The following is a 49,912-nucleotide window of genomic DNA, read 5'->3' on the forward strand; positions in this document are numbered from 1 at the left end:
CAAATAATGCCAATGTTGAAAAAGATTTAACGGTGAAAGGCAATTCAACGGTTGAAGGCACAACGACAACCAAAGACTTAAATGTCACGAATAATGCCAATGTTGAAAAAGATTTAACGGTGAAAGGTAATTCAACGGTTGAAGGCACGACCACAACCAAAGACTTGAATGTCACGAATAATGCCAATATCGAAAAAGATTTAACGGTGAAAGGTGATTCAACCGTTAATGGCGATAGTGTGGTGAAAGGAAATTCGACCATTGAAGGAGATAGTCTCACGAAAGGTAATTCAACAATTGAAGGCAATTTAACTGTTGAAAAAGAACTGAGAGTTGAGGGAAGTAGCATCTTACAAGAGGTCACGATTAATCAGTCTTTAACCCTTGCGGATAATGCTAAAATTGATTTAGGCAATTCAGATGTTGAAGGCAACTTTAATATTTATGGGGATACTGATAAAAAACCACTTAGTCAGGCGTTGGATCAATTGCAGATGACCGGACCACTTGTTTATGTTGATCCTAAAACAAACAAAGATGTTCAGCGTCAAACAGAGGTGGTCAGAGTCAATAGCGGTTCTGATAAGCCTGTTCGGGTAACTAATGTCGCTAATCCTAAGGATTTGAATGATGCTGTTAATTTAGGTTATTTTAACCAAAAACTGTCGTTAAATATGGGTGAAGTACACAGTCGTATTAATCGTGTTGATCGTCGTTTACGTAGTGGTATTGCCTCTGCTGTAGCGATGAGTTTATTGCCACAATCTACTCGTGCTGGGGAAAGTATTGTGAGTGTGGGGGGCGGTACTTATCGTGGCGCATCGGCAATCGCAATAGGCTATTCCAAAGTGACTGATAATGGTCGTATGATTATCAAAATTGGTGGTAGCGCGAACAATTCGGGCGATTATGCCGGCGGTGCTGCGGTAGGCTGGAAGTTCTAATGCGCCGGAAAGTGCGGTTAAAATCGGTGAAGTTATTTAGTCATTGTATTTAGACTGCCTTTTAAGTTGAAATAAAGATGGGCGTACTTGGTACGCCCGTCTTTATAAAGGGAGCAATAGCTAAAATATATGAGTCAAAGAGAGCCTTAATAGGGTATGACGGCATTTGGTCGGTTTTTCTATAGGTAAACTCGATCATATATTTGCAACTTTCCATTGAAAACGGTAACTTACCTAAGTTTCACTTAAAAATTGAGGATTCATTATGAAATTAAAAACAACGTTAACACTTGTATCGGCTTCGTTATTTTTAGCAGCTTGTGATCAAGCGGGTTCATCTGATAAAAATACACAAGCGACAAATCATTCCGCTTCATCAAATAATACTTTTGTGTATTGTACGGCGAAATCTCCATTAGGATTCAGCCCGGCATTGGTGATGGAGGGAACATCTTACAATGCGAGTTCGCAACAAGTGTATAACCGTTTGGTGGAGTTTAAAAAAGGTTCGACAGATATTGAGCCAGCATTGGCAGAAAGTTGGACGATCAGCGATGATGGGTTGACTTATACTTTCCATTTACGCAAAGGGGTGAAATTTCATACTACTAAAGAGTTTACGCCAAGCCGTGATTTTAATGCGGATGATGTGATTTTTTCATTCCAACGTCAGTTAGATCCAAATCATCCTTATCATAATGTTTCAAAAGGGACTTATCCTTATTTCAAGGCAATGAAATTTCCTAGCTTGTTAAAATCGGTGGAAAAAGTGGATGATAATACTGTTCGCATTGTTTTGAACAAAAAAGATGCGACTTTCTTAGCAAGTCTTGGTATGGACTTTATTTCTATTTATTCCGCCGAATATGCCGATGCGATGTTAAAAGCAGGTAAACCCGAAACTATTGATAATCGCCCTGTGGGCACCGGTCCATTTGTGTTTGTCGATTATAAAATTGATCAGGCTGCACAATATGTGGCAAATGAACATTATTGGAAAGGGCGTACGCCACTCGATCGTTTAGTGATCAGTATCGTGCCGGATGCCACGACACGTTACGCAAAATTACAGGCCGGTAGCTGTGATTTGATTTTGTTCCCAAATGTGGCGGATTTAGCCAAAATGAAAACTGATCCTAAGGTACAGCTGTTAGAGCAAAAAGGCTTGAATGTGGCATATATTGCATTCAATACGGAGAAAGCGCCGTTTGATAACGTGAAGGTTCGCCAAGCATTGAATTATGCGGTGGATAAAAAAGCCATCATTGATGCCGTGTATCAAGGCGCAGGTATACAGGCGAAAAACCCGTTACCACCAACTATTTGGAGCTATAACGATGAGGTTCAAGATTATCCTTACGATCCTGAAAAAGCCAAACAACTTTTAGCAGAGGCAGGTTATCCAAACGGTTTTGAAACCGATTTTTGGATCCAACCGGTCGTGCGTGCTTCTAACCCGAATCCAAAACGTATGGCTGAGCTTGTGATGGCGGATTGGGCAAAAGTCGGGGTGAAAGCAAATCCGGTGACCTATGAGTGGGCGGATTACCAAAAACGGGCAAAAGCCGGTGAATTAACCGCGGGTATTTTTGGTTGGTCAGGTGATAATGGTGATCCGGATAATTTCTTATCTCCACTATTAGCCGGTGCAAATGCAGGTAACTCTAATTATGCACGCTTCAAAAATCCTGAATTCGATGCCTTATTGGACAAAGCCCTTGGCTTAACCAATAAAGAAGATCGTGCGATGCTTTATAAACAAGCACAGGTGATCGCTCACGAGCAAGCACCTTGGATTCCGGTGGCACATTCTGTTGGATTTGCTCCGTTAAGTCCACGTGTAAAAGGTTATGTTCAAAGTCCGTTTGGTTATGATGCCTTCTATGGTGTGAGTGTGGATGGGAAATAATTCTTAAATCGTATTAAAATCAATGTGTAAAGTGCGGTTAAAATTGACCGCACTTTTTTTATCCGCAACATCTACCTACTTTCGTTTTTTATTTTATAAATAAGAATAATTATATTTTGCAAATTGACTATAAAATCTTTTTTTCTTCCGTATAATGATAGGGATTATTTCTTTTATTTATAAAGCCGTAAAACGATTGAATCACTCACAGATTAAGGAGTTAAAATGGATTTCAAACGAATTGTTACTCATATGAACGATCATCACCAAGATGATATGATTGCCCTTTGCAAAAAATTTGGTGGAGAAAAAGAGGTGACTGATGTCAAATTGATTAATGTCGATTTTGGCGGTTTAGATTTTGACTATAATGATGGTAAGAAGATACGCATAGAGTTTCCTCAGCCGGTAAATGAAAGCTCAATCAAACAGGCGATAGTTTCACTCTGTTTAGAAAGTAAAGCCACGACAAACTATGACCGAGTTAAAGAAAAAATTGATGAATTTCGTCAAAGTGTGAAAAGCTGCGTATTGGCAACACTTAATGAAGAAGGCGCACCGATAGCCTCTTATGCTCCGATCATTTGCCTTGATGGTAAAAACTATATTTATATTAGTGCTGTTGCAGAACATTATGAAAATCTGAAAAGAAACCCAAATCAGGTTGAAGTCATGTTTTTGGAAGATGAAAGTCAAGCTAAATCGATTATTGTGCGTACTCGCTTACGTTACAAAGCGACTGCTAGATTCATTCCAAGAGCGGATCCCATCGTAGAAAAAGCCCTTGATAAGTTAGCTGAAACTATGGATGACGTTGGTGGTATTAAAACCATTAGAGATTTTACAGATTTTGATCTGATTGAATTGACATTTGGTTCAGGGCGCTTTGTTCGTGGTTTTGGTCAAGCCTACTCAATTCTCCCAAATGGTGATATTTCACATATTGGTGTTAAAGGTAACCCTCACGAAAGAGCAAGTGCAGTTAATCTTAATTGACGAATGTTCCGGCAAGAACTATCCTAGCCCTAGCATGCCAACTAGGGCTTTTTCTTGCAAAGGAGACAAACATGGATTTACATCATATTCGAGAAGAATACCGTAAGCGAGTACTGTCACAGAAGGATTGCCATGAAAATCCGCTTTCACAATTTGAATTATGGATGAATGAGGCGATAGTCAGCCAAGTCAATGAGCCAACTGCAATGAATGTTGCTACGGTAGGAGAGAACGGAAAACCGAGTAACCGTGTGGTACTACTTAAAGAAGTGAATGATCAAGGGTTCGTTTTTTTCACTAACTATCACAGTCAAAAAGGTCGAGATATTGCGAATCGTCCTTATGTTGCCCTCACTTTTTTTTGGCCTGAGTTAGAACGTCAAGTGCGGATTGAAGGGAAGGCAGAGAAAATCCCAGATAAACAATCTGACGAATATTTTGCCAGCCGACCTTACACTAGCCGTATTGGCGCTTGGGCAAGTGAGCAAAGTGCAGTTATTTCCGGTTATCAGTCACTATTGACAAAAGCAGCGCTGGTTGCCGCAAAAAATCCCATTCATGTTCCTCGTCCCCCACATTGGGGTGGTTATCTTGTGATGGCAGACTGTATGGAGTTTTGGCAAGGCCGCCCAAGCCGTCTACACGACCGTATTCGTTATCGCCTTGAAAATGATGAATGGATTCGAGAACGTCTTTCACCTTAGCAAGGTTGGAAATTTTTCCGATAACACAAGAAAAAACCGATAGCCCCGATATCTTATCTAAATAAGGGAAAAAAATGACCGCACTTTCTATGCTTGATTCTCTCTATGTCCCACTTCATCGTATTATTCCTTTTTCAAACGTGGAAGGGCAAGGGAATCGCACCAGCATTTTTTTACAGGGGTGTAAGCTTAATTGTCTGTATTGCCATAATCCTGAAACCATTCCACGCTATGCTGAAGGTGTGCAACAGGTCAGTTTACGCTATCTTTATGAGCAAGTCATGGAGGCTGTTCCTTTTATTCGTGGTGTCACGATTTCAGGTGGTGAACCGACTCTACATCATAAAAAGCTGATTCCTTTATTTAATGCATTTCGTGCGCAAGGGTTGAGTTGCTATTTAGATAGTAGTGGTTTTTTTGATTTTGAGCGTATTCACCCATTAATTGAGGTGACAGATAAATTTCTGTTTGATTTAAAAGGCGAGGGATTGGGATTACAAACCCTTTGTTTTGACAGGAAAAATCGTGAGGGATGGATTCCAAGTAACGTTTTACCTGAAGCACAATGGATGAAAAACGAAAACCTTACCCGCCATTTATTTAACCTATCAAGGCTTCTCCCTCTCAATAAAGTGGAAGAAGTGCGGTTGGTTTTTGTGAAGGATTTTTTTGAGCCCTTTAAATTAATTAATCAAATTGCAATCTATCTTAAACCTTATCCCCGGGTTCCCTTAAAAATTATTCGTATGCATACCCGAGGGGCTCGGGATGAACAAGGGCTATTCTCTCTTGTGCCAAGTCGAGAGGAAATCGATCGGCTTGCCGACTATGCAAAAAAATGTGGCATCGATCACATATTGACGATTTATTAGGTAATTGCTTCTCTTTTTAGGGAAAAAGTTCACACAATTTAATAAAAAAACAGTAGAATGACGCCAATTTTATCTTTAACGATTCTGAGGTGTATATGAGTGTTTTAATGAGCATTCTTGGTATGGTAGTGTTAGTTGCCATTGCGTTTTTATTCTCAAATAATCGCAGAGCGATTAATTGGAGAACGGTATTAGGGGCGTTTGCAATCCAAATTGGATTTGCCGCCCTTATTTTGTATGTGCCGGCAGGCCAAAAGGCATTAGGGGCAACGGCTGATGCAGTGGCAAATGTGATTGCCTACGGTAACGAAGGGATTAACTTTGTCTTTGGCGGACTGGCTGATCCAAGTAATATTGGTTTTATTTTTGCGGTGAAAGTATTACCGATTATTGTGTTTTTCTCCGGTTTGATTTCTGTGCTTTATTATTTAGGCATTATGCAAGTAGTAATCAAAATTATCGGTGGCGCATTGCAAAAAGTACTTGGTACATCAAAAGCAGAATCTATGTCTGCAGCAGCGAATATTTTTGTTGGTCAAACAGAAGCACCATTGGTCGTGAAACCTTATATCAGCCGTATGACGGAATCTGAATTATTTGCCATTATGGTCGGGGGAACAGCATCAATCGCAGGTTCTGTTATGGCAGGTTATGCCGGTATGGGCGTCCCGCTCACTTACCTCATTGCCGCCTCTTTTATGGCTGCTCCGGCAGGTTTATTGTTTGCCAAAATTCTTTACCCTCAAACTCAACAATTCACTGATTCCCAACCTGAAGCAGATGATAGCGAAAAACCTTCTAATGTGTTGGAAGCCATGGCGAGTGGGGCAAGTGCGGGTATGCAATTAGCCTTAAACGTAGGGGCAATGTTGATTGCTTTTGTGGCGTTAATTGCGCTTATTAACGGTATTTTAGGCGGTATTGGTGGCTGGTTTGGATATGGTGATTTAACTTTACAATCTATCTTTGGTTGGATCTTTAAACCGCTAGCTTACTTAATTGGTGTATCTTGGGAAGAGTCAGGTATTGCCGGTCAAATGATCGGGATGAAATTAGCAGTAAACGAATTTGTGGGCTACCTTGAATTTGCCAAATATTTACAACCTGATTCCGCAGTGATACTAAGTGAAAAAACCAAAGCGATTATTACCTTTGCACTTTGTGGCTTCGCAAACTTCAGCTCTATTGCAATTTTAATCGGTGGTCTAGGTGGAATGGCACCAAATCGCCGCAGCGATATCGCTCGTTTAGGTTTAAAAGCGGTTATTGCCGGTACACTGGCCAACTTAATGAGTGCAACCATCGCTGGGCTCTTCATTGGATTGAGTGGCGCAGTACTCTAAAGTGCGGTTAATTTCAATCTATTTTGCATCACCGCTAGGGTGGTGCATTTCTCTCAAATATTAGTCAAAAAGAGGTAAATATATGACTCCACATATTAACGCACCTGAGGGCGCATTTGCTGATGCGGTGTTAATGCCAGGCGATCCACTGCGTGCCAAATATATCGCAGAAACATTTTTAGATGATGTCAAGGAAGTCACAAATGTCCGGAATATGCTCGGTTTCACGGGGACTTATAAAGGCCGTAAAATCTCAGTTATGGGACACGGTATGGGAATCCCATCTTGCTCAATCTATACAAAAGAATTAATTACTGAATATGGCGTGAAAAAAATCATTCGTGTTGGTTCTTGTGGCGCAGTAAAAATGGATGTCAAATTGCGTGATGTGGTGATCGGATTAGGCGCTTGTACCGATTCCAAAGTAAACCGTATTCGTTTTAAAGATAATGATTTTGCCGCTATTGCCGATTTCGGTTTAGCGACTGCCGCAGTTGCAGCTGCAAAAGAGAAAGGCATTGCTGTGAAAGTGGGGAATTTGTTCTCAGCAGATTTATTCTACACGCCGGATGTTGAAATGTTTGATGTGATGGAAAAATACGGCATTCTAGGTGTTGAAATGGAAGCTGCGGGAATCTACGGTGTCGCAGCTGAATATGGTGCTCGTGCATTAACCATCTGTACGGTTTCCGACCACATTCGCACTCACGAACAAACCAGTGCGGAAGAACGTCAATTAACTTTCAACGAAATGATTGAAATTGCATTAGAAAGTATTTTAATTGATGATAAAAACGCCTAGTTTATAGTCCAAGGCTAAAAAGAGCGGTCAAATTGACCGCTCTTTTTCCTTATGGGCTCAATATTTCCTCCGCCAATTTCTTCGCCCCTTTAAAATCCACTTTTCCACTGCCGAGAAGCGGGATTTCATTCACTAAGAATACTTGGCTTGGGAGCATAATTGGCGGTATGTTGAGGGATTTAATGCGAGTATTAATTTCCTCAAGACTGAGTGGCGATTTCACCAATAATACAACACTTTCTCCTTTTTTCTCATCATTCACCGCAATCGCAACAAATTGGTTTTCATCGTTCAACACTTGTGCGATGTTTTCTTCTACACTGCCGAGACTAATCATCTCTCCCCCAATTTTTGCGAAACGGGAATAGCGATCCACAATGGTGATAAAGCCGTTTTCATCAATATGCCCTTTGTCGCCTGTCTTGTAATAACGTATGCCATCAAGTTCAGCAATGACTTCATTGGTTTTTTCAGCGTCGTCTAAATAGCCTTTCATCACTTGTCCGCCGCCAATCAAAATCAACCCGTCTTCGCCTGTTGGTAATTCTTCCAAAGTATTCGGATCGACAATTTTGATAATCGTACCCGGCAATGGCATACCTACGGTTCCCACTTTATTAAAGGTAAATTCTTTTAAACTATCAGGATCTAAAATATTTGGCATATTCACGCTTGCAACCGGTGCCGTTTCCGTCGCACCATATCCCTCGTAGATTTCTAAACCGAATTTCAAACGGAAAGCTTCTTTCACATCCGCTTTCAATTTTTCTGCCCCTGCAATCACCATTCGCACTCTTTGCAACATTAATGGATGCAATTTTTTATTACGGGCATATAAACGGAAAAACGTTGAAGTGCCAAATATAATACTCACATTATGGCGTGCGCACATTTTGCCCACTTCTGCACCATCGGTTGGATCAGCCACACTCACCATTTTGATGCCTTCACACAAGGGCATTAAGGTGGTTACCGTTAAACCAAAAGAATGGAAGATCGGCAAAGAATTTAAAATCACGTCATCTTCTTGGAAGTTAAGTAATTCACTCACCTGTTTGATATTAGTGAGCAAATTTTTATGGCTTAATTCAATGCCTTTTGGCGTGCCTTCACTACCACTGCTGAACAAAATCGTTGCCGTCTCATTCAAACGCACATCAGCAAAATACATTAATTTAATCCACCAACGCGGGGCGAAAAACGCCGTTAAAAATGACCGCACTTTCTCACTTTTTGTGATTTTTTTGCCTAATTGTTCAGCAAAAATTGTTTTACCTGCCAGCACTTCATCAAAGGCAAAGCCTTTAGCATTCAGTTTACTTAAGAATTTCTCAGCGGTAATGACCTTGTTAATATTTGCTTTGGCAAGGGCTTTTTCCATCACGTCAGGGCTGAGCGTATAGTTCAAGTTGACCGGAACTTTCCCCATCACCATCAATGCCATATTCACAATGGCTCCGATAGCCGAGCTTGGCAACAACACACCAATATTTTTTTCATCACCTAAAGTGTGTTTAAGTTGTTTGCCAAACATCAACACGGCAGCGATAAACTTGAGATTATTCAGTTTCATACCCTGCCCGTCCACCACACATTCCTTGAACAAGTTGGATTTCGCACTGTTCAACCAATGGTGTGTGATCGGTTTGCGTTTTGCTATCACTTTTTCCCACACAGAGAAAGAAAGCTCGAGCACTTTTTGTTTCATCGCCACCGCATCAATAAAGCCGTGAATCGGTTTACCGAACGCCACTAAAATTTCACGTTTACCTTGTTTTTTCGTGAGATTTTTATAGAAACTATCTGCACGGGAAAAACTGCTGCCCCATAAACCACGTAAATAAAATGGTACGGTCGTCACGTTATCCAAATCTTTTAATACGTGTTCAAAGCCCTTTTTGAACTCATTGATCTGACCGTTGTAGCTGATATGCCCTTCCGGAAATAACGCTACCACTTCACCACGAACCAAGTATTCACAAATCATTTCAATGGATTCACGGCTTGAACCCGCCCCAATAGGGATCACACGGAAAATACGTAGGAACCAAGTCAAATACCATTTATTGTAAATCGGACGGAACATCACGAATTTAATCGCCCGTGGGCTTGCCGCCTGTAACACCATCCAGTCAATCCAACTAATGTGGTTACCTAACATTAACACACCGCCGCTTTGTGGGAGATTTTTTAATCCCTCCACATGGAAACGGTAATTGGTCTTCAACAAAGGCAAGAGTAACAAACGGATGAATAAATGCGGAAGTTGCCACATCGCATAAAGGCTGCCTAATAAACAGGCCACGGAAACCGTTAAGAAAATACCGCTGGTGGAAAGGCTAAATTCGACGAATACAATGCTAAGTAGTAAAAAGCCGACCATAAAGACATTTTGGATAAAGTTGTTACCCGCCATAATTTTGCCGCTGATTTTTTCAGGGGCGAAATATTGAATGGTCGAATTTAACGGCACGATAAATAAACCGCCAAAAAAACCGAATCCGAAGGAACATAACATCAATGAGACATTGGTACTCACCAGTGTTAAACCAAAGATCGAAACAAAAATACCTAATGCACCAACCGGTACAATGCCTAATTCAATATGTAATCGGGAAGCACGCCCGGCAAGGTAAGACCCGATGATTAATCCCAAACCGCTTACCGCCAGAATAGCTTGAATAATCACCGCATTATCCGCATTAAACAGCGCTTTGTAATGAGCGGGGAATGCTGCCACAATCACTTGTGCAACGCCCCAGAAAAGGCTCAAGCCAATCACACTTAACCAAATATTTTTATCGCTACGCAAGGTACGGAGATTGTCTTTCAAATAACCGAAAGATAAGTATTTAGTAGCAGAGAATGTTTCATTTTCTTCTTTTTCTTGTGGAAAGAAAGGAATTTTGAAAGCGAAAAACGCTTCAAGGGAACTAAACACGACTAAACCAATGCCAATCACCCAAACGCTTTGCAGCACCTCATTCGGATCATTAGAAGGCATATAATAACTTTCAAAGAAAATCGAAAACGCAAAAGAACTAAACAAAATCGCCACAATAGTTAAGGCTTGAATCACACCGTTAGCAAGCCCGATATTTTCCGTACCGACAATGGATTTGATAAGGCTATATTTAGCCGGAGAATAGACCGCACTTTGCGCGGCTAAAATCAGTGTTAAGGCAAAGGCAAGATAAAATTCGCCAATCACATAACTGAATAAAATTGCCGTTGAAATACCCACCGCAGCCAGGCTACTCCAGCGAATCACCTTGGTGCGACAGAATCTATCATTAATAAATGCCGAAGGGGAAAAAAGAAAAATAAAGGGTAATAAAATCATTGCATTGATTAACGCCGTTAGCACCACTAACGTATTGCCTTCAAAACTTTTCAACAACACATTTTGAATCGTGATTTTATGGGCTAAATCCACACTCGCATTCAAAAAGGCGATCGCCAAATAAGGTACAAAACCTGCATATTTTAGGAGTTTCATTTCACACTCTCCATTTGGTAAATTTTTAAAGTTTGCATATTGAACACATAAGGCTTCAGCACCAACAGTAAATCAAAAAGATGTTTCAGTTTTTCGTCTTTTTTCTCGCTGTCTTTTAGCGCTGATAAGGTGAGATTCACTTCTTGTGTCGCAAGCATTTTCGCTGTTTGTAAATAGGTTTTCACCATTTCACGTTCCGCCTCATTACAACGGCAAACAATGGCGAGAATATCCCGCTCTTTTGCAGTAAAAACGCCCTCGCGCGGATTAAGCAAGCCATCATCGACCATAACTTGCAATTCAGTTTCAGAAATTGAGAATTCTTGACAAAGTTCTGATGGCGAAAAGGTCTCATTTTCCGCCCCCATAATAATACCAATCAGCGAAATTAAACTTTCGTAAGGATTTTGCCAATCAAAATTAGGGTGGGAAAAAAGTTGTTTAATTTGAGAAATGCTGGCACTAAAATTGGTTTGTAGATATTTAATAAATGCCAATAATTCCACACAGCGATCATCATAGAGATGAAAATTCGGTTTATCTTTCAAGGGTTCAGGCAATAGCCCTTCTTTCACATAGTACAACACTGTCGATTTCGGAGTTTGGCTGAGCTTCACCAAATCATTCATTTTTAGCATAAGGCTTCCCCTATTAATTAAATGTGAAAAGGATTTTATACTTCACACCACAAAAAAGTAAATAGTGTTACCTTACAGTTTTCAATATAAGAAAAACGTAACTATGTTTAAAAAACACTAAGAAAACCAACCGCACTTTAGAATTAATACGCCACCCAGATTTTTTCTAACTCCATTTTATCGGGGTGATAGCGGTAAACGTTAATACCGCCGTGAGCGGCTTGTCCGGTGACTAAGATATGAGCTTTGGGAGCTGAATCAACACTATTTGATTTTTCAAAAGCATTAGTTGAAATTACAGGATTATTACCAATTTCTACATAGCCTTTGATCCAAGGATCTCCGGCACTATATAACGAAACGATTTCTTGCCCATGTCCATCTTTACTCGGTCCAAAACGAATTTGGATAAAATCTGTCTCTGTCAAAAAAGCATAAGTTACGGTACTACTCATTGAATGATGCTGTTTTCCTTTAAATTTATCCGGTATTGGGAGTAATTGACTTTTGTCATCAGTATCCGTTTCCGGATTATAAATACCATATTCTGCATTAGCCAAGCGAATTCGATTTCGCAGATTGTTCACTTCCCACATATAATCACTCCTATTTTCCCCCCCACCAATAATCCATTTTCCATCTGGACTAAATAAGGCATCCGAGCGTCCGCCAAAACCAAAAAGTTCTGCTGCCGGTTTTAACGTATTTCGATCCCATAAAACAACACCGTTATAACTACTTCTTTTATAAACACTGGGTTGAATCGGGTCAGCAACCGGATTCATTTTCACTACTGATCCATCTTCTCGTCGATGAGGCGGTTAAAAAATATTTATCCGATAAAGAAAAATTATAGTGTCGTCTTGTTGGGGTATCGGTATAAATCGGCGTCATCTCATCACCATAACCTTTATAAATTTCCCCCGTCTGATCTGCACTGATATAAAGTGTTCGATCTTCACTCATTAAATGCCGTTCGACTTTATAATGCTTAAAATGAGTAATCTCTTGTCCTTCGACATTTTGAATATGTACAACATTATTTTTATCCTGCCACATAAAATCATGGCTGTTCGGTATAAAATAAGGGCTGTTTGTATTGACTCTTTCTGCCAGCACCGTCTTCGTTCGTTTTTCTATATCCCAAAGCACCAGTTTTTTTCCGTAATGCGCACTTACCACATATCGCCCATCACTGGAAATACTTAAATTTCTGACACCTTTCGTACTGGAAAAAACATCATGGCGGTTTTCATACACATAGTATCCCCCCCAACCTAATACGATAAATAAAACTAAAAAAAAGAGATTTTTCATTGCTCACCTCCCGAGTTTTTAGGGTATCGCCCAAATTTTGAATGCTCTTGAATTTTTCTATCCATAATCCATTCTTTATAGCTATATTCGTAAATCAATGGAAAAAAGTGCGGTTGATTTTTTAATTAAATTTCCTTAAAAACCAACCGCACTTTAGAATTAATATGCTACCCAGATTTTCTCTAATTCCATTTTATCGGAGTGATAGCGGTAAACGTTGATACCGCCGTGATACGCTTGTCCTGTCACTAAAATATGAGCTTTCGGTGCGGAGGCAACACTATTAGCTCGTAGAAATTCGTTGAAATAGTGGGAGTGTCTCCTATTTCGATAAAAGCTTTGATTTTGGGGTCGCCTAATGTATATAAATTCATAAATGTATTGCCTGTACCTTCTCTCCTACCTGTTTCCGTAAGCTGAATAAATCCCGTAACTAACAAAGGCATAAGTCACTATTCGGAGAAGCTAAATTAATGCCATCCGGAATCGGTGGGAGTCGGCTTTGAGCATAGGCTCGTGTTTCGGGGCCCATAACCCCATAATATCGTCCAATTCCAGTCGGGAAGTGAGATCGTTAAGGTTCCACATATAATCCCTTTTATTTTCTCCTCACCAACAATCCATTTTTCATCGGGGCTAAATAACGCATCTGAACGTCCGCCCAAAGCCAAAAAGTTCTGCTACGGGTTTTAAATTTCTCTGTCTTATAAAACGACACCGTCATAGCTGCTTTTTCTATAAACATAGGGTTGAACCGGATCAGCTGTCGGGTTTAATTGAACAACAAAGCCGTCTTCCTGCGAATACAACAGGGTAATATGTTTCGGTACCTTATAGGCATATGGGAAAATCTTCATTGCCACCGGATTATAGGCTTTCTTTTTCTCGTAATTATCTAGATTTGTCATGGCATTATCCGCCACTGCCGCTTCCCACATGATGAGGTTATCGATTTTGTCATCATATTCCCCATCAAAATCACCCAACACATTCATCGCAGACAGTGCCATTCTTACCCCTAAGGAATGAGTGATAATATTTATTCGGATAGCGCTATCAATAAGTTGCTTTAACACGCCCGCTAACTCTCTGACTGATTCGTTGGCGTACATTTCCGCACGGAAAAAATTCATATCCGAATAGAAAAAAGAGCGGTCAAATTGACCGCTCTTTTGCCTATTGGTTATCTTCTTGGTAAGTAACGAATCGGATCAACCGATTTTCCTTTATAACGAATTTCAAAGTGAAGTTTTACGTTATTGGTACCGGTGCTCCCCATTTTGGCAATTTCTTGCCCAGCTTTGATTTGTTGCTGATCGCTTACGAGAATTCTGTCGTTATGTGCATAAGCACTCAAGAAATCATCGTTGTGTTTGATAATGATGAGGTTGCCATAACCACGCAATGCGTTACCCGCATACACCACCCGACCAGCTGCTGCGGCTTTTACCGATTGTCCGCGAGAACCGGCAATATCAATTCCTTTATTACCACCATCTGAGCTTGAGAAACCTTGGATAATATTTCCGTTGGCAGGCCATTGCCATGTGATATTAGACGCAATGGGTGCAACGACATTGGCATTCACCGGTGTTGTGTTGCCTGTTGCGACAGGAGGAGTAGGAACACTTGTTGGCGTGCTAGGTGTCGGTACGGTAGAGGCTACCCCTACACCTGATTTGATTGGTCCGATAACCGTTCCATCGGAGCCAATTTGTGTACCATTTGCGCCAGGCGTATAAGTCACTGCGGGTTCGGTAGGTACTGTAGCAGTTGGGTTGTTCACCGGCACTGTCGTTGTGATAGTTTTTGTCGCACATTTCCCGATTTTTAAGGTTTGACCAATACTCAGACTATAAGGCTCAGACATATTATTCATTGCAGCAAGCTCTTTTACATCCATACCCGCTAAGTAAGCGATCAAAAACATCGTATCGCCTTTATTGACTTTATAGGTCTCTCCTTTGTACGAGCCTTTTTGAATTTGGCTATAATCCGGTGCATTGGTATTTGGATTGCGTGGCACATTGATTGAGCCGGAGTTTGTGCAGTCAGACACGGTTTTGGTTACCGTTTTTGTCTGAGGCTGTACCGGTGCGGGCGTGATAGGTTGTACCGGTTTATAGGTCGGTTGTACACTGCTATTTGGCACGGTATTGCCCATGCTATTCGGCATGGTATTTTGTTGAATTTCAGGTTGCCAACTTCCACTGCTGTTATTATCTATCGGCTGCATAATCCCCGGAGAAAGTTCACCCCCGGCATTTTCAATCGGTGCTTGGGTGTTAGATGAACACGCACTTAAAATTGCGAGACTCAAGGGTAATAATAAAAACGATTTCTTCATTTATTTTTCCTTCTTATTTCATTGTATTTGGCATAGTTTGCTGTTCTATTTCCGGCATAAAACTTCCACCGGCAACGGCACCGGTTCCTTCAACCGGTTGCATAATACCATTCGGTAAGGCGTCTGGATCTTTCGGTGATGGTGAAGAACAAGCCGATAAAACGAAGGCTATAGACAACGCAAATAAATATTTATTCATAACATATCCTATTATTTCAAAATAAAGTAGGCGGCGACAGCAAGAACAACAACTGACCAGCCAATAATTTCAATGGATTGACGTAATTTTGCTGCAAATTTTTCTCCGCCCCATGCCGCTAATTTTGCGACAAGCAAGAAACGCGCCGCACGGGAAATAAATGCAGTCAAGACAAAGGGGAAAAATGCCATTTGCATCACGCCGGCACAAATCGTAAATACTTTATAAGGAATCGGGCTGAAACCGGCAACAAAAACAACCAGTACGCCCCATCGCTCAAACCATGTCATTGCCGTTGCCCAATGCTCGCCATAGCCCCATTGTTGCACGATCCCCTGAACCCAGTCCGTAGCAAAATAACCAATGGCATAACCCACCATACCGCCGAGAACAGAGGCGATTGCCGTATAAAGGGCAAATTTGACCGCACTTTTGGGCTTTGACATCGACATGGGAATCAACATCACATCCGGCGGAATCGGGAAAAAGATTGCTTCAATAAAACTGACAAAAGACAGCCAAAATGTGGCAAAACGATGTTTTGACCATTCCATAGTTTTATCGTACATTGCCCCAAAAATATTCATTCTATTTACCCTTTGTTACCGTTAGGTCAAGACGTCGCATTATTCACGTTCCAGCCAATCTTGTAAAGCCCGAATTGAATGGTGGGCTGTCATATCGGCTTGAATAGGCGTAATCGAAACATAACCGTTTTTTACCGCATGGAAATCCGTTCCCTCTTGTTCATTTTCCGGTAAACCGGCAGGGCCAATCCAATAGATGGTTTCACCACGGGGATCTTCTTGCTTAATGACTTCTGCTGCAGAAGTGCGATAACCCAAATGGCAAACTTTATAGCCTTTGAGTGCGTCATAAGGCAAATCCGGCACATTAATATTAATAATTTCACGGGAATTTAATAACCGGCTATGCAATTTTGGAATTAAATCCGCCACCACCCGAGCCGCCGTTTCATAATGTTGGCGACCATCTAAGGAAACGGCAATGGAAGGCAACCCCAAATGACGCCCTTCTAATGCTGCCGCCACTGTGCCGGAATAAATCGTGTCATCGCCCATATTACAACCCGCGTTAATGCCCGATACGACCAAATCCACCTGACCGGATAAGAAACCATTTAATGCCAAATGCACGCAATCTGCCGGTGTCCCGTTAAGACAATAATCACCGTTATCCAAATGGCGGGGACGTAGCGGTTCAACTAAAGTTAAAGCACTGGATGCCGCACTTCGATTGCGATCGGGGGCAACGATCACTACATCGGCAAACTTGCGTAATTCCGCCGCTAAAACTTGAATCCCTTCCGCGTGAAAACCATCATCATTACTTAATAAAATTCGCATTATGCTTCCTTATAATTCACTAATTCTCGAATAAGTGCTGTGGCATAGCTGCCCGACGGCAAATAAAAAGCGAGTTTTAATCCTTCCTCAACAAACTGCCATTGGAAATCCTGTGCCCGCATTAATAGTGGACGGCGTGCCGCTTTCATTTTTTCTTGTTTCATCAAAGGTGAAAAGGCATTATGTTGTGCCACAATGGCATTTTCAATATCTGACGCAATAAGATGTTCTTCCCCGATTAACGGTGCGGTGAGTAAAATATCTCGTGAATCTAACCGCACTTGTAATGCCGCTAAATCTTCCGACTCATCCACTTTAAACCAACTGTGCGAACCATTTAATTGCACAATATCATTCGGCAAAATTTGTTGGGCAATCCCCTGTTCAATACGTGCCGCTACCACTAAATTGAAAATCTCACTCCGTGCGGCAGAGAGGTAAAAGCTACGTTTTTTGCGATCTTTCACCTTAATTTCGCCTTGCACCCAACGTAGTGCTTGTGTGAGATTATGACCGTCACGCCCAAAGCGTTGTTCCGTAAAGTAATTAGGAAAACCAAAATTTGAGACAAAATTTAACCGTGCGTTTAATTCATCGCTTTCCTGTGCATCACGCAGCAAAATTTCAAAATGATTGCCTTGTAAACTTCCCGTGCGAATTTTGCGATGATGGCGGGTAACCTCTAAAATTTCTACGCCTTCCAATTCAAATTGCGTGAAATCCGGCGTTTCCTGCCCGGGCATTTGTAGGCAGAACCATTGTTCCGTTATCGCTTGACGATCTTTCAAACCGGCATAGCCCATATTGCGTTCCGATACGCCGGCAAATTTTGCCAGTTTTTCGCCAACAAATAGGGTGTTACAACCGGTTTTTCGTACTTTTAGTGCGACAAATTCCCCCTCCCCCGACATTTCATAGCCAAGATCTTCAATCACCATAAAATCGGCACATTCTTGCTTTAAAAGTGCGGTGGATTTTGGTGGCGTTTTTAAGGTGAGGTAAGGGAGTTGTTCAAGCATGATTTTGATATGTATTGTTAGAGTATGTAGAGACTTTGTTTTGTCTGCGAGATTTTATGCGACTTTTGTGGATTTATCCACTAAAATAACCGCACTTTTCACGCCAACTAAGGAATTGACTATGACTGATTTTGTCGCACTTCAAGAGGAAACCCGCGAAATTATTACCGATTTATTAAATGACGGCAGCGATCCTTCCGCTCTTTATATTATTGAACATCACATCGCACATCATGATTTTGATTTGTTAGAAAAAATTGCCGTGGATGCGTTCAAAGCCGGCTATGAAGTATCCGAGGCGGAAGAATTTGAGGATGATAATGGGAAAGCTATTTTCTGTTTTGACATCATCAGCGAAGTGGAATTAAAAGCGGAAATTATTGATGCTCAGCAAAAAGAAATTTTGCCCTTAATTGAAAAGCATAAAGGGATTTATGATGGTTGGGGAACCTACTTTGAAGACCCGAACGCCGATGAAGATGAATACGGCAATGATGGTGAATTTTTTGATGAAGATGAGGTCGAAGACCCACGTTTACACTAATTTACTGAGCTGACCGCATAAATAAAGTGCGGTCGTTTTTTGGAGAAATTTATGAAATTAAAAGCCTTCGCTCTCGCCCTATTCGCCCTCCCCTTTAGTGCCTCTGTTTTGGCGGAAAATGTTTTGCCTCCGCAAACCAATGTTGTGTCATTTAGTACAGAAGTCGAAAAAAACATTGAGCGAGATCTATTAAGTGTCCGTTTGTTCTACCAAGTAGAGGGAAAAAATTTATCGGATTTAAACCAAACGATTTCAGAGCGTTTAAATAAAGCATTGGGCATTGTCAAAGGGCAAAGTGCGGTTGAAATTAAAGGCAATTCCCGTCATACCTCCGTTCGCTATGCGGAAGACGGGAAAAAGAATGGTTGGATTGCACGGGCAACCTTAGTGCTGGAAAGTAAAGATTTTCAAGCCTTATCCAACGTGATGACTTCACTTGATGGTGTTCTTGCTGTGGAAGATGTGAATGCGACATTATCCTCTGAAAAATTAATGGGCGTTGAAAATGAATTAACTCAAGCCGCTATTGAAAAATTCAAAAATAAAGCCACCTTAATTCAGCATTCATTACAGATGAAAAACTACCGAATTCTTGATTTAGAGATTTCATCGGTAAATGAATTGGCGCCAATTCGGGCTTATGCTTCGCCTCGTGCGGCAAAAGTGGCGATGTTATCTGCGGAATCGACAGCAGATAATGCCTTTTTAGAGAATGGAAAGGAAACAGTGAGAGTACGTGCAAATGCACGAATTGAATTGCTTAAGGATTAATTTTCTATACAATTATTTTTTCTTCTATACAATGACTACGATTTTCAAACAATAAGGAAACCTCATGAATGTAGCAAAAAACGTGGTGGTGAGCATTGCTTACCAAGTCCGTACCCAAGATGGTGTGTTAGTAGATGAAGCACCGGCAAATCAACCATTAGAATATTTGCAAGGTCACAATAACTTAGTGATTGGTCTAGAAAAAGCCCTAGAGGGCAAAGCGGTAGGCGATAAATTTGAAGTTCGTGTTCAACCGGAAGAAGGCTACGGCGAATACAATGAAAATATGGTTCAACGCGTACCGAAAGATGTTTTCCAAGGTGTCGATGAGTTAGTGGTGGGAATGCGTTTCTTAGCTGATACGGATATTGGGCCTGTTCCAGTGGTGATTACCGAAGTTGACGGCGATGAAGTGGTGGTGGACGGTAACCATATGTTAGCCGGTCAAGAATTACATTTCACCGTTGAAGTTGTTAGCACACGTGAAGCCACATTGGAAGAAATTGCGCACGGTCACGTTCACGGTGCTCACGGCCATCATCATGATAGCGATGAAGAGGGGCATGGCTGTGGTTGCGGTGGCCATCATCACCATCATGACCACGATCATGGACATGGCGGTTGTTGTGGCGGTGGTCATAAGCACGATCATCACGGACATGGCGGTTGTGGCTGCGGTGGTCATTAATTCTTTACTTTGAAAGAGAAAGAGTGAGTGCTTAGATAAAGTATTATTCAATAAAAGTTACTCAAATTTAACCGCACTTTAGTTTTTGGCTCAAAGTGCGGTTATTTTTTGGCATTTATTTAGGCCTTTAATTCTTCCACCAAGGCTTTAAATAGGGGAGCGTTTTGGCGACGATTAGGATAATAAAGATGATACCCCTCATAGTTGAGGGCATAGTTGGATAAGACCTCCACGAGCTCGCCATTTTCTAATTCTTCTGCGACTCTGTCTTTCGGAATCAAGGCTAGTCCTAAATGGGATAGGCAGGCTTTTTTGACTAAGAAATTGTTATTGACAATCAATTTACCCGATGGGGTAAATTTAATTAATTCTTTCGTTTTGGGGTGGCGAAATTCCCAAACGAATAATCCCTCAGAGGTAGGCATTCTTACGCACAAACATTGGTGTTGGGGTAAATCATTAATGTGTTTTGGTATGCCGTATTTCTCTAGGTATTGTGGGCTTGCCACCAGAGCCATTTGCATATCATCAGAAATACGAACAGCAATCATATCTTGATCCACTTCTTTACCCAAACGAATGCCGGCATCAAAACGACCGGCAACAATATCGGCAAATTTCATATCGCTGGTAAGTTCTAATTTTACTTCAGGATATTTTTTCATGAATATTAATAATTTATCCCAAATGGCATATAAAAAAGCGTGATCCGCCCCATTGATTCTCAATGTACCGTTTAAAGTATCACGAAAAATGCTCAAGGCATTCACATTGTCTTCAATACTTTCAAATAGAGGGAACAGTTTTTTGAAAAGTTGCTCGCCTGCCTCTGTGGTGGATACGCTTCGGGTGGTGCGGTTAAACAGTTTGATTTTTAGCTGGTCTTCCAATTTACGCATGGAATGGCTTAATGCTGAAGTCGATACGCCTAAAAGTGCTGCGGCTTTGGTAAAGCTACCTACTTGTGCGACAACAATAAAGTTGCGTAATTCATTCATATTTTCAATCATCTCAAATCCTGTTGATTGTTGAATTTAATTCAAAAGGCTATCAAAAAATACCTTGCTAATCAAAGCCATCTTTGCTCGCTATAATAAATTTATTCAAATCAAATAGGAGAGCAAAATGAAATCAGTAAAATTAAATAACGGCATTGAAATGCCAATGGTGGGATTTGGTGTCTTTCAAGTGAGCGATGAAGAAACTGAAAAAGCCGTATTAGCGGCATTAAAAACCGGCTATCGTTTACTTGATACCGCCGCTGTTTATGGCAACGAAGCCGGTGTAGGGCGTGCGATTAAGGCAAGCGGTATTCCCCGTGAAGAAATTTTTGTGACGACAAAACTTTGGATTCAGCGTGAAAATGGCTATGAAAATACCCAAAAAGCCCTGGAGGATTCGTTAAATCGTCTAGGGTTAGACTATGCCGATCTCTATTTAATGCATCAACCTTTTGGCGATGTGCATGAACAATGGCGTGCCATGGAAGATTTATACAAAGTAGGCAAAGCCCGAGCGATTGGTGTGAGTAATTTCCATATGGATCGTTTAATGGACTTAATTACTTGCCATAAAATTGTACCCGCAGTCAACCAAATTGAAACTCACCCGTTCTATCAACGTGAAGATGAAATCGCTTTCCATAAGGCATTGGATATTGTGCAACAAGCATGGGCACCACTTGCTGAAGGAAAATTTGAGATTTTCAACAACCCGATTTTAACCGGTATAGCACAAAAGCACAGAAAATCAGTCGCGCAAGTCGTATTACGTTGGCTTAATCAACGTGGCGTAGCAATTATTCCAAAATCCGTTAGAATTGAGCGGATGGTTGAAAACAGAAATATTTTTGATTTTACCCTTGATGAGCAAGATTTCGCTCAAATTGCTACGCTCAACAGTGATGAGATCATTTTCAATCACCGTGATCCAAGAATGGTTCAATGGTTGGCAGATCATCGAGGATAAACATTCAGCATTGAACAATATCATTTAACGCTATTCGCACTTATTTAGGAGATTTGATGTCTAGTTGGTCAGAAGGCTATGTTAGCGATATAAATTATACGTTTGGCTATTATTCGGAGCTTAATCCGAATAATGCCGTTATCCCTTTTTTAATGGCAGGATTGGCATTACCCGAAGCAATCCTCAGCGGACAATATCACGCTTGTGAACTGGGGTTCGGTCAAGGTGTATCGGTAAATGCACATGCAACCGCCGGTTATGCCAAATGGTACGCTACGGATTTTAATCCTTCCCAAGCGAATTTTGCTCGTCATCTTTCAGATATAGCCAATAATGGCGCTTTAATTGCCGACCAAGGTTTTAATGAATTTTGTCAACGTGACGATTTACCGGAATTTGATTTTATTGGCTTGCACGGTATCTGGTCTTGGATTTCTGATGAAAATCGTACTATTGTAGTAGATTTTATTCGTCGAAAATTAAAAGTTGGCGGCATATTATATATCAGTTATAACACCTTGCCGGGTTGGTCAGCGCCTTCACCGTTGCGTCATTTATTGCTTGAACACCATAATACGATGACCTCTACTGCTAATAGCCGCCAACAAAATATCAAAGATAGTTTGGAATTTGTCGAGAAGGTATTTGGTCAGAGTTCATCGCTTACTCAAAGTTCACCGCAGCTATTATCTCGTCTCGGAAACTTGAAAGATAAAGATCCAAATTATATTGCTCATGAATATCTGAATAAAGACTGGCAACCCATGTATTTTGCCGATATGCAAAAATGGTTGGAGCAGGCTAAGCTAACCTTTGCCTGTTCCAGTAATTATTTAGACGATTTTAATGAGACTCTATACAATCAAGAACAACGCGAATTAATGGCGGGTTTTAGCAATCTATCCTTTTCTCAAACCGTTAAGGACTTTATCCTGAATAAACAATTTCGCAAGGATTTTTGGGTAAAGGGGGCACGTCGGTTAAACAGCTATGAACAAAGTGAGTCGTGGAAAAAACTATGCGTATTGCTACATACACCTCGTCAGCAAATTGAAATGAAAGCCTCAAGCCATTTAAATATTGATTTAAATGAAGGGTTATTTAATCCGGTATTAGATATTTTACAGGATCATAAGATTCATTTGGTGAGAGAAATTGTTGAGACCTTAAAAGAGCGTTTTAATGAAGCAGATATTTTTAATGCTTTGGCAATCCTTGCCGGAAAAAATAACTTAGTAGTTGTGCAATCAGAGCAAGCCATTGAACAGGCTAAACCACATTGCATTGCTTTTAATCGTTACGTATTGGAACAATCACGTTCTTCACAATTCAGTATTAATTATCTTGTTAGCCCTATTTCCGGTGGTGCACATCATATTGATATGGTACAGCGTTGGTTTTTACTGGCGCATATTGAAGGTATTGCAAAGCATAAACAACTGGATTTTGCTTGGCACTTACTAAAGTCTAACGGGTTATTTATGGCAAAAGAGGGGAAAACCTTACAGGATGATAGTGAAGGCAAGGCGATGATGAAAGCGCTCTACAATGAGTTTCTAGAAAAACAATTACCATCTTTAAAATGTTTGGGGATTATTTAACTAAGTGAAAAATAAGGGGAAATTGCTCCCTTTATTTTTTATGCGAAGGTGGTGGAACACTCGGTAGTGGGGGATAGGTAAGTTATAGAGGGATGTCGTTGAGATTTGGGTTTAGATAGCTTTTTCTTATCATCCCATTTGGGAAAATGGAACATAAATTCTTCCTGCTCTTGAAGCTATTTGTTTTTTTGATTTATTCAGTCAATAAAAGAAATGCTTTCTTCTAAAACTGCCATTAAATCAGAACCGGTACTTAAATAGACATATCATTTCAAGGTATTCTTGGCGGTAAACTAAGTCTTTCTTCCTATTAAATCCTTTAATCTATGATTGATACTTTACTCTAAAAATGAAAAAGTTTTAACCATACTTGAAATCTGTGTTAAATGTGCCAAGCGTTTCAGTTATAAAATAACCTAATTAACAAACATAAATTTGACGGAATACTGAAAGATGAATGAGTGAGATTATTATCACAGCTATACATGCCCCCCATACGTCAGAACGAGGAAATCCTATTCAAGAAAATCCAAGGTGCAGGTCGCTAGCAGGAATGGGGTAAGCCGATTCAAATCATCAAAAAAGGCGATATGGTATGGTGTCCACCGAATGTAAAACATTGGCACGGGGCAGGCGAATATAGCAAAATGTCTCACATCGTCATCAGCCCGAATGCCAAAGAAAACCAAGCCACTTGATTAGAAAAAGTGGAATTACTCAAAGCCTCCCCAAAGCTGAATTATAAAAAATTAACCAGACTACCTACTGATAAGCGTCGATCGGAATAGCTCATTTAGCACGGACGTAAGCGTTTTTTCATTAATTTTGGATGTGCTTGACCTTAACCTAAGGTTAGGGTTTAAACTGCCTACTCAATTAACCCAATGGAGGATTTATGAAAAAACAAATGATCGCATTATTTGCTTTGACACTTGGTGTAACAGCAATAGCAAGCACTTCCCATCATCAACACGATGCTCAGCTCACCCCAATGCAACAAGAATTGATGGAGGGAATGAACGCAATGCATCAAGATATGATGAAAGGAATGGAAAGCGAAGATGCTGATATTGCCTTTGCAGCAGGTATGATCCCTCACCATCAAGGTGCTGTGAAAATGGCTGAGATTGAGCTGAAATATGGCAAGGATCCTGAATTACGCCAACTGGCTAAAAATATTATTCAGGCTCAGGAAGAGGAAATTAAATTTATGCAACAATGGTTGCAGAAACATCAAAAATAGACAATTCCTTTATTATTTTTCAATAATCACTTTAGTCTTAGACTTTAGTGATTATTGTACTGAGTGTCACGCTCCAAATAATTTATCTCCCCCACAAGTGCGGTTGATTTTAGTGAAATTTTTTCTTCTTAATAACGTTACAACCTACAATATTTTCGTTGTTTGTGTTCTTTTTCATTGATATGAGGGGGAATATTCAAATGAGTAAATAATCAAGGGAACGAAAATCTCCTATTCCCAAGGAATAGTTAGTCTTATTCCGCCAATATTATTGCCCCGAGAATGATCTTTCGGGGCATATTTATTCCAATTTGTTTTATTTGTCTTTGTTATGCTGTTTTTCTAAACGCAGTACACCTAAGTGAGTCATATAACAACAGAAAATACAACCGCATACTGCAAACAGAAGTAAATAAAAGCCCGCGTTCCAGCCAAAACGTTCGGCGAGAATACCGAACAATGCTGTACCGGAGAAACTTCCAAGAATATAGCTGAGTAATCCTCTTAAGCCCGTTGCGGAACCTGCGGCAAATGAAGGCACAAGTTCAATGGTTTGCAAAGAAGAAAGGAACATGGGTACATAGATTAAGCAACCGATAATGCCCGCACCTATGGTCACGGTGAGCAAATCTTGCCCTCCCCAGTAAGCAAACATCGCTATACCGACCCCAACTAGGGTTATAATTGCTAACGGCATACGGCGACCTTTAAAGTAGGTATCGGTCAACCAACCTGCTAACAGGGTAGAGGGGATGGCGGCCCATTCAAAGATAGCAAAGGCAGTCGCCATTTGTCCTTTAGAAAAGCCTTTCGTTTCCAGTAAATACAGCGGAAGCCAAGTTAATACCCCGAAACGGATCATATAGGTGAATACATCAATAAAAGAAACAAACCAAACGTTAATGTCTTTAACGATATAATCTCTAAAAATTTCCCATGTGGTTAAATTGACATTTTCTTCTTTGGTGACAACCAATTCTTCTTGTTCTGTTCCCAGAATTTTACTGGTAGGCGGTAAACCTTCGTTATAGGTTCGACCTGTGCCGAAAATATAGAAAATAATCGCCACCACAGTAGCAATAGCAGTTGGTACGATAAAATGTGCTGCTTGCCAGTGTTCCTGCCCTAACCAGGCAATACTTGCTCCCGCTATTGGTGCAACTAAGCCGCCCCCAACATTATGGGAAATATTAAATGCGGCTGTTGTCACACCACGGGATTTTCGAGGAAACCAGCTGGCGAGCACAACATAAGCCGGCCCGGCGCCCATTCCTTGAAAGATACCATTCAAAATACATAAAAATAAGAACACCCAAAATGATGCACTGAATCCCATCATTAAGTTTACGACTGCCGACATCATTAAGCCGAAAATCATAAAATGTTTTGGGTTGGATTTATCGGCAAAGGCAGACATAAATCCTTTACTCAATCCATACACAATCAGCATGGTGCCGGAAATGAAACCAATATCTTTTTTGGTAAAACCAAATTCGCTGATAAGTTCAGGCGAAGAAAGCAAAAAATTATTGCGTAAAATATAGTAGGCGGCATAGCCGATAAAAATGCCAAACAAGGCATGCCATCTCAAACGATTGTAACGTTCTCTGATTTCACTATCGGGAATAGGTTTACCCGGTTTGGATGCTAAAAATGAAAGCATAGAAATTCCTCTTATTTAAATGATGAAAAAAAGAATGTTTCTTACTTTGTAGTAATTATTTTGTATGTTAACCCGATTAAAATGATGGGTAAAATCAGATAAAAATGCACAAAAATGACCGATTTTTTAATATTTAGGTGTCAAAAATGACCCATAAATTGTTAGGTTGAAGAAAGTAGTTTTCCAGCTATTAAAATTGAGTTAATTTCACACCATAATGAAAATAATCAGAAAAAAGAAAATTTAAAATTTGTGATTTAGATCACAAAATAGGGACGAACTCTGTGATGAAACTTTTACTTTTTATTTTGCTGTCTTGGATTAGCCCGTTGTTATTAGCCAATGAAATTGTGATAGCAACGACTTTTTCCCCGGAAACGACCGAACATATCATTAAACAATGGCAAAACAATTTTCCCAACCAAGAAGTCCGTTTGATTAATCGAACCTCAAATTCACTTAAGCGTTTATTAGTCCAACCGGATATAGAAAAAGTTGATTTAGTGTTGAGTTCTTCCCCCTTTCTGTTTCAAGATTTACAGGAAAAGGGATTATTGTTGGAATTACCAAAAACTTATCAAAATGCACTTGTACCTTCTCAACTAAAATCAACCACAGCGGCGATTGCTTTTTCCGGTTACGGCATTTTATTTAACCGAAATTTACTTAAACAACATCATTTACCAGAGCCTCGCGATTGGAACAGCCTCACTGATCCTGCTTATTTTAATAGTTTACTACTCAGTTCCCCTTCTCGATCCGGCAGTAATCACATCATGCTAGAGATGCTTTTACAACAAAAAGGGTGGATTGCCGGATGGCAAGAAATTTTAACGCTATCAGGTAATCTATCCTTGATTTCTTCTCGTAGCTTTAATGTGGCAGAAAAAATTAAACTCGGTTTAGCAACAGCGGGCATTAGTATTGATAGCTATGCGAATAACCTAAATAATCAGGATTTTGGTTTTGTTTATTTTCCTCATTCTGTTGCTTCACCGGCGTTTATTGCCGTACATAAAAATAATAAAGCCTCAAAGCCGGCACTTGAATTTATTCAATTTTTGTTAAGTGCGGAAGGGCAGGAAGTTGTTACTTCGCCAAATATGGCAAAATTTCCACTTAAACCTTTAGCGCCAAATAGCCGTCAATACGAACAACAAAAAAAGCTGTTAGCACAAACACCGATTGATTACGATATTTTATTATTAAGGCAACATCTCGTTGAAAAATTATTTGATAATGCTGTCACATTTCGTCTTAATCAGCTGAAAGATATTTGGGCATTAATTTATCAACAAGAACAAAAAACAAATCGAAAATTGACCGCACTTCGCCATCAATTAACCTTAATTCCGGTCAATGAGCAGCAAGCGATAGATCCGATTTATTTGAAAAGAATTAAAAATGATCGATATTTTTTGTTGGAGCAAGAGAAGAAATGGACGGACTTTTTCCAACAACGGATTAATACGGTACTTGCACAATTAGAGGACATAAAATGAAACAGGGAAAAATCACCCAGCATTTGAAAATAGCCTCAATCATTGGATTACTATTAACATTACTTATTGGGCTTGTAAGTCTATCTGCTTGGTATACTCAATATCGACAAGTTAATTATATTATTGAAGATTATTTTCCAAAAACCAATGCCGCCCTAAAATTGGAGGATAAGTTTAATGTTTTTTTTAATGATCTGGAACGTTTTTACTATTTACAAAATAATTTGAACCGGCAGGTTATGTTTAAAAATCTTAAACATCAGCTAAATGAAATTGAAACATTATCTTCTTTGTTATTTGAACAGAAAAAAAGATCAACGATTAAGCAATACTTAAATGATTTAATTCAACTCACTACCCAAATTGATAATAATTTATCTAATAATTTTTTGATTTTACAGCAAAAACAAACATTATTAACGAAGATTCAATGGCTAAATGATGATTTTAATAATGAAATTATTTCTCAAATTCAAGAATTAAACTGGCAGAATAATTATTTTTTGAAACATTCTTCTTTGCTTAATGAGAAAAACCAAGCTAAATCAGAGAATGAGTTATTTTATTTATATCAATTAGCAGATAAAGAAGAGCAAATTAGAACCGAGTTAGTACAATTTTTATATAACTTATATCCTAATCAAACTACAATTTTGCAGGATTATGCTTATTTAAAGCAACTAATTACAGCATTAATTCAAGCCCCTTCCCACATGATCAAGAATCCAAGTATTGTGCCATTGCAACAGATGTTTAATGATTTATATCAAATGATTGAACCCCATCATGAATTAGATAATCTTGTTCAGGAAATCACTCATTATCAAACTGAATTAAAAAATATTCAATCTCAGAAAAATGATATCGTTGCAAAAACTCAAGAAATGATAAAGCAAGAATTAAATGAAACCAGAGGAAGTTTTACCCGACTAAATGAGAATTTAAAACAACAGACAAAAATAAGTGGAGTAATTATTATTTCTTCATTGCTTATTTTCCTTATTCTAATTGCTTTATTTAATCAATATTATGTTAAGCGCCGTTTAAGTTACCGTTTTTCACAACTCATTTATGCTATCGAAAACCTTAATCTGGGTAGAATAAATCAACCGATCAATGTCAGTGGAAAAGATGAGCTGACAGAAATTGGTTTATTATTAAATAATCATATTCAAATTTTGCAAGAACGAGAAAAAATTGAAAAAGATTTACAGGAAACCCAAAATGAATTGCTCCAAGCGGCTAAAATGGCGGTTGTCGGGCAAACAATGACGACACTTGCTCATGAAATTAATCAACCTTTGAATGCCATATCAATTTATCTTTTTACGCTAAAAAAACGTCTTGAACAGCAAAAAGATAAGCAAAGTTATCTTGATATTGAAAAGATAGAAAAATTAATAGAGCGCATCGCTAATATTATTAAAGCATTACGTCAATTTGCTAAAAATGAAATTTCATCGACACCCCATCAAGTGGTTTCCCTTAAACAAAGTTTGACTGAAGCATGGAATGTATTAGAACTCCGTCATAAACCTCTCAATGCCGAGCTGCAGATTAAAGGGGATGTTTGCTTGCTTATAAATCCAATTTTGTTGGAACAGGTTTTCGTTAATATCCTCTCAAATGCTCTGGAGGCGGGTCAAGCTATACCTATTATTCAAGTTGATGTAGTCTGCTACCAAGACAAAACTTGTGTTTTTATTGAAGACAATGGTAGTGGCTGGCAAACGGATAATGCTGATAAATTATTACAACCTTTTTTCACCACTAAAAGTGTCGGATTAGGATTAGGTTTAACAATTTGCCAGCGTATTATGCAACAATTTGGGGGGAAATTGGCGATTGCCTCCAGCCTTTCTAAAAGTGCGGTTGTTATTTTAGAATTTTTACATAGTGGGGAAGAAAAATGTTAGATCAAGAAACGGTGTTACTGATTGATGACGATAATGATGTATTGACTGCCTACCAATCACTATTAAATGCAGAGGGATATCGAATTAAGGCGATCAATAATCCGTTAGATGCACTGGAGATCATACCTGAAAATTGGAAAGGTGTCGTGGTGAGCGATATTTATATGCCACAACTGTCAGGCTGGGAACTCTTGAGCCGTTTACATCAAAGGGATAAACATCTTCCGGTGATTTTCATCACCGGACACGGTGATGTGCCAATGGCCATTGAAGCCATGCAACAAGGGGCGTTTTATTTTATTGAAAAACCCATCAAACCGGAAAAATTATTAATACAGCTTGAACAAGCGTTGAGCCAACGACAACACCAACTCGCGATTAAAAATGCCCAGCAAGAAGCATTAGAAACCGGTTTTATCGGACAGAGCCATTGGATTAAACAATTTCGCCAACGTTTACAACAACTCGGGGAAACCTCATTACCGATTTTTATTTTTGGTGAGGTTGGCACAGGGCGAACTCTAGCCGCCCAACATCTTGCCCGCTTTTCGGCAGACCGATTTTCGCCTCAACATAGCCTAGAATTGCTTGCCCCCTGTGATATTGAAGCATTACAGCCCCATCTTGAACAAGCCAAACAGGGGCTGTTACAGCTTAAAAATATAGAATATCTCTCACAAGCGGCACAGAAAAGGCTGGCATTATCAATTCAGCAACAGCATTTTCGTTTTATTGGAATTAGTCAATATTCACCATACCAATTATTGACAGAATTTAATCTTTTACCGGAGCTTTTTTATGCGTTTAATTTAACACAAATAGAATGTTTGCCGCTTTCTCATCGAACTTCTGATATCGAGCCGATTTTCCGCCATTATTTAGCCCAAACCTGTCAAAAATTAAATAAAAAGAAACCGCTTGTGAGTGAAAATTTTATTAAACAGCTACTCTCCCAACAGTGGCTTGGCAATATCACCCAATTAATTCACACAGCCGAACTTTATGCAGTCGGTGTTACCGTCCAAAATGATCGTTTCTCGTTGATGCAGGAACAAAGTGAACTATCGCTTGATCATCTTATTGATGAGTATGAAAAGCAGATCATTATAGAGGTGTTAGATCGCTTTCAAGGAAGAATTAATGAAGCGGCAAATTATCTACAAATTCCCCGTAAGAAATTGTATTTACGAATGAAAAAGTATGCCTTGAATAAAGCGGATTATAAAGAGTTACTTTAATTTTAGGGGCAAAGTAGAATTTGTCCAAAATTCTCATGTTATTTTTGTAATATTGACTGACAAAATTATCAGATAATGAGTTAATCGTTGTTTGACAAAAACTTATTGAAATTAGACCGCACTTTTTACCCAAAACTTATTATTGAATTTCACTCAATAGCTCATTCAATTTTTTCCATCTAATTAAAACAATTTTGGCAATTTATAATGTGCTTAATGTTATTTATTGGAGAAAAACAATGATTGCTTTATTTTCCGCCCCAATAGGGGTGTTGGTGGGAATAGGGATTGCCTTTCAAACGGGAATGAATTCGGTTTTACGCCAAAATGTGAGATCTCCCTTATTATCCTCTTTTGTTTCTTTTGGTGTAGGTTCTATTCTATTGATTCTGCTAATTTTAATTCAAAATGAACCGCTCACCATCTCGACTGAAATTTTCATTCAATCACCTTGGTGGATTTGGTTGGGGGGATTATTGGCGATGTTCGGTTTAACGGTGAATATTTTGATTTTCCCTCGTTTAGGCAGTGTTCAAACGGCGATTATGCCAATTTTGGGGCAGGTTATCACTGGTTCGTTAATTGATACCTTTGGTTGGTTTTCAGCACCACAATATGACTTTTCTCTCTTGCGTTTTTTGGGGGTGACTATCGTGATGGTTGGCATCGGGATAGCGATTGTTCTCCCTTCATTCAAGCGAAATAGTCCGGAAAAGTGCGGTCAATATTCTTTGATTTTCTGGCAAATTCTTGGCATTGGCGGTGGTATCGCTTCCGGCATTACGCCTGCAATCAATACGGCATTACGACAAACGTTACAATCCACGACACTTTCCGTATTCGTGCCATTCATCATGGGGACGTTGTTATTGGCATTGGTTATTTGTTTCAAAGAACTGACTGCTTGGCGGCATCTCAAAAATGCGTTGAAAGAACCTCAACCTTGGTGGCAATGGTTAGGTGGTTTATTGGGGGCGGTTTATATCGGTGGAATTGTGATAATCGTGCCACAAATTGGTACAGGTGGGGCAATTGTGACATCATTATTTGGATTATTACTCGGTAGTTTAATCATTGATCAATTTGGCTTGCTTGGTGCGAGTAAAAAAACGGTGAATGCTATCCAAATTGTCGGTTTACTTGTGTTATTGATAGGTGTTGTGATGATTCAAATGAGTAAATAATCAATAACCCGTACATAATCAGCATTGTGCTAGAAATAAAACCAATATCTTTTTTGCTGAAACCAAATTTAGTGATCAGTTCAGGCGAAGAAAGTAAAAATTATTGTGTAAAATATAGTAGGCGGCATATAGCCGATAAAAATTCCAAACAAAGCATGCGATTTCAGATGGTTGTAACGTTCTCTGATTTCACTGTCAGGAACAGGTTTTCCCCGGTTTAGATGCTAGAAAAGCATAGAAATTCCTCTTATTTAAGTGACGGAAAAAATGTTTTTTACTTTGTAGTCATTATCTACATTTCATTGAAATTCCTGTTTTTGTGTAGTTGTTGCATCATACTGAACACTTTTTCAAATTCGACCGCACTTTTCATTACAATTGTTGAATTTCATTCACAAGCTTATTCAATCATCACTATCTAATCAAAACAATTTTTTGCTTTTACAATAGTTGTCTTCTTATTTGATAGGAGTAAAACATGGTTAATCAGTCTAAACGTCAATTATTAAAAAGCGGTGGTTTGACCGCATTAGCATTGGGATTGGGGGGAACGGCAACATCGGTTGTGGCAAATACGCTAAATCAGGGTGGGCTAGCCTCTGAAGATAAAATTCCAAGTCAGCGTCAATTGGGAAACTTAAGGGTTTCAAGCTTAGGGTTGGGCTGCCAAGGGCTAGGACAAAATATGTATGCTGTGCCACAACCTCATCGTCATCATGCGGTGCGTTTGATACATCAGGCATTTGATCATGGTGTCACCTTTTTTGATACGGCGGAAGCCTACGGGCCTTTTGAAAGCGAGCGAGTGGTGGGCGAAGGGTTGAAAGGTATTCGAGATCAAGTGGTGCTGGCAACCAAATTCGGTTGGGATATCGATCAAAAAACCGGTAAACGCACAGGTAAGCTCAATAGTCGTCCGGAGCATATCAAACAAGTGGTGGACAGTATGCTACAACGTTTACAAACTGACCGAATTGATTTGCTCTATCAACATCGTGTTGATCCTAATGTTGCGATTGAAGAGGTGGCTGGGGCAATCCAAGATTTAATGAAACAAGGTAAGGTGTTGAACTGGGGCTTGTCAGAAGCAAGTGAGCAAACGATTCGCAAAGCACATGCTATTCAGCCTTTAACAGCGGTGCAAAGTGAATATTCACTGTTTTTTCGGGGGCGTGAAAAAGATGTGATTCCTGTTTGTGAAGAATTAGGGATTGGTTTTGTCCCTTGGTCGCCATTGGCCATGGGGACATTGGCGGGCTATGTGGACGAAAGCAGTCGTTTTTCGTCCGATCCTAGTCAAGATCTACGCGGCATTATTCCTCGTTTTACACCAGAAGCCATGCAGCAAAATGTGAAGTTAATTCGACTTGTACAGAAATGGGCAAAACGCAAACTTTGTACACCGGCACAATTTTCTCTCGCATGGTTAATGGCGCAGAAAAATTTTATCGTACCAATCCCAGGGACGACTAAATCCCGCCATTTATTGGATAATTTAGGGGCGGACGATGTGAAATTCTCTGATGAAGAACTTGCTCAATTCCGTGAAGAATTGGAGGCTATTGATATTGTCGGTTTACGTTTGCCGGAAGCCATTTTGAAGTTTTCGGAGGCAAAATAATTATCTCCTCGTCAACTTTATAAAAACTATGGTGAATTTGACCGCACTTTGATCTGCACCTCAAAACGATATTTGAGATGCAGATCACTTTTATTTAGGAACAAATATGCCATAGATTAAGCCAAGTGAGCCTATTATGTATTCTGTACTAATCAGCCAATGGCAGATAAATAAAAACGATTTTATACTTGCCACAATTTTATCAATTAAGGATAGCCAAATATGAAAAAAATCAATGTTGCCATTGCAGGAAGTGGATATTCTACTCGTGTTTTCCACGTTCCCTTTTTTAAAAATGATCACCGTTTTAAGATCGTAAAATTTTTTGAACGCTCAACTACAAGGGCATTAGCTTGGTTTCCTGATGTTGATATTGTGTCAAGTTTTGAAAAATTACTCACCGATGATGTGGATTTAATTGTGATAACTACCCCTAATCAAACCCACTATGAGTTTGTTAAACAAGCACTATTAGCCCAAAAGCATGTGTTAGTAGAAAAGCCTTTAGTGGCGACATCCGCCCAAGCAGTGGAATTGGCTGAGCTAGCCAAACAACAAGGCGTCGTGCTTTATACTTATCAAAATCGCCGTTGGGATGCCTCGGTTGCTACCGCTCGTGAAATTTTATCGCGAGGTTTAATTGGCAAGCCGGTGGACGGTGAAATTAGAATCGATCGTTATGCGAAAGATAAAAATGCCAAAGCATGGAAAGAAACGGGTGATAAGGGAACGGGATTAGTCTATGATCTTGGCGTACATTTGATTGATCAGGCAGTCAGTTTATTTGGTAAACCACAAGCCCTGTTTGCCGACATTCGTTATCAACATCAAGGGGCGTTATCAGACGATAATTTTGATATTCACCTTTATTATGAAAATGGGTTAAAAGTGGCGGTAAAAGCGAGTAAATACGTGCGTGAAACGACACCTCATTTTGCTTTGCACGGTGATCTTGGCTCTTATATCAAACACCATACCGATAATCAAGAAAGCCTACTAAATCAAGGCATTATTCCGCAAGGAAATTGGAATGAAGAAAATGAAAGCGATTGGGGGATTTTACATACGGAAGTTGAGGGGGAAATTATCCGTAAACCTTATCCTAATGCAAAAGTGAGTTATTTGGATTTAGTGGATAATTTGTATCAGGTCATTGTTAACGGGGCTGAACCCGCAATTAAAATGGAAGAAGTCGTGTTTGTTTTACACATTATTGAAAAAGCGTTTGAAAGTGCCGAGAAAGGAAAGAAAGTAGCGTTATAATTAATATTGATTGACGAGGCAATTTTCGGTAAACCATCCAAAGTGTGGTCAAATTTTTAGCAAAATTAAAAAAGAGTAAAATCTTATTAAAATTTGACCGCACTTTCGTTAAAGATTGATCATTCCGTTGATATTTACCAATAAATCCGCATACCTACGGCAGTAGTATTTTCTTTGGTTTTACGTTGAAATGTTTGATTAACATAATGTTTTCGATAATCTTGGCGAAATTCGGTAAATAACTTAACGTATTGCGGTATCACAAAATAATCAATACCAACAGTATATCTATGTCCGGTTTCACGAGTGCTATCACTGAGTTGACTTTGTAATTTATTGAGGTTTCTTCCATATTGCCCATATAGCCGCCAATCCGGATTTAATTGTTGGACAAGTACCAATCTCATATCATTTTCTAATCGCTTGTCATTAATTGAGGTTCGATTTTTGGTTCGTCTTTGTTCCAAATCAAGCCCTATTGTCGTACTGCGATAGGTATAACTTCCTCCCATAGAATAAGTGGTCTGATTGGTTTGGGGATTGTAAAATTGTTCTCTAATCATACCGAAAGCGATTTTGGTGCTGTTAAATTCATTGAATTTATGTGTATAAACAATGCCGCCGCCCCATACATTTTTTCGCTTATTGGTTAAATCCAATCCTAAACTGTTACGTTTACTCTTTCCACCGTAAAATACACCGAATCGCCAGTTATTTATGGTGTGCGTATATTGCAAAATTCTACGTTGCAGGGCAGGTAATAAGGGATAGGAAATCGTTAAATCATTCGCTAAGTCTGTTCGTCGGATTTCATCGGCAATGGATAAGATGTTTCCGTATAAAAGTTCTCCGTATTTCTTATGCCCAAATCCAGCGTTGAGTTGTCGGGTATAAATATCATCAAAGTTATGTCTGGAATCCGATGTACCCCGAAAACGCCATTCAACATTTCCAACGGTATAAATACCATCGCCTAATTCTTGCGTTAGTTTAAAACCAAAACGGGAGCTATCATTTGTAAAAGCAGGAGATTGGCGGGTTCGTTGAACGCTATTATCAGCATATTCTGTTCTTGTAGAAGAGCCGCTTATATTCACTCTCATTGAGCTGGTTAATTCTAATTTGGTTTTGCTTGGTTCAATATCGAATAATGTTAAAGCCGAGGTAGAGGCTGAATAAAAAAATAAAAGAGAGGGAAGTAATAAATTTTTCACTTGAGTTATTTTCATCCTAAATTGATTGTGCCAAAAAGAATGGGATAGGTTGTTTGGCAACACATCCCATCTTGATTTAGAGGTTATTTATCCAATCCTTTTTCTTTCAGCCATTTTTCCATTAAATCGGCAAGTTGTTGATTGTTTTTCTCACCCATTAGGAAATGAGAATTGCCTTTGATATTGAGGGCTGGCAAATGAATAAGTGTTGCATCGCCGCCATGTTTATTGATGGTATCCACAAACTGTTTTGCCATGGCAAATTCTGTACCCCATTTATCTTCACCGACATTTTCGGAACCGAGTTTAATGTAGTCACCGTAATACAAGACGATGGGGATTTTGGTGAGTTTCAGAAACTCATTCATTGGCAGACCCATTGCGGTGGCGGATAAATGTTCAACGCGTGCTTTTGTAATTTTTGGCATTTCCGTTTCAGGGAAAACAAAGGGCGTACCACCCGGTTCATACGCCACAATCGCTTTCACTTTATCGCTACGGATTGCTGCACGCCAACCTATTGTTCCACCCATTGAGTGTGTGACTAAAACAGCCCCTTCAGTTTGATTGACTAATTGTGCTAATACATCGGCATTTAAGTCATTATCTAACGGTCCAGAACCAACCGACCAACTTTGTTGGAAGGCTTGATAATATTGTTCTCCAACAGGGAATTGGGCATTAGGGACAGCTGTGCCTTGCGTATCATAATGACCGACACGGGATAAAATATAGAAGGTTCTATCGCCATACATTGGATTGCTTGCCCAAGGCGTTGCAGGATCTAATGCTTTGGTTGAAAGGTTGGATTCACCGCTACGAGGTTGATCGAGTAAATAAACGCTATAACCTTTGCGTAAAAAGAGATTATTAAAACCTTCACGGCCGTCCACTGTGGTTTCCCACGTGCGTTTAGATTGTGCACCACCATGTTGGAAAATCAATGGGTATTTTTTGGCATTCACCGGCGTTTGATAATTCACATAAGCAAAATCGCCGTAAGCACGTTGCCCATCAGGTGAGGTGAATTTTTCCTGCGAAAACGTGCCTTTATGAGTAACATAACGACCACCCACGGTAAAGCTTCCTTGTTTTTCAATCTGCAAGACCGATGAATTGACATTGTGGCAACCGGAAAGTACTGCAAGGGAAAGTGCGGTTAAAAATAAAGACGTTTTTTTCATTGTTGTTCCTTAATAAAAAAATGAAATATGATGTGATTATAGGCGTTTTGATTTTTGTAAAAAATAGCCTCTTATTCATAACCCTATTGAAAAATATTCAACAATTGTGATGAAAGTATCGGGTTGTCACTAAGCGTATTTTTATGGTCGAAATGATGATTTCGGTTTGTCTGAAATTATGCTGAGTGGGGAACATTCATCGTATGAATGGGAGGAAAGCGATGAATTGAAAAGAACAAATGTTGGGAGAGATATGGTAATTACGTTTAAGGTATGATGTCGCAAATGCGCACAAATAGAGATAGGCGAGGGTAGATTGAGAGAAAGCCGGTATTAATCGGATAAAAAACGCACCAAAAGGTGCGTTTTGTGAAATGGTTGATCTCTGTCTTTTATTGTGAAATTGACCGCACTTTTACCATGCTATTCTCTCTTTTTATGGCGAGGTAGAAGCATTGCGAGCAATAAGCCCACTAATGCCGGAATAAGCCAAGGCAGAGAAAGGTCTGCAAAGGGGAGACGGTTAATCCATTCTGTCATGAATAAAACTTGGCACTGTTCTCCCAGTACGCTTGCGAGTGAAACAAAGGTAACGAGTGCAATCGTAAGTTGCATTCCCATTTTTGACAAAGGGAAAAATTTATCCACAATCACCAACACGACAATGGCAATGGTGATCGGGTAAAGCAGGAGTAATACAGGGAGTGAGAAATGAATGATGGCGTTCAAACCTAAGTTGGCGACACCTAATCCAAGTATTGTAAACACCGTAGCATAGTGTTTATAGGAAAAACGTGGGAAACGTGTTGCGAAAAATTCAGCGGTAGAAACGATTAATCCTGCGGTGGTGGTGAAACAGGTCATCGCAACCATAACGGCTAAAAACCATTGTGCGGATTCACCAAAAATTGCCTGTGTGGCTTGAGATAAAATATAGACCCCTTTATTTATGTCGGCATTCATCACTTCCATAGGTACGGGGAAATGATTTCCAAGGTAAGCAAGTCCAATGTAGAGCACACTAAAACCTAGTGCTACGACGATTCCCACCAACCAAATAGTGGATACATATTCTTTCCGAGAACGAAATCCCAACTGCTTTAATGTTTGAATTGCCACCACACTAAATGCCACGGAAGCGAGGGCATCTAAGGTGTTATATCCTTCAATAAAGCCTGTTCCAAAGGCATTTTTTATATAGTCGCCTGTTGCTACTTGAGGTAATTCCGCGCCATATTTGGCGATGCCTAATCCCACAAGAAGCACTATTAATAGAGCGAAAATTGGGGTGAGAATACGCCCAATACTATCTAAAATTTTTGAAGGATTAAGTGCAATAAAATAAGCAGCAAGGAAATAGAGCAAGGTAAAGAGGATTAATCCGTGTTCACTTATATTTGCGGATAACATTGGAGATACGCCGACTTCATAAGCCACGGTTGCTGTGCGGGGAATGGCGAAGAAAGGGCCGATTGAAAGATATAACATCACCAAATAAGTGGTCGCAAACCAAGGTGAAATTTTCTGGGAAATTTCGTCCACGTAACCTTTGGGGTTTAACATACCAATAATTAGAGTGAGAATAGCAATACCAACGCCGGATAGAACAAAACCTAAAATCGCCGGCCAAAAGTGGTCGCCGGATAGGGCGCCTAAGGTCGGAGGAAAAATTAAATTGCCGGCACCGAAAAACATACCGAATAATAGAAGCCCTGTTAAGCTTGCTTTTTTAATCATAATGATAATGTCTCTGTAAATAATGGGTGGCGAGTATAGCACGATAGAAAGATCTTCGTATGAAAAAATCAAGTGCGGTCAATTTTTCCGGTGTTTTCCCATTTGACGATGGTGATGAAACTTCTATAATTTTATTGGTTCGGAGGGACTATGTTTTTTATTTATCTTTTAATTGCATTCATTGCAGGGGTGGCGCTCGCCTCCCAATCCGCGATCAATACCCAGCTTGCAAAAGCCGTGGGGAGTGAACCTATTATCGCTACATTTATTTCTTTTTCAGTGGGAACAATCTTGCTCTTTTTTGTTGCTTTATTCAAAGCAGATTTGTGGCAAGGTTTGACCGCACTTCCACATCAACCTTGGTGGAAGTTATTGGGGGGCGTGCTAGGTGCGTTAGCCGTGTTTACTACAATATTGCTTGCGCCCAAACTTGGTATTACCGCAATGTTATTTTTTATCATTATCGGGCAATTGCTTGCGGCCTTAACGATAGATCACTTTGGTTTAATCGGTATGCCTGTGCGGGAAGTTAATATCACAAAATTCGTTGGGTTGATAATTGTTGGATTGGGATTGGCATTTTACTTTTTTGGCGATAAGGTGATGGCTTTCATAAAAGGGTAAAGTGCGGTTGAATTTAGGCAACATTTCGATCATAAAAAAGCCAAACTCAGTAAAGTGTTTGGCTTTTTCATAAAAGTTCCAAATTAAATAAATCAGCTAAACTTGCATTCCTCGTTATGCAAAATATTTTTCTAAATCGTCACTACCACCAATATATTCGCCGCCAATAAAGACTTGTGGTACGCTGGTTTTGCCTGTAATAGCACGAACAGAAATTGTGCTTGCATCACGACCTAAAACGATTTCTTCAAAGGTATAATCTTTAGCTTTTAATAAGGCTTTTGCTTTAGCACAGAATGGACAACCCGGTTTTGTGAATACTGTAACGGAAGGTTTTGCTGTCCAACCCGGTTTTAAGTACTTGAGCATAGTATCGGCATCGGAAACTTTAAATGGGTCACCCGGCTCTTCCGGTTCAATAAACATTTTTTCTACAACACCGTTTTTCACTAGCATTGAATAACGCCAAGAACGTTTACCAAAACCTAAGTCTTCTTTACTTACAAGCATTCCCATACCTTCAGTAAATTCACCGTTACCATCAGGAATCACCGTGATATTTTCTGATTCTTGATCGGCTTTCCAAGCATTCATTACGAAGGTGTCGTTGACAGAAATACAGATAATGTTATCCACACCGGCCGCTTTAAATTCGCAAGCTAGTTCGTTATAGCGAGGTAAGTGTGTGGATGAACAAGTTGGAGTAAATGCGCCCGGAAGTGAAAATACAACGACGGTTTTGTTATCAAATAATTCGCTGGTAGAGACATCAACCCAGGCATCCCCTTGGCGGGTATGGAATGTGACATTTGGTACTTTTTTACCGCTCATATCAGTGAGAGACATATTTTCTCCTTGTTTTTAAGTCAAGTTTTAATTGAAAGCTGGATTATAGTCAAACTTATGGTATAGTTTCAACCAATTAATTTTATTTTTTTCATTGACTTTTTCTATAAGGAAAGACTTCATGAATATTCGTGACTTAGAATACTTAGTTGCCTTGTCTGAGTATAAACATTTTCGCCGTGCGGCCGATTCATGCAATGTGAGTCAACCTACTCTTAGTGGGCAAATTCGTAAACTTGAAGATGAACTTGGGATTATTTTATTAGAACGTACGAGCAGAAAGGTGCTATTTACGCAATCCGGTATGCTCCTTGTTGAACAAGCCCGTACAGTCTTACGTGAAGTGAAATTATTAAAAGAAATGGCAAGTAATCAAGGCAAAGAAATGACAGGCCCGCTCCATATCGGTTTAATCCCTACGGTCGGGCCTTATTTGCTGCCTTATATTGTGCCAACTTTAAAAGCAGCTTTTCCTGATCTAGAAATTTTCCTTTATGAAGCCCAAACACAGCAATTGTTAGAACAGCTTGAAACCGGACGTTTAGATTGTGCTATTTTAGCCAGAGTGCAACAGACGGAGGCATTTATTGAGGTGCCGATTTTTGAAGAGAAAATGTTACTGGCGGTTCCGGAGGAACATCCTTGGGCGAAAGAAAAAAATATCTCAATGAGCAGTTTAACCGGCCAAGAAATGTTAATGTTGGATGATGGACATTGTTTACGCAATCAAACATTAGATTATTGTTTTGTCTCAGGTGCGAAGGAAAACTCACATTTTCAAGCAACCAGTCTTGAAACATTGCGTAATATGGTGGCGGCTAATGCCGGTATTACATTTATGCCGGAACTCGCAGTTAGAAATGAGGGCACGCGAAGAGGTGTGAAATATATTCCATGCCATTCTCCTGAACCGGCACGGAGTATTGCGTTGGTATATCGACCGGGCTCGCCGCTACGTAGTCGTTATGAGCGTGTGGCAAAAACAGTCAGAGCTGAGGTTGAATCCATTCTTGCCGGAGTAAAATAATGGCGGGCATTCGTGCAATTCAAAAAGAAAAAACCCGTCGTGCTTTGGTGGATGCCGCATTTAACCAACTCAGTGCAGAGAAAAGTTTCTCTAATTTGAGTTTGCGAGAGGTTGCCCGTGAGGCAGGTATCGCCCCTACCTCTTTTTATCGCCATTTTAGTGATATGGATGAGTTAGGTTTAGAAATGGTAGATGAAGCAGGATTGATTTTACGCCAACTTATGCGTCAAGCTCGTAAACGTATTGATGCCGGTGGGAGTGTGATTGCTGTGTCAGTTGACACGTTCTTTGAATTTATTACCAACAGTACGAACGTATTCCGATTATTATTACGGGAAAGTTCGGGGACATCGCAGGCATTCCGTACTGCCGCAGCAAGAGAAATTAAACATTTTGTAGATGAACTAGCGGAATATATTGCTCATAAACATCAATATCCACACTATATTGCCTATGTACAGGCGGAAGGGATTGTGACGATTGTCTTTACTGCCGGTGCAAATGCGTTAGATATGACCAAACAAGAACGTGAGCAACTCAAACAACGCGTGATTTTACAATTACGTATGATTGCAAAAGGGGCAGATTTTGCCGCTGATAAAGAAAAACAGGCTCAGCAAACGTAATATAAAAAAGCGTTGCTTTTTACAACGCTTTATCTTCAATCAACGACTATTTGCCATCCCATGCTTGAATGGCATCTAAACGTGCCTTAATTTTACTTTGGGTGTCGCCTTTAAAATAATCCTTCTTCAAGCCGCCTTCCCAGCCGCCATAGTTCGCATTGGGTAAGACAATATAAGTTTTACCAAATTTAGCCTGATTCTTCGCCACAAAATCACGGCGTTCTGTATTTAATTTACCGTAAACCGTATCGCCAAAATCATCTAAGTTATCACCAATATAGAGCACAATTTCGTAACCTTGTTTTTCAATTTCAGCAAAACGAGCAGCCTTGGCTGACTTGTCTTTTTTCAAATAAAAGACAGATTCATCAACCCCTTTAAAACCTAATCGTTTCATATCGTCAATTGTACCGGCTTTCTCGCTACTATCTTTACGATTACTCACGTAAAACATTTTTCCTTTATGAGAATTCACATAGTTGTTAAATTCTACCGCACCCGGAATAGCTCGAGATTGACGGGCCTCTACCCAACGAGTCCAGTCTTTACCATCAAAGGGCTTGTTGTTTTTAACTTGCCAGCCTGCGTAGGGGCTATTGTCTAACATCGTTTCATCTAAATCGACGACAACGGCTTTTTTCTTGCCTTTGGCGACTTTTGCCTGATCAAAGGCCACTTTTGCTGCATTGTAAGCCTGATAAGCCAAAGCCTGATATTCACCGGAATCTTGCATCCAGTTTAATCCTAACACGGCTTGTTGCTCTAATTGCATATTGGCATGTTCTTGCGAATCCATCTTATTTGTACAGCCTGCTAATACAACAGCAGAAATTGTAGCAAGTGCGGTCATTTTTAATGCTTTTTTCATTGTATTTTCCTCTTAGAAGATAAAATAGGGTGGAAAAAGTATAGCAAGTTTTCTTTGAGATTCGATGAAATTTCATTTTATTGAGGGGCTATTCTCGTAAATTTGTGATTAAGATCACATTTAGTCCCATTTAATAGGCGATGAAAAAATACACAAAATTTGACCGCACTTTTCCATCGCCTTTATTGTTATTTCAAGATAAACTATGGGCATTTTTTACAGTAAGCTAGACAAAATAATTATGCGGATATTTATTGTCATACTTGTGGGGATTCTTGCGCTTTTCCAATACGATCTTTGGTTTGGCAAGAATGGCTATTTGGATTATAAAGCCATTTCAGCGCAGATCATTGAAAATAAAGCTGAAAATGAAAAACTCGAGCAGAGAAACCAAATGATTTCAGCGGAAATTCAAGGCTTAACGAAAGGGTTTGAATCTATTGAAGAGCGTGCCAGAATGCAACATGATCTTGTAAAAGAAAACGAGATCTTCTACCACATTGTGAAAGAGCATAAATAATGTCACGAACGATTATTGCGATTATCCCCGCGGCTGGGGTGGGTTCTAGAATGAACGCGGATAGACCGAAACAATATTTAACGGTTTTAGGTAAAACGATTTTAGAGCATACTCTGCGTATCATGATTGATCATCCTAGGATTTCCCGAATTATTGTGGCGGTAGGAAAAGATGATCCGTATGTCTCGGCACTTTCCGTTCTCACTCATAAAAAAATTCAACTTGTCGAGGGGGGAGAGACTAGAGCTGCATCGGTTTTAAATGCGTTAGAAGTGATTAGCGAAGAAAATGCGTGGGCATTAGTGCATGATGCCGCAAGACCTTGTTTAACAGAAACGGATTTAAATAAGCTACTAGAAATCAATGATGAGCATGGGGCAATTCTTGCCATTCCGGTGACGGATACGATTAAACGCAGTGATGAATTGGGAGATATTCTTACAACAGAGGATCGTTCACAACTTTGGCAAGCTCAAACACCACAATTTTTTCGAGCAGATTTGCTAAAACATGCCCTTGATAACGGATTAAAACAACATTGTGTTATTACAGATGAGGCTTCAGCGATGGAACTTGCCGGATTTCGACCGCACTTGATCGAAGGAAGGCGTGATAATATCAAAGTGACAAGACCTGAAGACCTCGCATTAGCAGAATTTTATTTAACAAGGAAAATATAATGATAAGAATTGGACACGGCTTTGATGTACACGCCTTTGGTGAAGATAGACCATTAATTATTGGTGGCGTTGAAATTCCTTATCATACAGGTTTTATTGCTCACTCTGATGGTGATGTTGCCCTTCACGCATTGACGGATGCTCTGTTAGGGGCTGCTGCGTTAGGGGATATAGGAAAACTTTTTCCCGATACCGATATGCAATATAAAAATGCCGATAGCCGAGGTTTGTTAAGAGAGGCTTTTCGCCAAGTGAAAGAGAAAGGCTATAAAGTAGGTAATGTTGATGTCACCATTATTGCTCAAGCACCTAAAATGCGTCCTTATATTGATGATATGCGGGCGGTGATTGCTGATGACTTGAGCAGCGATATCGAGCAAGTCAATGTGAAAGCGACAACGACAGAAAAATTAGGTTTTACCGGAAGAAGTGAAGGAATTGCCTGTGAAGCAGTCGTGTTGCTTCTGAAATCAATCTAACCAGATAAAATTAAGGCGCAATAAACAAATATTGCGCCTTTTCTATTATGCTTTTTCTTCTAAAAGTGCGGTAGGATTTTCTTCAGTTTTATCTACCTCGTTAGGTTGGATCGACATTGCATGGTGTAGGCTTTCTTGACGGATTTTTTCTGCCATCGCTTTATCGCCGACTTGTTCAAAAACATAAGCCGCCATCATGGTATCGTTTGATTCAAGCTCTTTTGGACAAGCTATGACTTTCTTGAATGACTCGGCTGCTTTAGCAAATTCATTGTTACGGACATACAAATAGCCAAGGGAACGTTGGAGACTACATTGTTGATTTTCATCCGTACGTTTTGCTCGTTTTTCTATTATTTTGATTAATTTAGTATTATCAACTGGTTGTAAACGTGTTATTTGTGTGCAAAGTGTCTGGCTTAATGGTGTGTTATCGCCCCATTTTTTCAACACCTCAAGAGTAAATTCATAGGCAGATTCGTGATCATTACAATCAATTAATCGTTCAATCAACGCCACCTTTAAGTCTAAATCGTTACGGCGACGGCGTGGTTGCTCTTCCCACCAAGCGAGTAAGCCATCTACCCCTTCTTCATTCATTTTTTCATCAAGTAAACCATTTTCGGTTTTCATTTGCAATGCTTTAAACTCTTCCTCAGAATACAAGTCTGAACGTTGGATTGGCTCTAGAATATTATCAAGGGCTTGATAGGCTTTGGATTGAGTATAAATTTCAACAGCTAATTTTAAGACCTCTTTATTGCGGTCTGTCATTTCCAACAAGCTATCTACTGAACTACGTGCAGCCGGTAGTTTACGCTGTTGTAATAGAATTCGAGTGCGGGTAATTTCTACAAGCAAGTTGTCTGAACCGGCGAGCTCTGTTGCTTCAATTAAATAGCGGTTTGCACTAAATTCATCACCACGTTGTTGTGCTGCTTCAGCGGCTTTGATTAAGTTCAGAATGGGTTCTTCAGAATGTTTCGCATTTTTTCCAATGAGTTTTTCTGCTTTGGCATAATCCCCCTCATTCATTTTCATTAAACCCTCAAGGGTTTGTTTTTGGGCTTTTACCCGTTTACGGCGTGAAAACCAACTATAAGTGTTATTACTTAAACGTAAAAAACGGTTCACTATCCATTCTGCTGCATAAATTATTGCAAGTGTTGCGATAAATAAAATAACTAAAGTTGTGATGGACATCTCATAAATATTGTTTGCCGTTTCAATTCGCACATAACCTTGCTGACCTGAAAGATAGGGCCCTGCAATTAATCCGGCGAGTAAAGCCAGCATTAAAAAGAGTGTTCTAAACATAGTCTATCCTTATTGTTGTGGCTCGGCTGTTGGTTTTTCCTCTGAGGAAACGCCTTTCGGTTCGTCTTGACTATTTGCTTCCTCTGTTTTAGGCGGTTCATTGAAAGCTTTTTCTGCTTGAATTTCAATTTTTTGTACATCTACCGGTACACGATTGAGGTGTTTATCCAACAAATTCAAACTTTGTAATTGGTTTGGTACATCCACATAAACTGACAGTTCGGCCAACTCGTCAACGGATTTTAAGAAGCTTTGAGTCACTTCAGTATCGGTATCAAAATAGCTACGCACCCAAGTTGCTACAGCATCTAACGATTGTTTGTATAAGTCATTTTGCTGGCGTGGTACTGCCATAATGGCTAATTGCAAACGAAGGCGGATATTTTCACGTAAATAAATGTCTTGATTTGGTGCGAGTAATTCTTTTTTATCCGCCCCTTGTTTTGGCGTAATTCGAATAAAATGATTTAAAAAAGAAACCGCACTTTTTTCTGCATTTGCCTGCCAATCGTCTAAAGAATCGGATAATTTCTCTGAATTTGGATCATCGCCAAAATTGACATTGAGTGCAGGCAGTTCATCCACGGAGTTTGCTAATTGGGAGAGACGTTGCATGACGGAATTTTGATCGATACTATCCACTGAAAGGAGTTGTTTCAGATCTTGATTTATCGCAGATCGAACGGCTATTGCATCGGTATTATTTATTTTTGCGAGTGTTTCATCGGCAAGTTTTAACAAAGATACGCCGGTATCGACATCGTTGTCTAAGACTAATTTACGTAACGCATTGTTTAATAAGAAGTCAGCTTCAGAAAATAACCAATCATTAGGTTGTTGTGCTGCTGCTTGTTTACTCACATAATCAAGCTGTTGACGTATGGCACTCAAGGCTTGTTCTTTTGCAGAAATCTGCTGTTCAAGCTGGCTTACTTTGCCTTGTATTTCAGCATTGGCTTTTTCAAGAGTAACAACTTGTGTCGCTTGAGTATTTTCGGTGGAAGGATTGAGCGTGGTTTGAACCATTTGCCCTTCAAGTGCGGTCAATTTTTGTTGAATTTCGCTCACTTGCTGTTGACCAAAATAATAGCCTGCGCCTCCCACGCTCAAGGCGATTAAAATAGCGAGCAGACTTAACCCCGTTCCACTTTTTTTTACGATAGTTTGAGGTGCTTGGGAGAGTGTATCCGCTTGATTTTCAACCGTATTTTGTACGCTATCATCAAGATTTTCTAGCACTTCATTTGATTGATTTTTCGTCATATTCATTCCTTATTAGGTCATTTAGCTAAGTAATGTTTTTAACAAAGTTTGATTATCTGCTTTTGGCGATAAGATAACGGTTTGCCAGCCTTGTCTTTTTGCAGCTTCAGCGATTCGTAGGCTTACTGTCACTAAGCGACAATTTTTAAGCCAATTCTGCTCATTTTCCGGAACAAATTCAATGAGTGCTTGCAAAATTTCTATGCTGGTGACGACTAAAGTATCCACACCGGAGCGTTTACAGATGCTGGTTTGCTCCTCTCTATTATAATTAATAGGTTCTCGGCGGTAACATTCCAAAATATCGACATTTGCCCCCCGTTGTCTTGCTTGTTCGGAAAAATATTCCCGTCCGCCGTTGCCACGTAAAATTAAAATCTGTTTTCCATTAAGTTGCTGCATAGGGGGAAGAGCAAGTAAGGCTTCACTATTTTCTTGTGAAATAGGATAACGGGTAATTTGCTCGCTTTGACAAGAAAAATACTGAGCGGTTCTCTGCCCGACCGTAAAGTATTGTAAATCTTCACGCCAAGAAAAACCGGTTTCTTTCAAGGTTCTCACGGAAAAATCGACCGCACTTTTAGAGACAAGGAAGACATAATCGCCGGTGTTGAGCTGGTTTAGTTTCTTGGGGAGATCGCCAAGATCATTGCCACTTTCAAAGGTAAATAAAGGTAAATGCAATGCTACGACTCCCGATTGATTGAGTAAGTCAACCAGTTGTTTTCCACGTTCATCGGGACGAGTGACGAGCACAGCCATTATTGCTCCCCTAGGGCATAAACTTTGCTAAGAATACGATCCGCACCTTGGCTGAGCAGTTGCTCTGCGATTTGAACACCTAATTCTTCTGCATTTTCAACCGCACTTTTTCCTTCCGCTTTGATAAGGGATGAACCGTCAAGTTCACCAACAAGGGCTCTTAAATAAATCTGGTTGTTTTCTAATACTGCATAGCCACCAATAGGCACCTGGCAGCCTCCCTGTAAATGAGCATTCATCGCTCTTTCCGCTAATACACAGGCTGTGGTTTCTTGATCTGAAAGAGGGGCAAGTAATGTTTGCACGGCAATATCATCTGTTCGACATTCTATCCCGATAGCACCCTGACCGGCAGCAGGTAAAGAAAGGCTGGTATCAATAAAGGAAGTAATGCGTTCTTCCATTCCTAGGCGAATTAATCCCGCTGCAGCAAGGATAATCGCATCGTATTCCCCCTTATCTAATTTACTTAAACGCGTGCCGACATTGCCACGTAATGAGCGAATATCTAAATCCGGTCGTAATTGCTTTAACTGACATTGACGGCGTAAACTTGATGTACCAACAATCGCCCCTTTAGGTAACTTGTCAAGTGATGTATAGCGATTGGAAACAAAGGCATCACGCGGATCTTCTCGTTTACAAATCACACTTAATCCAAGCCTTTCAGGAAATTGCATCGGAACATCTTTCATGGAATGCACGGCAATATCGGCCCGTTTCTCTAACAACGCATTTTCTAATTCTTTAACGAATAAGCCTTTTCCTCCAATTTTCGCCAAAGGCGTATCAAGAATGACATCACCTTTGGTGATCATGGGCACAAGTTCTACGGAGAGACTAGGATGAAGCGCTTCTAAACGATCTTTAACAAAATTCGCTTGCCATAGCGCAAGCGGACTTTGACGAGTAGCAATTCTTAAAATGGTCGACATGATTATCACGATGTTTATGTCTTAGCAATTTACCTATCCTATCACTGTTAGAGTGAAAAGTCAGTTTTTTTGATTTTTCGTTCTGTATGAGTTTTCCCAATATTTCCCTAATGTAGAAGGATTGGGAGGATTCAATAGCTATCTTATTTTTAATGTAGTCTTTTGAGAGTCGTAACGAAATGAGAAATGAATGAGATAAGAGTAAAGGGTTCCGTTATTTAGTGAAACTGGTAATAGAACGACTTGCTTTCAAATTAAGGAGTCTAAATTCTTTAACATTTGTGATGGCTTAGTCTAATTAACGTATCAATCTATGACAATTAGGGATGTTTTATATACAAAGTGTGGTTAAGTTTAAATAACTTTTGTTTATAAAAAGATGAGTTTATGTAAATTTTTGTAAATAAGCTTGTTGAGTTGTAAATTTTTCTTTAAATTTTAACGAAAATTAGGTAGTACCCCTAAGCAGTTGGTGCTAGTGCTAGTTTGACCAATACAACAAATATGGAATAAATCTTGACTTAAACATATTAGGGATAAAAATGTGTCAACTGTCAACTGTCAACTGTCAACTGTCAACTGTCAACTGTCAACTGTCAACTGTCAACTGTCAACTGTCAACTGTCAACTGTCAACTGTCAACTGTCAACTGTCAACTGTCAACTGTCAACT

Annotated in this window: 45 protein-coding genes and 1 pseudogene; 25 read left to right on the plus strand and 21 right to left on the minus strand. The window is 39.7% G+C overall.

The genetic code is table 11. The features are described from left to right. The 7 genes from E4T92_RS10580 to deoD form a co-directional block, all read left to right on the plus strand. On the plus strand, positions 1 to 944 hold a 944-nt coding region (locus tag E4T92_RS10580; protein ID WP_135094765.1), incomplete at its 5' end, for a YadA C-terminal domain-containing protein. A gap of 265 nt (positions 945 to 1,209) precedes the next feature. Then, positions 1,210 to 2,853 (plus strand): ABC transporter substrate-binding protein, encoded by a 1,644-nt coding sequence (locus tag E4T92_RS10585; protein ID WP_135094767.1) that lies wholly within the window; start codon positions 1,210 to 1,212, stop codon positions 2,851 to 2,853. A gap of 225 nt (positions 2,854 to 3,078) precedes the next feature. Next, a complete protein-coding gene (locus E4T92_RS10590) occupies positions 3,079 to 3,849 on the plus strand; it encodes a HugZ family heme oxygenase (protein WP_135094769.1) in 771 nt (256 codons plus the stop codon). A 71-nt stretch (positions 3,850 to 3,920) separates the two neighbouring features. Next, entirely contained in the window at positions 3,921 to 4,553 is a 633-nt protein-coding gene (pdxH, locus tag E4T92_RS10595; protein WP_135094771.1) for a pyridoxamine 5'-phosphate oxidase, read from the plus strand. A gap of 74 nt (positions 4,554 to 4,627) precedes the next feature. Then, on the plus strand, positions 4,628 to 5,425 hold the full coding sequence (locus E4T92_RS10600; protein ID WP_135094773.1) for a 4Fe-4S cluster-binding domain-containing protein: 798 nt from the start codon (positions 4,628 to 4,630) through the stop codon (positions 5,423 to 5,425). Positions 5,426 to 5,520: 95 nt separating this feature from the next. Beyond that, positions 5,521 to 6,768 (plus strand): NupC/NupG family nucleoside CNT transporter, encoded by a 1,248-nt coding sequence (locus E4T92_RS10605; RefSeq protein ID WP_077542999.1) that lies wholly within the window; start codon positions 5,521 to 5,523, stop codon positions 6,766 to 6,768. A gap of 82 nt (positions 6,769 to 6,850) precedes the next feature. Then, positions 6,851 to 7,570, plus strand: coding sequence for a purine-nucleoside phosphorylase (deoD, locus tag E4T92_RS10610; RefSeq protein WP_077542998.1), 720 nt, complete (start codon positions 6,851 to 6,853; stop codon positions 7,568 to 7,570). A gap of 49 nt (positions 7,571 to 7,619) precedes the next feature. Here deoD and E4T92_RS10615 read toward each other — a convergent pair whose 3' ends face one another. The 10 genes and pseudogenes from E4T92_RS10615 to truD form a co-directional block, all read right to left on the minus strand. Continuing rightward, the gene (locus E4T92_RS10615; RefSeq protein ID WP_135094775.1) at positions 7,620 to 11,069 is read right to left on the minus strand and encodes an acyl-[ACP]--phospholipid O-acyltransferase; all 3,450 of its coding nucleotides are present in this window, start codon (positions 11,067 to 11,069) and stop codon (positions 7,620 to 7,622) included. Then, a complete protein-coding gene (locus tag E4T92_RS10620; RefSeq protein ID WP_135094777.1) occupies positions 11,066 to 11,707 on the minus strand; it encodes a MerR family transcriptional regulator in 642 nt (213 codons plus the stop codon). Before E4T92_RS10620 ends, E4T92_RS10615 begins: the two co-directional genes overlap by 4 nt. Before the next feature lie 143 nt (positions 11,708 to 11,850). Next, on the minus strand, positions 11,851 to 12,498 hold the full coding sequence (locus tag E4T92_RS11295; protein WP_245232456.1) for a hypothetical protein: 648 nt from the start codon (positions 12,496 to 12,498) through the stop codon (positions 11,851 to 11,853). Beyond that, positions 12,476 to 13,024 carry a hypothetical protein gene (locus E4T92_RS11300; protein WP_228063603.1) on the minus strand — a complete coding sequence of 183 codons (549 nt, stop codon included), beginning with the start codon at positions 13,022 to 13,024 and terminating at the stop codon, positions 12,476 to 12,478. Before E4T92_RS11300 ends, E4T92_RS11295 begins: the two co-directional genes overlap by 23 nt. A 788-nt stretch (positions 13,025 to 13,812) precedes the next feature. Next, a pseudogene (locus E4T92_RS10630) lies at positions 13,813 to 14,160 on the minus strand (alpha/beta hydrolase); the annotation flags it as partial. A gap of 47 nt (positions 14,161 to 14,207) precedes the next feature. Then, the gene (nlpD, locus tag E4T92_RS10635) at positions 14,208 to 15,371 is read right to left on the minus strand and encodes a murein hydrolase activator NlpD (RefSeq protein WP_135094779.1); all 1,164 of its coding nucleotides are present in this window, start codon (positions 15,369 to 15,371) and stop codon (positions 14,208 to 14,210) included. Positions 15,372 to 15,384: 13 nt separating this feature from the next. Next, positions 15,385 to 15,570: a membrane lipoprotein lipid attachment site-containing protein gene (locus tag E4T92_RS10640; RefSeq protein WP_135094781.1), complete on the minus strand. Its 186-nt coding sequence runs from the start codon at positions 15,568 to 15,570 to the stop codon at positions 15,385 to 15,387. 11 nt (positions 15,571 to 15,581) lie between these two features. After that, entirely contained in the window at positions 15,582 to 16,157 is a 576-nt protein-coding gene (locus E4T92_RS10645) for a YqaA family protein (RefSeq protein ID WP_135094783.1), read from the minus strand. Between the two features lie 39 nt (positions 16,158 to 16,196). Further along, positions 16,197 to 16,937, minus strand: coding sequence for a 5'/3'-nucleotidase SurE (gene surE, locus E4T92_RS10650; RefSeq protein ID WP_135094785.1), 741 nt, complete (start codon positions 16,935 to 16,937; stop codon positions 16,197 to 16,199). After that, positions 16,937 to 17,956 carry a tRNA pseudouridine(13) synthase TruD gene (gene truD, locus E4T92_RS10655; RefSeq protein WP_135094787.1) on the minus strand — a complete coding sequence of 340 codons (1,020 nt, stop codon included), beginning with the start codon at positions 17,954 to 17,956 and terminating at the stop codon, positions 16,937 to 16,939. The genes surE and truD overlap by 1 nt, the downstream gene beginning before the upstream one ends. A 121-nt stretch (positions 17,957 to 18,077) precedes the next feature. Here truD and rraB point away from each other — a divergent pair, with 121 nt between their 5' ends. The 3 genes from rraB (at position 18,078) to slyD (ending at position 19,959) form a co-directional block, all read left to right on the plus strand. Continuing rightward, on the plus strand, positions 18,078 to 18,500 hold the full coding sequence (gene rraB / locus E4T92_RS10660; protein WP_077542991.1) for a ribonuclease E inhibitor RraB: 423 nt from the start codon (positions 18,078 to 18,080) through the stop codon (positions 18,498 to 18,500). 51 nt (positions 18,501 to 18,551) lie between these two features. Then, complete coding sequence (locus tag E4T92_RS10665; protein ID WP_135094789.1) at positions 18,552 to 19,271, plus strand: SIMPL domain-containing protein; 720 nt, start codon at positions 18,552 to 18,554, stop codon at positions 19,269 to 19,271. Positions 19,272 to 19,335: 64 nt separating this feature from the next. Further along, positions 19,336 to 19,959 carry a peptidylprolyl isomerase gene (slyD, locus tag E4T92_RS10670; RefSeq protein ID WP_077542989.1) on the plus strand — a complete coding sequence of 208 codons (624 nt, stop codon included), beginning with the start codon at positions 19,336 to 19,338 and terminating at the stop codon, positions 19,957 to 19,959. Between the two features lie 119 nt (positions 19,960 to 20,078). Here slyD and E4T92_RS10675 read toward each other — a convergent pair whose 3' ends face one another. Next, the gene (locus E4T92_RS10675; protein ID WP_135094791.1) at positions 20,079 to 20,969 is read right to left on the minus strand and encodes a LysR family transcriptional regulator; all 891 of its coding nucleotides are present in this window, start codon (positions 20,967 to 20,969) and stop codon (positions 20,079 to 20,081) included. 115 nt (positions 20,970 to 21,084) lie between these two features. Here E4T92_RS10675 and E4T92_RS10680 point away from each other — a divergent pair, with 115 nt between their 5' ends. The 3 genes from E4T92_RS10680 to E4T92_RS10695 all read left to right on the plus strand — a co-directional run bounded on the left by E4T92_RS10680 (position 21,085) and on the right by E4T92_RS10695 (position 24,771). Further along, positions 21,085 to 21,927: an aldo/keto reductase gene (locus E4T92_RS10680; protein WP_135094793.1), complete on the plus strand. Its 843-nt coding sequence runs from the start codon at positions 21,085 to 21,087 to the stop codon at positions 21,925 to 21,927. A gap of 56 nt (positions 21,928 to 21,983) precedes the next feature. Beyond that, a complete protein-coding gene (locus E4T92_RS10685) occupies positions 21,984 to 23,528 on the plus strand; it encodes a class I SAM-dependent methyltransferase (protein WP_135094795.1) in 1,545 nt (514 codons plus the stop codon). 895 nt (positions 23,529 to 24,423) lie between these two features. After that, positions 24,424 to 24,771, plus strand: coding sequence for a DUF305 domain-containing protein (locus E4T92_RS10695; protein WP_135094797.1), 348 nt, complete (start codon positions 24,424 to 24,426; stop codon positions 24,769 to 24,771). A gap of 316 nt (positions 24,772 to 25,087) precedes the next feature. Here E4T92_RS10695 and E4T92_RS10700 read toward each other — a convergent pair whose 3' ends face one another. Further along, the gene (locus E4T92_RS10700; RefSeq protein WP_077542984.1) at positions 25,088 to 26,434 is read right to left on the minus strand and encodes an MFS transporter; all 1,347 of its coding nucleotides are present in this window, start codon (positions 26,432 to 26,434) and stop codon (positions 25,088 to 25,090) included. A 287-nt stretch (positions 26,435 to 26,721) separates the two neighbouring features. Between E4T92_RS10700 and E4T92_RS10705 the strand changes: the two genes are divergently transcribed. The 6 genes from E4T92_RS10705 (at position 26,722) to E4T92_RS10735 (ending at position 35,158) form a co-directional block, all read left to right on the plus strand. Next, a complete protein-coding gene (locus E4T92_RS10705) occupies positions 26,722 to 27,936 on the plus strand; it encodes an ABC transporter substrate-binding protein (RefSeq protein ID WP_135094799.1) in 1,215 nt (404 codons plus the stop codon). Continuing rightward, a complete protein-coding gene (locus E4T92_RS10710; protein ID WP_135094801.1) occupies positions 27,933 to 29,852 on the plus strand; it encodes an ATP-binding protein in 1,920 nt (639 codons plus the stop codon). Before E4T92_RS10705 ends, E4T92_RS10710 begins: the two co-directional genes overlap by 4 nt. After that, a complete protein-coding gene (locus tag E4T92_RS10715) occupies positions 29,846 to 31,090 on the plus strand; it encodes a sigma-54 dependent transcriptional regulator (protein ID WP_135094803.1) in 1,245 nt (414 codons plus the stop codon). The genes E4T92_RS10710 and E4T92_RS10715 overlap by 7 nt, the downstream gene beginning before the upstream one ends. 239 nt (positions 31,091 to 31,329) lie before the next feature. After that, on the plus strand, positions 31,330 to 32,274 hold the full coding sequence (locus E4T92_RS10720; protein WP_135094805.1) for a DMT family transporter: 945 nt from the start codon (positions 31,330 to 31,332) through the stop codon (positions 32,272 to 32,274). A gap of 478 nt (positions 32,275 to 32,752) precedes the next feature. Further along, positions 32,753 to 33,895: an aldo/keto reductase gene (locus E4T92_RS10730; RefSeq protein ID WP_135094807.1), complete on the plus strand. Its 1,143-nt coding sequence runs from the start codon at positions 32,753 to 32,755 to the stop codon at positions 33,893 to 33,895. Between the two features lie 222 nt (positions 33,896 to 34,117). Beyond that, positions 34,118 to 35,158, plus strand: a complete 1,041-nt coding sequence (locus tag E4T92_RS10735; RefSeq protein WP_135094809.1) for a Gfo/Idh/MocA family oxidoreductase — start codon at positions 34,118 to 34,120, stop codon at positions 35,156 to 35,158. 134 nt (positions 35,159 to 35,292) lie between these two features. Here E4T92_RS10735 and E4T92_RS10740 read toward each other — a convergent pair whose 3' ends face one another. From E4T92_RS10740 to brnQ, 3 genes are all read right to left on the minus strand, one after another. Then, positions 35,293 to 36,372, minus strand: a complete 1,080-nt coding sequence (locus tag E4T92_RS10740) for a porin (RefSeq protein ID WP_167754064.1) — start codon at positions 36,370 to 36,372, stop codon at positions 35,293 to 35,295. 83 nt (positions 36,373 to 36,455) lie between these two features. Then, a complete protein-coding gene (locus E4T92_RS10745; protein ID WP_135094813.1) occupies positions 36,456 to 37,556 on the minus strand; it encodes an alpha/beta fold hydrolase in 1,101 nt (366 codons plus the stop codon). A 423-nt stretch (positions 37,557 to 37,979) separates the two neighbouring features. Beyond that, positions 37,980 to 39,293 (minus strand): branched-chain amino acid transport system II carrier protein, encoded by a 1,314-nt coding sequence (gene brnQ, locus E4T92_RS10750; protein ID WP_135094815.1) that lies wholly within the window; start codon positions 39,291 to 39,293, stop codon positions 37,980 to 37,982. A 150-nt stretch (positions 39,294 to 39,443) separates the two neighbouring features. On the opposite strand from brnQ, the gene E4T92_RS10755 reads away from it, so the two are divergent. Then, a complete protein-coding gene (locus E4T92_RS10755; RefSeq protein WP_135094817.1) occupies positions 39,444 to 39,917 on the plus strand; it encodes a DMT family transporter in 474 nt (157 codons plus the stop codon). A 114-nt stretch (positions 39,918 to 40,031) separates the two neighbouring features. Here the strand turns inward: E4T92_RS10755 and E4T92_RS10760 are convergent, their stop codons facing one another. Beyond that, a complete protein-coding gene (locus E4T92_RS10760; protein WP_077542973.1) occupies positions 40,032 to 40,763 on the minus strand; it encodes a glutathione peroxidase in 732 nt (243 codons plus the stop codon). 121 nt (positions 40,764 to 40,884) lie between these two features. On the opposite strand from E4T92_RS10760, the gene oxyR reads away from it, so the two are divergent. Further along, positions 40,885 to 41,790, plus strand: coding sequence for a DNA-binding transcriptional regulator OxyR (gene oxyR / locus E4T92_RS10765; RefSeq protein ID WP_077542972.1), 906 nt, complete (start codon positions 40,885 to 40,887; stop codon positions 41,788 to 41,790). Continuing rightward, entirely contained in the window at positions 41,790 to 42,416 is a 627-nt protein-coding gene (gene fabR, locus E4T92_RS10770; protein WP_135094818.1) for an HTH-type transcriptional repressor FabR, read from the plus strand. The genes oxyR and fabR overlap by 1 nt, the downstream gene beginning before the upstream one ends. 46 nt (positions 42,417 to 42,462) lie before the next feature. Here the strand turns inward: fabR and E4T92_RS10775 are convergent, their stop codons facing one another. After that, on the minus strand, positions 42,463 to 43,284 hold the full coding sequence (locus E4T92_RS10775; protein WP_135094820.1) for a 5'-nucleotidase, lipoprotein e(P4) family: 822 nt from the start codon (positions 43,282 to 43,284) through the stop codon (positions 42,463 to 42,465). A 241-nt stretch (positions 43,285 to 43,525) separates the two neighbouring features. On the opposite strand from E4T92_RS10775, the gene ftsB reads away from it, so the two are divergent. Genes ftsB through ispF form a run of 3 tightly spaced genes read left to right on the plus strand, consistent with a single transcriptional unit; the run spans position 43,526 to position 44,963 of the window. Then, a complete protein-coding gene (gene ftsB / locus E4T92_RS10780; protein ID WP_135094822.1) occupies positions 43,526 to 43,804 on the plus strand; it encodes a cell division protein FtsB in 279 nt (92 codons plus the stop codon). Next, positions 43,804 to 44,484 carry a 2-C-methyl-D-erythritol 4-phosphate cytidylyltransferase gene (gene ispD, locus E4T92_RS10785; RefSeq protein ID WP_135094824.1) on the plus strand — a complete coding sequence of 227 codons (681 nt, stop codon included), beginning with the start codon at positions 43,804 to 43,806 and terminating at the stop codon, positions 44,482 to 44,484. The genes ftsB and ispD overlap by 1 nt, the downstream gene beginning before the upstream one ends. Next, complete coding sequence (gene ispF, locus E4T92_RS10790; RefSeq protein ID WP_135094826.1) at positions 44,484 to 44,963, plus strand: 2-C-methyl-D-erythritol 2,4-cyclodiphosphate synthase; 480 nt, start codon at positions 44,484 to 44,486, stop codon at positions 44,961 to 44,963. Before ispD ends, ispF begins: the two co-directional genes overlap by 1 nt. Before the next feature lie 45 nt (positions 44,964 to 45,008). Here the strand turns inward: ispF and E4T92_RS10795 are convergent, their stop codons facing one another. Genes E4T92_RS10795 through hemC form a run of 4 tightly spaced genes read right to left on the minus strand, consistent with a single transcriptional unit; the run spans position 45,009 to position 49,240 of the window. Continuing rightward, the gene (locus E4T92_RS10795; protein WP_135094828.1) at positions 45,009 to 46,280 is read right to left on the minus strand and encodes a heme biosynthesis protein HemY; all 1,272 of its coding nucleotides are present in this window, start codon (positions 46,278 to 46,280) and stop codon (positions 45,009 to 45,011) included. Between the two features lie 9 nt (positions 46,281 to 46,289). Further along, on the minus strand, positions 46,290 to 47,543 hold the full coding sequence (locus tag E4T92_RS10800; protein ID WP_135094830.1) for a uroporphyrinogen-III C-methyltransferase: 1,254 nt from the start codon (positions 47,541 to 47,543) through the stop codon (positions 46,290 to 46,292). 21 nt (positions 47,544 to 47,564) lie between these two features. Then, on the minus strand, positions 47,565 to 48,305 hold the full coding sequence (locus tag E4T92_RS10805; protein WP_135094832.1) for a uroporphyrinogen-III synthase: 741 nt from the start codon (positions 48,303 to 48,305) through the stop codon (positions 47,565 to 47,567). Further along, positions 48,305 to 49,240, minus strand: coding sequence for a hydroxymethylbilane synthase (hemC, locus tag E4T92_RS10810; RefSeq protein ID WP_135094834.1), 936 nt, complete (start codon positions 49,238 to 49,240; stop codon positions 48,305 to 48,307). Before hemC ends, E4T92_RS10805 begins: the two co-directional genes overlap by 1 nt. Positions 49,241 to 49,912: the final 672 nt, after the last annotated feature.

Origin of the sequence: Pasteurella sp. WM03, from assembly GCF_004570945.1 — a bacterium.
Taxonomy (GTDB): Bacteria; Pseudomonadota; Gammaproteobacteria; order Enterobacterales; family Pasteurellaceae; genus Rodentibacter.

Coding starts and splice junctions, on each gene's coding strand:
- E4T92_RS10585 (WP_135094767.1), top strand. CDS start 1,210: ATGAAATTAAAAACAACGTTAACACTTGTATCGGCTTCGTTATTTTTA.
- E4T92_RS10590 (WP_135094769.1), top strand. CDS start 3,079: ATGGATTTCAAACGAATTGTTACTCATATGAACGATCATCACCAAGAT.
- pdxH (WP_135094771.1), top strand. CDS start 3,921: ATGGATTTACATCATATTCGAGAAGAATACCGTAAGCGAGTACTGTCA.
- E4T92_RS10600 (WP_135094773.1), top strand. CDS start 4,628: ATGACCGCACTTTCTATGCTTGATTCTCTCTATGTCCCACTTCATCGT.
- E4T92_RS10605 (WP_077542999.1), top strand. CDS start 5,521: ATGAGTGTTTTAATGAGCATTCTTGGTATGGTAGTGTTAGTTGCCATT.
- deoD (WP_077542998.1), top strand. CDS start 6,851: ATGACTCCACATATTAACGCACCTGAGGGCGCATTTGCTGATGCGGTG.
- E4T92_RS10615 (WP_135094775.1), bottom strand. CDS start 11,069: ATGAAACTCCTAAAATATGCAGGTTTTGTACCTTATTTGGCGATCGCC.
- E4T92_RS10620 (WP_135094777.1), bottom strand. CDS start 11,707: ATGCTAAAAATGAATGATTTGGTGAAGCTCAGCCAAACTCCGAAATCG.
- E4T92_RS11300 (WP_228063603.1), bottom strand. CDS start 13,024: ATGAAAAATCTCTTTTTTTTAGTTTTATTTATCGTATTAGGTTGGGGG.
- nlpD (WP_135094779.1), bottom strand. CDS start 15,371: ATGAAGAAATCGTTTTTATTATTACCCTTGAGTCTCGCAATTTTAAGT.
- E4T92_RS10640 (WP_135094781.1), bottom strand. CDS start 15,570: ATGAATAAATATTTATTTGCGTTGTCTATAGCCTTCGTTTTATCGGCT.
- E4T92_RS10645 (WP_135094783.1), bottom strand. CDS start 16,157: ATGAATATTTTTGGGGCAATGTACGATAAAACTATGGAATGGTCAAAA.
- surE (WP_135094785.1), bottom strand. CDS start 16,937: ATGCGAATTTTATTAAGTAATGATGATGGTTTTCACGCGGAAGGGATT.
- truD (WP_135094787.1), bottom strand. CDS start 17,956: ATGCTTGAACAACTCCCTTACCTCACCTTAAAAACGCCACCAAAATCC.
- rraB (WP_077542991.1), top strand. CDS start 18,078: ATGACTGATTTTGTCGCACTTCAAGAGGAAACCCGCGAAATTATTACC.
- E4T92_RS10665 (WP_135094789.1), top strand. CDS start 18,552: ATGAAATTAAAAGCCTTCGCTCTCGCCCTATTCGCCCTCCCCTTTAGT.
- slyD (WP_077542989.1), top strand. CDS start 19,336: ATGAATGTAGCAAAAAACGTGGTGGTGAGCATTGCTTACCAAGTCCGT.
- E4T92_RS10675 (WP_135094791.1), bottom strand. CDS start 20,969: ATGATTGAAAATATGAATGAATTACGCAACTTTATTGTTGTCGCACAA.
- E4T92_RS10680 (WP_135094793.1), top strand. CDS start 21,085: ATGAAATCAGTAAAATTAAATAACGGCATTGAAATGCCAATGGTGGGA.
- E4T92_RS10685 (WP_135094795.1), top strand. CDS start 21,984: ATGTCTAGTTGGTCAGAAGGCTATGTTAGCGATATAAATTATACGTTT.
- E4T92_RS10695 (WP_135094797.1), top strand. CDS start 24,424: ATGAAAAAACAAATGATCGCATTATTTGCTTTGACACTTGGTGTAACA.
- E4T92_RS10700 (WP_077542984.1), bottom strand. CDS start 26,434: ATGCTTTCATTTTTAGCATCCAAACCGGGTAAACCTATTCCCGATAGT.
- E4T92_RS10705 (WP_135094799.1), top strand. CDS start 26,722: ATGAAACTTTTACTTTTTATTTTGCTGTCTTGGATTAGCCCGTTGTTA.
- E4T92_RS10710 (WP_135094801.1), top strand. CDS start 27,933: ATGAAACAGGGAAAAATCACCCAGCATTTGAAAATAGCCTCAATCATT.
- E4T92_RS10715 (WP_135094803.1), top strand. CDS start 29,846: ATGTTAGATCAAGAAACGGTGTTACTGATTGATGACGATAATGATGTA.
- E4T92_RS10720 (WP_135094805.1), top strand. CDS start 31,330: ATGATTGCTTTATTTTCCGCCCCAATAGGGGTGTTGGTGGGAATAGGG.
- E4T92_RS10730 (WP_135094807.1), top strand. CDS start 32,753: ATGGTTAATCAGTCTAAACGTCAATTATTAAAAAGCGGTGGTTTGACC.
- E4T92_RS10735 (WP_135094809.1), top strand. CDS start 34,118: ATGAAAAAAATCAATGTTGCCATTGCAGGAAGTGGATATTCTACTCGT.
- E4T92_RS10745 (WP_135094813.1), bottom strand. CDS start 37,556: ATGAAAAAAACGTCTTTATTTTTAACCGCACTTTCCCTTGCAGTACTT.
- brnQ (WP_135094815.1), bottom strand. CDS start 39,293: ATGATTAAAAAAGCAAGCTTAACAGGGCTTCTATTATTCGGTATGTTT.
- E4T92_RS10755 (WP_135094817.1), top strand. CDS start 39,444: ATGTTTTTTATTTATCTTTTAATTGCATTCATTGCAGGGGTGGCGCTC.
- E4T92_RS10760 (WP_077542973.1), bottom strand. CDS start 40,763: ATGTCTCTCACTGATATGAGCGGTAAAAAAGTACCAAATGTCACATTC.
- oxyR (WP_077542972.1), top strand. CDS start 40,885: ATGAATATTCGTGACTTAGAATACTTAGTTGCCTTGTCTGAGTATAAA.
- fabR (WP_135094818.1), top strand. CDS start 41,790: ATGGCGGGCATTCGTGCAATTCAAAAAGAAAAAACCCGTCGTGCTTTG.
- E4T92_RS10775 (WP_135094820.1), bottom strand. CDS start 43,284: ATGAAAAAAGCATTAAAAATGACCGCACTTGCTACAATTTCTGCTGTT.
- ftsB (WP_135094822.1), top strand. CDS start 43,526: ATGCGGATATTTATTGTCATACTTGTGGGGATTCTTGCGCTTTTCCAA.
- ispD (WP_135094824.1), top strand. CDS start 43,804: ATGTCACGAACGATTATTGCGATTATCCCCGCGGCTGGGGTGGGTTCT.
- ispF (WP_135094826.1), top strand. CDS start 44,484: ATGATAAGAATTGGACACGGCTTTGATGTACACGCCTTTGGTGAAGAT.
- E4T92_RS10795 (WP_135094828.1), bottom strand. CDS start 46,280: ATGTTTAGAACACTCTTTTTAATGCTGGCTTTACTCGCCGGATTAATT.
- E4T92_RS10800 (WP_135094830.1), bottom strand. CDS start 47,543: ATGACGAAAAATCAATCAAATGAAGTGCTAGAAAATCTTGATGATAGC.
- E4T92_RS10805 (WP_135094832.1), bottom strand. CDS start 48,305: ATGGCTGTGCTCGTCACTCGTCCCGATGAACGTGGAAAACAACTGGTT.
- hemC (WP_135094834.1), bottom strand. CDS start 49,240: ATGTCGACCATTTTAAGAATTGCTACTCGTCAAAGTCCGCTTGCGCTA.